The organism is Rhizobium sp. GN54 (assembly GCF_021026345.1).
Taxonomy (GTDB): domain Bacteria; phylum Pseudomonadota; class Alphaproteobacteria; order Rhizobiales; family Rhizobiaceae; genus Mycoplana.
The window spans coordinates 1-53,554 of sequence record NZ_JAJNCZ010000015.1; the positions used below are offsets into that span (position 1 = coordinate 1).

At 61.9% G+C, this 53,554-nt stretch carries 62 protein-coding genes and 2 tRNA genes; 26 read left to right on the forward strand and 38 right to left on the reverse strand.

Annotated elements, in window-relative coordinates:
* Positions 1-110 precede the first annotated feature (110 nt).
* Genes LQK81_RS24450 through LQK81_RS24470 form a run of 5 tightly spaced genes read right to left on the reverse strand, consistent with a single transcriptional unit; the run spans position 111 to position 5,369 of the window.
* Positions 111-1,268: a TniQ family protein gene (locus LQK81_RS24450; RefSeq protein ID WP_230809029.1), complete on the reverse strand. Its 1,158-nt coding sequence runs from the start codon at positions 1,266-1,268 to the stop codon at positions 111-113.
* 3 nt (positions 1,269-1,271) lie between these two features.
* Positions 1,272-2,198 carry an AAA family ATPase gene (locus tag LQK81_RS24455; protein WP_230809030.1) on the reverse strand — a complete coding sequence of 309 codons (927 nt, stop codon included), beginning with the start codon at positions 2,196-2,198 and terminating at the stop codon, positions 1,272-1,274.
* Positions 2,195-4,450, reverse strand: a complete 2,256-nt coding sequence (locus tag LQK81_RS24460) for a transposase family protein (protein ID WP_230809031.1) — start codon at positions 4,448-4,450, stop codon at positions 2,195-2,197. Before LQK81_RS24460 ends, LQK81_RS24455 begins: the two co-directional genes overlap by 4 nt.
* The gene (locus LQK81_RS24465; protein WP_230809032.1) at positions 4,447-5,205 is read right to left on the reverse strand and encodes a hypothetical protein; all 759 of its coding nucleotides are present in this window, start codon (positions 5,203-5,205) and stop codon (positions 4,447-4,449) included. The genes LQK81_RS24460 and LQK81_RS24465 overlap by 4 nt, the downstream gene beginning before the upstream one ends.
* A complete protein-coding gene (locus tag LQK81_RS24470; RefSeq protein ID WP_230809033.1) occupies positions 5,202-5,369 on the reverse strand; it encodes a hypothetical protein in 168 nt (55 codons plus the stop codon). The genes LQK81_RS24465 and LQK81_RS24470 overlap by 4 nt, the downstream gene beginning before the upstream one ends.
* 520 nt (positions 5,370-5,889) lie before the next feature.
* Here LQK81_RS24470 and LQK81_RS24475 point away from each other — a divergent pair.
* Positions 5,890-6,429 (forward strand): hypothetical protein, encoded by a 540-nt coding sequence (locus LQK81_RS24475; RefSeq protein ID WP_230809034.1) that lies wholly within the window; start codon positions 5,890-5,892, stop codon positions 6,427-6,429.
* A gap of 77 nt (positions 6,430-6,506) precedes the next feature.
* On the forward strand, positions 6,507-7,412 hold the full coding sequence (locus LQK81_RS24480) for an HNH endonuclease (protein ID WP_230809035.1): 906 nt from the start codon (positions 6,507-6,509) through the stop codon (positions 7,410-7,412).
* A 188-nt stretch (positions 7,413-7,600) separates the two neighbouring features.
* Here the strand turns inward: LQK81_RS24480 and LQK81_RS24485 are convergent, their stop codons facing one another.
* Genes LQK81_RS24485 through LQK81_RS24495 form a run of 4 tightly spaced genes read right to left on the reverse strand, consistent with a single transcriptional unit; the run spans position 7,601 to position 9,864 of the window.
* Positions 7,601-8,722, reverse strand: a complete 1,122-nt coding sequence (locus tag LQK81_RS24485; RefSeq protein WP_230809036.1) for a tyrosine-type recombinase/integrase — start codon at positions 8,720-8,722, stop codon at positions 7,601-7,603.
* Positions 8,608-8,994, reverse strand: a complete 387-nt coding sequence (locus LQK81_RS26455) for a helix-turn-helix domain-containing protein (RefSeq protein ID WP_442967186.1) — start codon at positions 8,992-8,994, stop codon at positions 8,608-8,610. The genes LQK81_RS24485 and LQK81_RS26455 overlap by 115 nt, the downstream gene beginning before the upstream one ends.
* Complete coding sequence (locus LQK81_RS24490; protein ID WP_230809037.1) at positions 8,930-9,688, reverse strand: DUF3102 domain-containing protein; 759 nt, start codon at positions 9,686-9,688, stop codon at positions 8,930-8,932. The genes LQK81_RS26455 and LQK81_RS24490 overlap by 65 nt, the downstream gene beginning before the upstream one ends.
* A gap of 11 nt (positions 9,689-9,699) precedes the next feature.
* Positions 9,700-9,864, reverse strand: a complete 165-nt coding sequence (locus tag LQK81_RS24495; RefSeq protein WP_230809038.1) for an Arc family DNA-binding protein — start codon at positions 9,862-9,864, stop codon at positions 9,700-9,702.
* A gap of 100 nt (positions 9,865-9,964) precedes the next feature.
* Here LQK81_RS24495 and LQK81_RS24500 point away from each other — a divergent pair, with 100 nt between their 5' ends.
* Complete coding sequence (locus LQK81_RS24500) at positions 9,965-10,252, forward strand: Arc family DNA-binding protein (protein ID WP_230809039.1); 288 nt, start codon at positions 9,965-9,967, stop codon at positions 10,250-10,252.
* A gap of 79 nt (positions 10,253-10,331) precedes the next feature.
* Positions 10,332-11,462 (forward strand): PIN domain-containing protein, encoded by a 1,131-nt coding sequence (locus LQK81_RS24505; protein ID WP_230809040.1) that lies wholly within the window; start codon positions 10,332-10,334, stop codon positions 11,460-11,462.
* Here LQK81_RS24505 and LQK81_RS24510 read toward each other — a convergent pair.
* From LQK81_RS24510 to LQK81_RS24535, 6 genes are read right to left on the reverse strand one after another with little or no spacing between them, the layout of a single operon-like run.
* Complete coding sequence (locus tag LQK81_RS24510; protein ID WP_230809041.1) at positions 11,459-14,200, reverse strand: D-alanyl-D-alanine carboxypeptidase family protein; 2,742 nt, start codon at positions 14,198-14,200, stop codon at positions 11,459-11,461. The two genes, LQK81_RS24505 and LQK81_RS24510, sit on opposite strands and share 4 nt — an antisense overlap.
* A 10-nt stretch (positions 14,201-14,210) precedes the next feature.
* Positions 14,211-15,860 carry a terminase large subunit gene (locus LQK81_RS24515; RefSeq protein ID WP_230809042.1) on the reverse strand — a complete coding sequence of 550 codons (1,650 nt, stop codon included), beginning with the start codon at positions 15,858-15,860 and terminating at the stop codon, positions 14,211-14,213.
* Positions 15,861-15,862: 2 nt separating this feature from the next.
* Entirely contained in the window at positions 15,863-16,180 is a 318-nt protein-coding gene (locus tag LQK81_RS24520; RefSeq protein ID WP_230809043.1) for a phage head closure protein, read from the reverse strand.
* Positions 16,180-16,587: a DUF3168 domain-containing protein gene (locus LQK81_RS24525; protein ID WP_230809044.1), complete on the reverse strand. Its 408-nt coding sequence runs from the start codon at positions 16,585-16,587 to the stop codon at positions 16,180-16,182. Before LQK81_RS24525 ends, LQK81_RS24520 begins: the two co-directional genes overlap by 1 nt.
* Entirely contained in the window at positions 16,587-16,991 is a 405-nt protein-coding gene (locus LQK81_RS24530) for an HK97-gp10 family putative phage morphogenesis protein (protein ID WP_230809045.1), read from the reverse strand. The genes LQK81_RS24525 and LQK81_RS24530 overlap by 1 nt, the downstream gene beginning before the upstream one ends.
* A complete protein-coding gene (locus tag LQK81_RS24535) occupies positions 16,991-17,281 on the reverse strand; it encodes a head-tail connector protein (RefSeq protein WP_230809046.1) in 291 nt (96 codons plus the stop codon). The genes LQK81_RS24530 and LQK81_RS24535 overlap by 1 nt, the downstream gene beginning before the upstream one ends.
* A gap of 158 nt (positions 17,282-17,439) precedes the next feature.
* On the opposite strand from LQK81_RS24535, the gene LQK81_RS24540 reads away from it, so the two are divergent.
* On the forward strand, positions 17,440-17,934 hold the full coding sequence (locus tag LQK81_RS24540) for a hypothetical protein (RefSeq protein WP_230809047.1): 495 nt from the start codon (positions 17,440-17,442) through the stop codon (positions 17,932-17,934).
* 2 nt (positions 17,935-17,936) lie between these two features.
* On the opposite strand, the gene LQK81_RS24545 is transcribed toward LQK81_RS24540, so the two are convergent.
* From LQK81_RS24545 to LQK81_RS24580, 8 genes are all read right to left on the reverse strand, one after another.
* A complete protein-coding gene (locus tag LQK81_RS24545) occupies positions 17,937-18,275 on the reverse strand; it encodes a hypothetical protein (RefSeq protein ID WP_230809048.1) in 339 nt (112 codons plus the stop codon).
* A complete protein-coding gene (locus tag LQK81_RS24550) occupies positions 18,272-18,613 on the reverse strand; it encodes an HNH endonuclease signature motif containing protein (RefSeq protein WP_230809049.1) in 342 nt (113 codons plus the stop codon). The genes LQK81_RS24545 and LQK81_RS24550 overlap by 4 nt, the downstream gene beginning before the upstream one ends.
* Complete coding sequence (locus LQK81_RS24555; protein ID WP_230809050.1) at positions 18,613-19,185, reverse strand: hypothetical protein; 573 nt, start codon at positions 19,183-19,185, stop codon at positions 18,613-18,615. Before LQK81_RS24555 ends, LQK81_RS24550 begins: the two co-directional genes overlap by 1 nt.
* 12 nt (positions 19,186-19,197) lie before the next feature.
* Positions 19,198-19,674: a hypothetical protein gene (locus LQK81_RS24560; RefSeq protein WP_230809051.1), complete on the reverse strand. Its 477-nt coding sequence runs from the start codon at positions 19,672-19,674 to the stop codon at positions 19,198-19,200.
* Between the two features lie 77 nt (positions 19,675-19,751).
* Positions 19,752-20,921, reverse strand: coding sequence for a phage major capsid protein (locus LQK81_RS24565; protein ID WP_230809052.1), 1,170 nt, complete (start codon positions 20,919-20,921; stop codon positions 19,752-19,754).
* 3 nt (positions 20,922-20,924) lie between these two features.
* Positions 20,925-21,512, reverse strand: coding sequence for an HK97 family phage prohead protease (locus LQK81_RS24570; RefSeq protein ID WP_230809053.1), 588 nt, complete (start codon positions 21,510-21,512; stop codon positions 20,925-20,927).
* Complete coding sequence (locus LQK81_RS24575; protein ID WP_230809054.1) at positions 21,502-21,828, reverse strand: gene transfer agent family protein; 327 nt, start codon at positions 21,826-21,828, stop codon at positions 21,502-21,504. The genes LQK81_RS24570 and LQK81_RS24575 overlap by 11 nt, the downstream gene beginning before the upstream one ends.
* Positions 21,821-23,050, reverse strand: coding sequence for a phage portal protein (locus LQK81_RS24580; RefSeq protein WP_230809055.1), 1,230 nt, complete (start codon positions 23,048-23,050; stop codon positions 21,821-21,823). The genes LQK81_RS24575 and LQK81_RS24580 overlap by 8 nt, the downstream gene beginning before the upstream one ends.
* Before the next feature lie 118 nt (positions 23,051-23,168).
* Here LQK81_RS24580 and LQK81_RS24585 point away from each other — a divergent pair, with 118 nt between their 5' ends.
* Positions 23,169-23,999 (forward strand): hypothetical protein, encoded by an 831-nt coding sequence (locus LQK81_RS24585; protein ID WP_230809056.1) that lies wholly within the window; start codon positions 23,169-23,171, stop codon positions 23,997-23,999.
* A 16-nt stretch (positions 24,000-24,015) separates the two neighbouring features.
* On the opposite strand, the gene LQK81_RS24590 is transcribed toward LQK81_RS24585, so the two are convergent.
* From LQK81_RS24590 to LQK81_RS24600, 3 genes are all read right to left on the reverse strand, one after another.
* Positions 24,016-25,032, reverse strand: a complete 1,017-nt coding sequence (locus LQK81_RS24590; RefSeq protein WP_230809057.1) for a hypothetical protein — start codon at positions 25,030-25,032, stop codon at positions 24,016-24,018.
* Positions 25,033-25,406: 374 nt separating this feature from the next.
* A tRNA-Arg gene (locus tag LQK81_RS24595) sits at positions 25,407-25,483 on the reverse strand.
* Between the two features lie 20 nt (positions 25,484-25,503).
* Positions 25,504-25,809, reverse strand: coding sequence for an ETC complex I subunit (locus LQK81_RS24600; RefSeq protein WP_112598966.1), 306 nt, complete (start codon positions 25,807-25,809; stop codon positions 25,504-25,506).
* A gap of 341 nt (positions 25,810-26,150) precedes the next feature.
* Between LQK81_RS24600 and LQK81_RS24605 the strand changes: the two genes are divergently transcribed.
* The 3 genes from LQK81_RS24605 (at position 26,151) to LQK81_RS24615 (ending at position 26,871) form a co-directional block, all read left to right on the forward strand.
* Positions 26,151-26,450, forward strand: coding sequence for a hypothetical protein (locus LQK81_RS24605; RefSeq protein ID WP_230809058.1), 300 nt, complete (start codon positions 26,151-26,153; stop codon positions 26,448-26,450).
* 118 nt (positions 26,451-26,568) lie between these two features.
* Positions 26,569-26,645: transfer RNA gene (locus LQK81_RS24610), tRNA-Pro, on the forward strand.
* A 25-nt stretch (positions 26,646-26,670) separates the two neighbouring features.
* Complete coding sequence (locus tag LQK81_RS24615; RefSeq protein ID WP_230809059.1) at positions 26,671-26,871, forward strand: hypothetical protein; 201 nt, start codon at positions 26,671-26,673, stop codon at positions 26,869-26,871.
* Positions 26,872-27,329: 458 nt separating this feature from the next.
* Here LQK81_RS24615 and LQK81_RS24620 read toward each other — a convergent pair whose 3' ends face one another.
* Positions 27,330-27,752, reverse strand: a complete 423-nt coding sequence (locus LQK81_RS24620) for a hypothetical protein (protein WP_230809060.1) — start codon at positions 27,750-27,752, stop codon at positions 27,330-27,332.
* Between the two features lie 101 nt (positions 27,753-27,853).
* On the opposite strand from LQK81_RS24620, the gene LQK81_RS24625 reads away from it, so the two are divergent.
* Both LQK81_RS24625 and LQK81_RS24630 read left to right on the forward strand, forming a co-directional pair.
* Positions 27,854-28,558, forward strand: coding sequence for a hypothetical protein (locus LQK81_RS24625; protein ID WP_230809061.1), 705 nt, complete (start codon positions 27,854-27,856; stop codon positions 28,556-28,558).
* A gap of 44 nt (positions 28,559-28,602) precedes the next feature.
* Positions 28,603-29,250 carry a hypothetical protein gene (locus LQK81_RS24630; RefSeq protein WP_230809062.1) on the forward strand — a complete coding sequence of 216 codons (648 nt, stop codon included), beginning with the start codon at positions 28,603-28,605 and terminating at the stop codon, positions 29,248-29,250.
* Between the two features lie 176 nt (positions 29,251-29,426).
* Here the strand turns inward: LQK81_RS24630 and LQK81_RS24635 are convergent, their stop codons facing one another.
* On the reverse strand, positions 29,427-29,735 hold the full coding sequence (locus LQK81_RS24635; RefSeq protein ID WP_230809063.1) for a ribbon-helix-helix domain-containing protein: 309 nt from the start codon (positions 29,733-29,735) through the stop codon (positions 29,427-29,429).
* A 214-nt stretch (positions 29,736-29,949) separates the two neighbouring features.
* Here LQK81_RS24635 and LQK81_RS24640 point away from each other — a divergent pair, with 214 nt between their 5' ends.
* The 3 genes from LQK81_RS24640 (at position 29,950) to LQK81_RS24650 (ending at position 32,612) form a co-directional block, all read left to right on the forward strand.
* Positions 29,950-30,345 (forward strand): VOC family protein, encoded by a 396-nt coding sequence (locus LQK81_RS24640; RefSeq protein ID WP_230809064.1) that lies wholly within the window; start codon positions 29,950-29,952, stop codon positions 30,343-30,345.
* Positions 30,346-30,400: 55 nt separating this feature from the next.
* The gene (locus LQK81_RS24645; protein WP_230809065.1) at positions 30,401-30,943 is read left to right on the forward strand and encodes a twin-arginine translocation signal domain-containing protein; all 543 of its coding nucleotides are present in this window, start codon (positions 30,401-30,403) and stop codon (positions 30,941-30,943) included.
* Between the two features lie 97 nt (positions 30,944-31,040).
* Positions 31,041-32,612: a GMC family oxidoreductase gene (locus tag LQK81_RS24650; protein WP_230809066.1), complete on the forward strand. Its 1,572-nt coding sequence runs from the start codon at positions 31,041-31,043 to the stop codon at positions 32,610-32,612.
* Positions 32,613-32,814: 202 nt separating this feature from the next.
* Here the strand turns inward: LQK81_RS24650 and LQK81_RS24655 are convergent, their stop codons facing one another.
* From LQK81_RS24655 to LQK81_RS24670, 4 genes are all read right to left on the reverse strand, one after another.
* Positions 32,815-33,591 carry an amino acid ABC transporter ATP-binding protein gene (locus tag LQK81_RS24655; protein ID WP_230809067.1) on the reverse strand — a complete coding sequence of 259 codons (777 nt, stop codon included), beginning with the start codon at positions 33,589-33,591 and terminating at the stop codon, positions 32,815-32,817.
* A 12-nt stretch (positions 33,592-33,603) separates the two neighbouring features.
* Positions 33,604-34,764: an amino acid ABC transporter permease gene (locus LQK81_RS24660; protein ID WP_230809068.1), complete on the reverse strand. Its 1,161-nt coding sequence runs from the start codon at positions 34,762-34,764 to the stop codon at positions 33,604-33,606.
* 3 nt (positions 34,765-34,767) lie between these two features.
* A complete protein-coding gene (locus tag LQK81_RS24665) occupies positions 34,768-35,946 on the reverse strand; it encodes an amino acid ABC transporter permease (protein ID WP_412178843.1) in 1,179 nt (392 codons plus the stop codon).
* A gap of 112 nt (positions 35,947-36,058) precedes the next feature.
* Entirely contained in the window at positions 36,059-37,084 is a 1,026-nt protein-coding gene (locus tag LQK81_RS24670) for an amino acid ABC transporter substrate-binding protein (protein WP_230809070.1), read from the reverse strand.
* 367 nt (positions 37,085-37,451) lie between these two features.
* Between LQK81_RS24670 and LQK81_RS24675 the strand changes: the two genes are divergently transcribed.
* Positions 37,452-38,642, forward strand: a complete 1,191-nt coding sequence (locus tag LQK81_RS24675) for a cystathionine beta-lyase (RefSeq protein ID WP_230809071.1) — start codon at positions 37,452-37,454, stop codon at positions 38,640-38,642.
* Positions 38,643-38,721: 79 nt separating this feature from the next.
* Here the strand turns inward: LQK81_RS24675 and LQK81_RS24680 are convergent, their stop codons facing one another.
* On the reverse strand, positions 38,722-39,894 hold the full coding sequence (locus LQK81_RS24680) for an FAD-dependent monooxygenase (RefSeq protein WP_230809072.1): 1,173 nt from the start codon (positions 39,892-39,894) through the stop codon (positions 38,722-38,724).
* 26 nt (positions 39,895-39,920) lie between these two features.
* Positions 39,921-40,166, reverse strand: coding sequence for a zinc-finger domain-containing protein (locus LQK81_RS24685; RefSeq protein WP_097138376.1), 246 nt, complete (start codon positions 40,164-40,166; stop codon positions 39,921-39,923).
* A 186-nt stretch (positions 40,167-40,352) separates the two neighbouring features.
* Between LQK81_RS24685 and LQK81_RS24690 the strand changes: the two genes are divergently transcribed.
* The 8 genes from LQK81_RS24690 (at position 40,353) to LQK81_RS24725 (ending at position 47,166) form a co-directional block, all read left to right on the forward strand.
* Entirely contained in the window at positions 40,353-41,138 is a 786-nt protein-coding gene (locus tag LQK81_RS24690; RefSeq protein ID WP_230809073.1) for an alpha/beta fold hydrolase, read from the forward strand.
* A gap of 80 nt (positions 41,139-41,218) precedes the next feature.
* Positions 41,219-42,052 (forward strand): serine O-acetyltransferase, encoded by an 834-nt coding sequence (cysE, locus tag LQK81_RS24695; protein ID WP_230809074.1) that lies wholly within the window; start codon positions 41,219-41,221, stop codon positions 42,050-42,052.
* A 94-nt stretch (positions 42,053-42,146) separates the two neighbouring features.
* Positions 42,147-42,350 carry a DUF3126 family protein gene (locus LQK81_RS24700; protein ID WP_097138383.1) on the forward strand — a complete coding sequence of 68 codons (204 nt, stop codon included), beginning with the start codon at positions 42,147-42,149 and terminating at the stop codon, positions 42,348-42,350.
* 189 nt (positions 42,351-42,539) lie between these two features.
* Positions 42,540-42,893, forward strand: a complete 354-nt coding sequence (locus LQK81_RS24705) for a phasin family protein (protein WP_230809075.1) — start codon at positions 42,540-42,542, stop codon at positions 42,891-42,893.
* 257 nt (positions 42,894-43,150) lie between these two features.
* The gene (gene clpS / locus LQK81_RS24710; RefSeq protein ID WP_230809076.1) at positions 43,151-43,501 is read left to right on the forward strand and encodes an ATP-dependent Clp protease adapter ClpS; all 351 of its coding nucleotides are present in this window, start codon (positions 43,151-43,153) and stop codon (positions 43,499-43,501) included.
* A 10-nt stretch (positions 43,502-43,511) separates the two neighbouring features.
* Entirely contained in the window at positions 43,512-46,007 is a 2,496-nt protein-coding gene (gene clpA, locus LQK81_RS24715; RefSeq protein ID WP_230809077.1) for an ATP-dependent Clp protease ATP-binding subunit ClpA, read from the forward strand.
* A 74-nt stretch (positions 46,008-46,081) separates the two neighbouring features.
* Positions 46,082-46,831 carry an AzlC family ABC transporter permease gene (locus LQK81_RS24720; RefSeq protein ID WP_230809078.1) on the forward strand — a complete coding sequence of 250 codons (750 nt, stop codon included), beginning with the start codon at positions 46,082-46,084 and terminating at the stop codon, positions 46,829-46,831.
* Complete coding sequence (locus tag LQK81_RS24725; RefSeq protein WP_230809079.1) at positions 46,828-47,166, forward strand: AzlD domain-containing protein; 339 nt, start codon at positions 46,828-46,830, stop codon at positions 47,164-47,166. Before LQK81_RS24720 ends, LQK81_RS24725 begins: the two co-directional genes overlap by 4 nt.
* A 101-nt stretch (positions 47,167-47,267) precedes the next feature.
* Here LQK81_RS24725 and LQK81_RS24730 read toward each other — a convergent pair whose 3' ends face one another.
* From LQK81_RS24730 to LQK81_RS24745, 4 genes are all read right to left on the reverse strand, one after another.
* The gene (locus LQK81_RS24730; protein WP_230809080.1) at positions 47,268-47,693 is read right to left on the reverse strand and encodes an HIT family protein; all 426 of its coding nucleotides are present in this window, start codon (positions 47,691-47,693) and stop codon (positions 47,268-47,270) included.
* Positions 47,694-47,761: 68 nt separating this feature from the next.
* Positions 47,762-48,958 (reverse strand): GNAT family N-acetyltransferase, encoded by a 1,197-nt coding sequence (locus tag LQK81_RS24735; RefSeq protein ID WP_230809081.1) that lies wholly within the window; start codon positions 48,956-48,958, stop codon positions 47,762-47,764.
* 2 nt (positions 48,959-48,960) lie between these two features.
* A complete protein-coding gene (locus LQK81_RS24740) occupies positions 48,961-49,692 on the reverse strand; it encodes a glycerophosphodiester phosphodiesterase (RefSeq protein ID WP_230809082.1) in 732 nt (243 codons plus the stop codon).
* Complete coding sequence (locus LQK81_RS24745; RefSeq protein ID WP_230809083.1) at positions 49,692-50,159, reverse strand: RidA family protein; 468 nt, start codon at positions 50,157-50,159, stop codon at positions 49,692-49,694. Before LQK81_RS24745 ends, LQK81_RS24740 begins: the two co-directional genes overlap by 1 nt.
* A gap of 211 nt (positions 50,160-50,370) precedes the next feature.
* Between LQK81_RS24745 and LQK81_RS24750 the strand changes: the two genes are divergently transcribed.
* From LQK81_RS24750 to tsf, 3 genes are all read left to right on the forward strand, one after another.
* Positions 50,371-51,189, forward strand: a complete 819-nt coding sequence (locus tag LQK81_RS24750) for a cell envelope integrity EipB family protein (RefSeq protein ID WP_230809084.1) — start codon at positions 50,371-50,373, stop codon at positions 51,187-51,189.
* 204 nt (positions 51,190-51,393) lie between these two features.
* The gene (gene rpsB, locus LQK81_RS24755; RefSeq protein WP_230809085.1) at positions 51,394-52,158 is read left to right on the forward strand and encodes a 30S ribosomal protein S2; all 765 of its coding nucleotides are present in this window, start codon (positions 51,394-51,396) and stop codon (positions 52,156-52,158) included.
* 309 nt (positions 52,159-52,467) lie between these two features.
* The gene (gene tsf / locus LQK81_RS24760) at positions 52,468-53,391 is read left to right on the forward strand and encodes a translation elongation factor Ts (RefSeq protein WP_230809086.1); all 924 of its coding nucleotides are present in this window, start codon (positions 52,468-52,470) and stop codon (positions 53,389-53,391) included.
* Positions 53,392-53,554 lie beyond the last annotated feature (163 nt).

The following is a 53,554-nucleotide window of genomic DNA, read 5'->3' on the forward strand; positions in this document are numbered from 1 at the left end:
CGAAGCAAGCCAGGCATCGGCGATAGGGAGTCTATAGGAAATATTTGCCGCCTTGGCAGCATGACTGCGCTACTGCGGTCGACTTGTTTTACTTGACTCAGACGGCCCCGTTACCGAAGTCCTGAATGGCTATCGATGTATCCCGCCCTCTCCAGAAACCGGAATTCGTGACCTGGGATGCCCGTGATCGGGATCGTCTCCCGAAGCGTGATCAGATCGGCCACCTTCGCCCGCAACGCCTCGACGTCCTCTCTGGAAAACGAATGGGCATCCTTCCACGGCGTATGGCCGATGCTGAGCCGCTTGGCGAACCGCGAAAGCCCCTTCTTGTTCACGCCGAGTTCGGTGGCCGCCTCGGCTAACGTGAAGTCCCGCCGCTCGATCCCGGCATGGCTGAACCGCTTCCTGCCGATCCGCCCGACCTCGGCGAACGCTTCGAGGAACTGACGCTCGAGCCAAGGCCGCAGCGACCCGGGTTCCTCGCCGCCGCTGCCATCTACGAGATGCCCGAGCGACCCATGAACGCCCCGTCGCCTTTTCTCCTCGGGGACCGTATCCCGGATACGCTCGGCCAACCGATCTCGAAGATCGTCCTGTGGCATCGTCAGAGCGACGAAACCGTCGTCCTCCAGGAAGGTGCCGAGCGTATCGACGGCATCCAGAACATGATTCAACGGCACGTCCGACAGCGGCAGTCCGACATCCCCCGTCAGTCGGCCCTCGATAAACCGCTCCAGCCCGATGGGCACCGCTGATGACCCAGGTTCGGCACCGACCGCGAGGTCCATCCCGTCAGGCCCGACGTCGAAATGCGGCCAGTGCCAGCGGACCATACCACCGCGGACGGTGCGGCCAACCAGCGCCTCGCAATGCGTCGGGCATGTCCTATAGGCGGTGAAATCCCACCAGACCCGGTGATGACGCGCCTCACGCAGACAGGATCGGCACCACCGCCGAGTGGTCATCGACATCTGCTTGAGCCGCGCCGTCTCGGCACCGATCCGGTAAAGGCTGCCGTCACGGATCGGCGTCCATCGCTCGAGATCGCTGATCGTCTTGACCGACAACGGCAACCTGCGGATCGCCGCGAGCATTTCCTCGGGAACCAGATTGCGCCCGTTGATCCCGATTTCGTTGGCGTACACCCGCAGGCTGGAATGCCCTTCGTTCGCCACCAGGCGGGCGAAATACCCGTAGGCGGATTCTCCCCGGCCATGGGCGACGTCCCAGCGGGAGAACGGACGGGCGAGCGCGTTTTCGATCTGCATCGGTCAACCCTTCTCGAAATAGGGATATCGATCGCCGGGGCCACGCATGCGGTTCACGGTCTCCCGCAATTGCTCGACCATGATGCAGCCCGAACCCTGCCCCATCGACAGCTGGCCCGCCCGGGCGAGCAGGCCCATCACACGGCCGATCTTGCCGCCGCTGAAATGGTGGAAATCCTTGGCCCAAGCCTCCAGGCCGGACTTCGAGGCGAACGGCAGGCGGTCGTCGATCTTGTCGATCAGCAGGCGGAACATCTCGAACTCGGTGCCGCCGTCACCGATCGGCTCCACGTTGTCGGTGTAGAAGCCGCGGTTGGCGAGCGCCTTCATGGAATGCACCGTGCCGTGAAGCGTTTCCTCGCCCACGAGCAGGACGTTGAACAGTCGCGCGTCCACCATCTTCTTGATGAAGCCGCGGAAGGCCTTGATCTGCGGCATCGGACGGTCGGTCAAGAGGAATTGGGCCTCGTCGATGATGACGAGCTGAGTCTTCGCCGCCGCGAGGCGCAGGATGGAGTTGTCCATCAGCGCCGCCGCCTTGATGTTGGGGATCGAGCGCGCGCCCGTAAGGTAATAGAGGCACTCCGCCAGGTACGACGGCGTCGTCTGCTCGGTCGCCTCGAAATAGACCACCGGATAGACTTCGCCGCTGTCGCCGACCGCGTTCGGAAACAGGGACGCGTAGTAGCGGCAGATGACCGACTTTCCCGCATGGCTTTCGCCGAGCAGCGCGCCGATGGAACCCTTGTCATGGGCCTCGCCGCCCGCGGGCAAGTGGAAGTCCTGAATGAACTTCACCCCCTTCTTGAACACGGGGTATTTGTACAGGAGGTTCTTGATCATCTCCTGACGGTCGGGCAAGGGCAGCGCCGCGGCAATCGCGCGGGCTTCGGGCGTCAGGAAGGCTTCAGTGTGGAACATGGCGGTCATTCCCATTCCTCGAACTTGGAGCGGATCGAATCGATGTCGATGATGTCGGCCGTGGCCGACGGTTGCTCGGCGGGTGGCGTCTCGGTGGTCGGAGCAGGCAAGGTCCGACGATTGAGCGAGTCCGTCGCGACGTCCAGCATCGGAGCGGCGTAGTCCACACGGCCTACGCCCGAAATCGCCACTTCCACCGCCTGCGTGCGGCGGATGCGCTGGCGCTGGCCCGAGATGAAGCGGGCGAGTTTGGCCGCCGTGTCGTGCTTGCGGCGCTTGGCGTGGATTTCGAGAAGCTCGTTTTCCAGCTCTGTCATCGACAGCGTCAGCATCTCGACGTCGTCGGCCGCGCGGTTCTTCTCGCGGTTATGGGCGACGATCCGACGGTGCTGGTACAGCCGCATGCCCTTGGCGTAGTTCGCCATCTCGGCGCAGATCGGCACCTCGATCATCTGGCCGTTATAGGGATTGTGGACCCAGATGCGCGACAGGTCAGACGGATCGCGAACTGCCTTGTACTCCGTCGCCTTGTGGTGCTTCGTCCCGAACTTGTGCGCCGGGTTGAGCGTCAGCTGTTCGAGTTCTGCGCACTGGTAGACGAGATATTCCCAGCGGACACCGTCGGCCTGGATCGTGACGGTCGTCGTGTCACCCGCCAGCCTCACCATGATGTCGCGATCCACGAGCGGTCGATGTTGCGCGTTGGCGATGCCCTTATCCCACAGGTCGGCGGGAATGCCGTGCATCGTGTGCAACTCGCCAAGGCCTTCGTGGCTGCGCGCGTGGTGGACGGTGGCGAAGTAGTAGGCGAGGAAGCCGTTCAGCTCCGAGAGCGAAATCTGCGGCACCGCCTTCATCTTCTCGGCATCGAACTTCTTGCGCTCGTCGGGCGACATCGTCGTCGCGCCCGGCAGACGGTCGATCAGCTGGATGTTCATGATGTGGAAGAGGTGCTCGAGCGCGCCTTTCTCCCACGGATGGCCTGGACGATACGGCGTGATCTGGAAGCCAAGCTCGATCGCCGCTTCGCGCGCCGGCATCCCGATCAAGTGCTTGGCGTTGTCCACGCCGAGCATGACGGGACGGCCATGCCACGGATAGGAAATGCCAGCAGGCAGGTCGCCCCCGTCCTTGGGGAGGATGGCGTGCAGCAGGCCTTCGAGGAACGTTTCCAGCGAAGGCGGGCCGAAGCTGATCGCCCAGCCGATAACGACGCCCGAATGGCGGTCGCGGAAGAGGACGAGGTCTGGACGGCCGAAGCCAATGCCCCGGACGTCGTCATAGACCACGATGCCCAGGGTCGTATGGTCCACGTCCACCACTTCGAGCGGGCGCTCGGGTCTGATCTGGCGGATACGGCGAGCGTGTACACGGGCGGCATGGTCGTAGCCGTAGCGCAGGCCGTCGCGGGTGAAGCCATCCACGGCCCAGAAACGACGCTGGATCGTTCGGCGCGACATCATGCGCTTGGTCTCGCCGATGTCGATGACCAGATTGGCGAGGTCGAAGTACTCGCCGCCCTCGGCCGTCCATTCAACCAGCTTGGATCGGACGCTCTTCCAGGTTCCCTTGGGGTCCATCCAGGCGAGTTCGACGGCCTTCTTGATCGCCTCTTCGGTTCGTTCGCAGTAGCGCGGATCGTCGTTGCCCGACGAGACGTTCGGCGCAAGCGCGACCAACGGGTCGAAGTTGACGAGGAGCCGAGATTTGGAAAGCTTCTCGTAGATGGTCGAGATGCCGGGAGACCGTTCGCCACGCTCGGCGGCGAGGCGCTCGATCGCCCGCTTCATCAGTTTCTTCGACGCCTTGCCATCGTTGAACTCGACGCACTCGTCGAGAGCGGCCTGCAGGTAGCGTTGCCAGTATTCGGCCTTTGCCTTCTGCGCCTTCGTTAGACACAGCGCCGATCCAGGCAACCGCTCGTTCTTGCCACGGCCGGCGGCCGCCACCAGTGGACGGATCAGGCCGTTGCGTTCCAAGTGGCCGATCTGCCAGGTGTCGAGATAGAGCGGCGTGTTCGCCTTCATGTTCTGAAGCTCGATGTGCTTCTTCCCATCTGGCGTCTCGTGCCAGCGCTGGACTGCGAACGGCGCACCCTTGGTTTTGTCGGCGTCGTAGATGAGGAAGTGGTCACCAGCCACGATGTCGTAGTGCTGGCCAGCCTTGTAGTCCCGCGGCGAGGGCGGAATACCGAGGTCAGCGGGTGTCATAACCGTCATCTGTGGATACATGAACTCCATGCGATTGATGCTCATGTTCATTCGGATGCTCCCTTCATGACGGTCGACGCTGTGGTGATGGGCAGGGAGAGATCGACGACCAAGCGGCCGGCGATAATTAGCTGCATGACGGCGGTGAAGACGAAGGCTGAGGCCTCCATTCCGAGCTTGGTGACTTCGGGATGACCGGAGGCCAGACCCTCGGTGATGGCCGCGATGGTCGTCGGAAGGACCAGTCCCATCACAGCCCGGCGCACCGCCGGCAGGGCCGCATGGTCTGCGGCGCATGGCATGTAACGCCACAGAAGCGAGGCGTTTGCCGCCATGGGTTGGGCGAGGACGCGACGCTCGTCATGGACGACGTACGGCCAGCCGAACTCCTCTTCATAGTGAGCCTCGAGTTGCGCCGTCTTCGCCTCATGCCAAGGCGTGTCCTTCTGGATACCGACGGGGACATAGTCGATACAGATCACGCGGGTGTCGCGCAGGAGGATGGCGACGTCCGCGACATGCGTCCGCTTCACCGGTTCGCCCTCGGACGTGGTCGACCAGTATTCCGTCGATAACGGGAAGGCAGAGATCGACACGACCTGCGGATCGACGTCGAACTGCATCAGGGCCTGGCGCATCAGAGGGAGACGTGCGTAGACCGAGCGCTGCGGGTTCTTCGCAGTCGGGAAGATCGTGGGGATGGTGGGATTCCACGCGCCGATCTTAGGCTCCCAGGCTGGAACGTGGTTCGGCCCGAAGATGTAATCCTCGAGGGCGGCCAATTGATGGGAAGAGAGTTCGCTCACTTGGAAGCTCCCTTGTTCAGAGTGCCTTGCGAAGCAGTGTGGCGGCCGCCTCCCATTTTTGCAGACAGCGTCTGCAAAAGTTCCATAGGCACACCAAGCGTCACCGTTTCATCGGTCGACAGGGCAATCACAGGTTCGGTGAACCCGTACGGGGGAATACGCATGACAGACTTCTCCCTCCGCTTGCCGTCACAGGCAGCGGGTAAACACGGATCGAAATGTTCAGGAGATTATCGTTGCCGGCTCGTGATGAACCGACCGACGCGCGCTACCGCGCCGCCACTATCATGGAGACGGGAATGCGAGCGTCATGCGAAGAATGAAGAGAGAAATTGCGATCCATGATCCGCCACCTTGTTGAACCCGGCATACGGGGGTGACCTCGGCGATCGCTGCCGAGAACTGACTCAGCGAACGATCTACCAGGCTTCCCGTATGCCTATTCGTGTCGCTGTCGCAGTCATCAAAGTGCTCCTTAGTCAGAACCGACCGGCCTTCTACGCGGAAGGTTGGAATCAAAGGTTGAAAAAATGCTTAACATTTTAGCGATCTCGAATTTTCTGTGAGGGGCCGCTGGGCGGGGAGTGTGTTCGTGTTTCGTTCTTTTGTCAACATCGCATATGTTTGGTGCAACAAGCGCGCAAATCAGCCTATGAATGTCTTTTGTGAATCGTGGAGGGCTAGATGACTACTGCCGCGTCGACCATTATGACTCTCGCAAATTCGGCTGACTATTTCCGTCAGATTGTGAAACCAAATATGGACACGTTTTTCAGTAGTCCCAGCAATTTCGCCTCCGCTGTAAACCTGGCCACAAGCCTCTTCCATTTCCACGAATGGCTCTTCGACGAATTCAAGGCCGATATCAGTACGCACTTCGGCAAGAACTTCTCCAAACCAGGCGGATTTTGGAAGCACGTCGAGGGGACCAACTCCAAATTTGGTTACATCCGCGATGTCACCAACGCTTCGAAGCACGTCACGATTGGTGGCCCCGGGTTCGCGCCCCCATCAACTGGAATGACACATATCGCCAATACCGCGATCATCTCCGTGGGGTGGGGGCAAGGCGGGTTCGGACAGGGAGCATACGGTGGCGGACCGAACGTGGTTTTCGACGATGGCGGAAATCAGATCAGCTTTGATGACTGTGCGAACCAGTTGTATGCCTATTGGAAGAACTTGCTGCAAACGCTGACGAAGACAATCTACACAGACCTCTGATCGCGTCGGAAGCGACTCTTTTCACCCATCAATCTCAACTCGCTGCACGCCCGATTTCAAGCACGAGACATCAATCAATGACAACGTTTCTTCTGAAATTGCATTGTAAGAATGACATTGGCGGAGCTGCCCCCCGTCCAGCTAACCCAGAGCAATGGGAAGGCACGAGGCTGCGCTTCAAAAAACCATCGCGTATAAGCGGCGGACGCGGCGACAGCGTTGCGGACGGCGACTCATTGATCGTTTGGACGCACGAAGACCCTGCTTTCGGCGGCGGCCAAGGATTGACCGCCGAAGGCGTTGCACGCGACGTCCGAGAAGAGCCAGACAACATCCTATCAGCAACCCTTGAAAACGTGAGGCTGTTTAGGCCTGGGTTTCGTCTCCGCGGCTGGCGGGGCGGCCCGACAGGTAGTCGTGTTATTGACCACCTCCTGCGCAACTTGCTCACTCGCACCTACGAGCTCGAAGATGACGAGCTTTCCGAATTCCGCGGCGTGGTCGGCCGCCACTTGGAGCGGGCTGCGCCAGTCGGTGGATCGGCGTCAGATGAGGATGAAGCGCTCCGGGTGCAGAAAGACGAGGTGCTCGATGGCCTTGAACGGCGCTACTCCCGCCAGGAGGCCAGGCCGGATCAGGCCGATTTCCGAGCATCGTTGATGTCGCGATACAACGGCACATGCGCCATTACCGGCTGCAATGTGGAATCAACACTCCAGGCAGCGCACGTCATTCCCTTTTCCGAAAGCATCGCCCTCAGAAACGAACCGAGCAACGGCCTCCTTCTGCGGGCCGACATCCACGCCCTGCTCGACAAGGCGCTTTTAGCGATCGATCCCGACACTTACCGAGTCGTCTTATCTGACAGTCTACAGGGAACTGACTATTGGCGACTGAACAGGAAGGCCGTGAACCCAGCACCTGCCAAGCCATACCTGGAGGCTTTGTTCCGCTTTTTTAAGAAGAAGCAAAACTCGAACTGACGTTGACGTTGAGAACGGAAGCCGAGCCGAGTCCAGACGTATGAGGCGTAGAGTCCAGAGATTTTGGAGATAGTCCAGACGTATCTGGCGCTGCATACTTTATGGCGACCCCTGCAGGATTCGAACCTGCGACCTACTGCTTAGAAGGATCATTTGCCAAGTCCTTTTTCTAGTGAGTTCTCAGCGGTTTATGCAACGTCCGGGGTGTCAATCCGGGATTTATTCCGGGACTTGGCCATGGCCTCCAGCGCGGCCCCGACTTCCTCGTCGAGGACATGGGCGTATCGGCTGGTAGTCTTGACGTCGGTGTGATTGAGGATGCGTTGCACGAGCTTGAGGTTGCCGGTGCTGCGGAGCGCCTTCGTCGCCACGTCGTGGCGGATGTCATGGAAACGGAAATCGGTGATCTCCGCACGGTCCTTCGTCCTCCGCCATTCGGTCAAGGTGCCAGCGTAGGTGAGGGGATACCGCTGGCCACGGACCTTGCCACGGTGGGTGCGCTTGGCAACGTAGGTGAAGACGAACTCCGGGTGATGGCCCTTGCATTGTTCAAGGATCGCCCGAACGGCCGGCGTGATCGGCGTTGTCACCCATCTGCCGCCCTTGCCAGGGGTGCGGATCTGTCCGGTGCTCCAATTCACCGCCGTCCACCGGATCAGCGTCTCCGCGCGACGTAGGCCCGTGAGACGGGCGAACTCCAGCCACGGGGCGTAGTCGTCACGGATAGCACTGTCGAGTGCTTCACCCTCATGGTCGTGGAGCTCCCTCACGCGCTCCTGGGCTTCTGGGAGCCAATGGTCCCGCCAGTTCGGTTCCTGCGGCAGATCCTGCTTCATCGCTTTCCGCGACCAAAGCATCAGGCGCTTTAGGATCGCGATCTCGCGATTAATGGTGGCATTCGACACGGTGCGGACAGGGTTGCCGGCTTTGTCCTTCACCCGGCCGCGGAGCCTGTCCTTCTTCCGGGCGGTGACGTAGAACGTCAGCTCCCGGTCGGTGATCGCGTCGAGCCGGCGATCGTTGCCGAAGGTGGCGATGAAGCGATTGAGGGTTCGCCAGACGCCCGCGCTGTTCGCCTGGGCCTCGCCCTTGGCCTGCCAGTAGCCACCGGCGGCAACGTCGAGGGTGAGGGGGCCAGTGCCGTTCTTCTTTTCAAGTTCGATGTCGGCCCGCGCCTTGGCCTTGAGTTGCCGCTCTACTGCTTCGGCGTCTTTTTTGTTGCTGGCTTCGGTAGAGCCGAAAAAGCGACGACGTTGGATTTGAAAGTCGTACTGGTAGAAAGGGCTTTTGGGGCTTTTGTAGACGGACATTTCGGCGTCTCCCGGACCTTCTGAGTTTCGATGAAAGTGCTGAGATTATAGGCGGAGAAGCGGCGCGCTTTGCGGCCCTCAGTGCCCACGTTAATGTACCGGAGCCGGCCTTCGCGAACGTGCTTCATCAAAGTTTTGACGGAGATGGAGAGGCGGGTCGCCGCCTCCTCCGGGGTGAATAGGGGTTCGGCGGGAAGGGGGCGATCTTCACGCATTGACCATGGCCTCCTGCACTTCCTTGGCCAAGGCGCGGTCGAACTCCCAGCCGGCATTTCGTACAAGGGCGAGGAACTGCGAGTAGGCCGATAAGCCCTTGATCATTGCCACTGCATCGTTCGCTGCCTGTTTACGAGCTTCGCGTGCCGCCGCTTCGCTTGCCGCTTTCTCCGCCTCCTTGGCATCCTTCTTTGCCTGGGCTTTCTCAGCCTTCGCGATCTCGTCCGGCGACTTGCCCTTGAGCTTCGCCGCCTTTGCCTTGAGCTTGGCTTCCTTGGCTTTCAAGGCCGCCTGCTCCTGCTTCGAGATGGCGATTTTATGCAGGACGTCGGGAACGTGGAGGGGTTTTCCGCCCTCGACGGCCTCGACCACTTCGATCACGATTTCCGCGGGTACCTTGGGAGCGGCAAGCTCATAGACGAGCTTTTGCGGGATTGCCTCCAGCGTCTTCTGGTCGATCCCGCCGGAGTGCATCAGGCGCACCGCAGACATGAGGTTCTGAGCGGTGCGGATTGACATGCCGAACTCTGCGTCGATCCAGTTGGTGAATTCACCGTGCGGCAGCTTTTCCTTCACCGCTACGAGATCCTTGCCGATCTCGATAAAGTGCGCCTGCGCTTCTCCCAGGCGGTGCCTGATCGCGATTGCTGCCTTCTTCGCGCACGCTGCCGTTTCGGCATCAAGGCCCGCATAGCTGTAGCTAAGTGCGACTGCCGGCACCGGTTGGATCTGCTTGAACGTCAATGGCATGGTCGGTCTCCTTACTTTGCCGGGTTGAGATCGCGCCGATCAGCCTTCCGGCGCATTACTGTTTTGAGGATGGCGAGAATTTCGCCATTCATGCTGCGCTCGTTCTCATCAGCGCGGGCCGCGAGCCAGTCCTTCACTTGGGCCGGCATACGAATTTTGAGGTCAGTAATTTCCATTGCTTCCATCCGTGACGTTGTAATGACCCTATTTTGGGTCAATTGATAGGGTCACGTTTCCGGGTTACTGTCAACCCCAATTTGACGTTGGAGTGACCCCGTGAAGACAACGATGCCCGATTTCAAACTGCGGCTGCCGCAAGCCCTCAAGGATCAGATCGAAGAGGCAGCGGCGAAGAACAACCGAAGCATGAACGGGGAGATACTGGAGCGTCTGGAGTTTACGTTCTCGGTCGGAATGGCTCGTGATGGTGAGAACGGTGTCTCTACAGCCTTCGGGCCGGGGTCACATGAGTGGGATGCTGCGACAAGAAAAACGCAAACATTAGAACAGCGCGTAAAGGCGCTTGAGGAGCGCCTTTCTAAGGTCGAGGCACGGGGTGGTTAGGCTGGGCGAAAACGCAATCGTTGCGTTTTCTAGTGCAAATAATTTCACTTAGGCATGGGACGATACCTGGGGGATTAAATTGCCAAAGCTAAATCCAGAAGACGTTAGGCGTCTGATTGTCAAAAAGGAAGTTGTCGCAATCGCGCTGGATACGTCGGTCCTTGAGAGCTTCTCCAGATCGGGGGACCTGCAGCACGCCAAATTGCTTGGGCTGTACGAGCTAGAGGCGCATGACATACAGGTTTTGATGCCCGACGTAGTGCTTCGAGAATTGCGCGCGCACATGACCGATGACCTTGAGAAAACGCATGAGCGGCTCATGAATGCGCTCAAAAACCATTCGAAAAGATGGGAGCCGAATAGGGAGGCAATCGAGGCTTTTCGTAAAACACTGGTCCCAAAAGATCGCGCTCAGCAGATTGTCAGTGAAAGATTGGCGATGTTCCTACGAGGCACCGGTGCCATTGTTCTGATGTCTGAAAAACTTAGCTCGCCAGAAAAAATCCTAGATCTCTATTTCGGCCAGCGCCCCCCGTTCGGATTGGGCAAAAATAAATCTGAGTTTCCAGACGCCTTCGCATTGTGCTCCATTGAAAGCTGGAGCGCGGAGTGTGGTGGGGTGATTGTTGTTAGCAACGACACCGCGTGGCGAGAATTTTGTGAGCGGTCTCCAAATCTCTACTGCATGTCCGAACTCCGTGAAGCGCTGGCAGCCTTCAATCAGGACGTGGAATTGCTGGAAGCCTTTATCGAGCGCTTCAATTCAGAGCCCAATCTGAGTGCAAAGATCCAGGCTGTTCTACAGGAAACGCTAAGCGCGTTGGACTTTGAGGTCTCAATAAAGTGCGACCTTGTCGCGCTCGCTGTACCAGAGGCAGCCGATATCACATCCATTGAGCTTTACACCGGCGACATCGCAATGATCAGCTCCGATGAGGATGAACTAGTTTTCGTTGTTGAGATACCAACACAGATTGATGTCCGAGCTGCGGTCTACTTGTACGGCAGGGATTACGACACGAACGAACAGACGTTCATTGGCAGTGCAACCGTGCCGTGGAACGTCGAACATACTTTCGAGGTGACGATCAGCCTCAGCAATCTGCGGGCGGAAAATCCGACCATGCAATTCGCCGTATCGCCGGACCATCGCCTTGAGTATGCATTTCTAGGCGAGCATTCCGGCGTTGATCTTCTCAACAGCGACTAAACAAATCCCCCACGATTGAGCATGTTGCCCGGCCGCTGCTGATCGGAGACGAAGTCCGTCATCTTGTTTTGTATGACGGTGTCCAGCTCCTTGCTGAGCCGTTCCACCATGGCCGCATCGGTTTCCTTGTTCCCCGATGCCTGCACCGTGATGGGGATCGTTGGGGAGAAGGTGTTGACTACGTGCGTGGACTGAGAGACGGCCCCGCCCTTGCCGCCGATCTTGGCAGACAGGACCGGCGTGCGGCCGGCGTTGATGGCTTCTAGCGCGGCGCGGTTGCGCTTCGTCGCGGCGGCATTCACCACGAACTCGCCATCGGAAAGCCATGCCGGCACCTTGTCGTCGCGGGACCCACCGGGACCATGCACCTTGCCGCCGCCGGCAAAGGCTTGGATGTATCCGCCATCCTTAGCCCCGAACAGGGCGCCGAAGATCGCCCCGAAGATCCCGCCGCCACCGCCTCCGGTCTTGGCTCCGGTGCCGCCGCCCATGAGGCCAGCGAGGGGACCTTCGCCCAGCAATGCCGCCTGGAGGGCTGCTTTCGCCAGCGAGGCAATGAGGCCCTTGAGAGCGTCTTGTGCGCTGGTCGTACCCATGATGACGCCGGTCAAGGCATCGGCCGCGGAGGAGGCAAAGAAATGGCTGGCCTGCTGGGCCTCCTCCTGAGTTTGGGCGTAGCTCATGGTCGCGGCTTCGGCCTGCGCCATCCCGGTAGCAAGGGTCTCGATCTCCTGCCGCTGCTGCGGGGTCACGGTGATGCCGGCGCGCTGTGCCTGATTTAGGAGGTCTTGCTCATAGCGGAGCTTCGCCGCCTGCTGGGCAGTGAGGCCAAGGGCCTGTTGCTCGGTCGTCTGCGTCTGGATGTACTGCTGCCCATCGGTGATGATCTGGCGATAGGCGTCGGCCTGCGATGTCAGGGCCTCCGTCTGCCGCTGGATCTCCTCCGCGCGCTGCTCGTCACGTGCGCCCGCAGGCTCCAGATGCCAATCCTCATTCGCCAGCGGGAACGACAGGCCGAAGCTGGCAGCGTTCTGGTGCATCCACTGCTTTGCTGCGTCAGACCCATATCCCAAGTCGACAGCATTCCCAGAGTTGTGCTGGGATCTCCCCGGGGGAGCTACCCACTTCCGTGCGGCCTCCGGGCTGCCGTACTTCTGGAGCGCCTGGAGCCAAAGTTCCTGCTGCCGTTCCGGCGATCGATAGCCGCTGTTGACGGTGACTTGGCCGCGGAGGTCGGCGGGCATGCTGGCCAGCATCTTCGCGAGCTTGCCCGCGAAGTCCGACGACAGGCCGGTGACGTGCGAAGCGCTCTTGCCCGATGCCAGCACATTGGACAGGTAGGCAGCCGGGTCATCGGTTGCACTCTTGATGCCCAGCGACTGGAGCGCCTTTCCGCGCATCTCATTGGCCTGATAAACTTCGCCCATGGTGCGGGCTTTGCCCACGGCAGCCTTGTAGACGGCGTGGATGCGGGTCTTGGCGTCCAGCTCTGCCAGCGACTTCGCCAGTTCCGGCACCTCATTGGCAAGCGATCGGATCGCATCGCTATAGGACTTGATCCCGTTGACCCCGGTGGATGCCGCGCTCCCGGTTTGCTCCAGCGCTTCATTCAAGCTGGAGAGCGGCGCCTTGGCTTCCTTGGCGCTGTCACCGGCCCCGGTGATGATGTCGTCCTTTGCCTTGCCATTGAGCGGATAGAGGATCGCCCGCAATGCCTGGGCCTCCCTCTCCAGTTCGCGGAGAAGTTCGGTCTGCCGATCCCAGTTCATGCCGGTGGTCGGGTCGTCGGGAGACAGGGCCTTGTCTATGGCGATCTGGTCGAGGGCTTCGCGGGCCTCCGCGATCTCCTCCAGCTTGTTCGCCAGCTGCACCATGGTGCGCCTGTTCGTGGCTTCGTTCCACTGGTCGATCGACTTGCCCCATGTCAGCAGCTCCGAAGCCACCTCCACCACGGCGCCCTTGACCTTCGTCCCGATGGTCCGGCTCAGCAGGTTGAATTTCTTGTCGATCTCGTCGGCCTTCTGGATCACGTCCTCGCTGAGGACAAGGCCCAGGTCGTGCGCCTGCTGCACGGTGGCGCGGAGGGAGGCTTCCCCCTGCTGGATCAGCTGCACGAACTGCTCGCCACCGGTGCCCCCGAACAGTTCGTCCGCGATGCGGATCTGGGCTGCCTTGTCGAGCTGGCCAAGCTTCCCGATGATCTCGGTGAAGAGCGCGGAGGGATCTTGCAGCTTGCGCTTGAGATCCTGCGCAGTGAAGCCCAGGCGCTGGAAGGCTTCGGCTGCGGAGCCCTTTCCAGTGACGATAAACTCGTCGGCCCGGAGGGAGAGTTCCTTGAAACCGTCTGTCAGGGCGTCGACCCCTATCCGGTTTTGCTCTGCCACGTGCTTGAACTCTTGGAAGGCCTTGACGCTGAGGCCGGCGCGACGGGCTTCATCTCCGATGCTGGCCACGCCCTTGGCGAGTTCACCCACGCGGGAGACGATGCCCGTGAGGGTTCCCACGGAGAGGCCGGCAGCGAGGCCAGCAATCCCGCCCTTCATCGCTGCCAGCCCCACGTTGACGCCCTGGGAGGCCTTCGACATGGAGGCTTCCAGCCGATCGCCGGATTGCTTGGCCCGGCGCTCGATGGCGTCGAAGTTCTGGCCGGTGGTGCGGTTCGCCTTCTGGAAATTGCGCTCAAAATCCCGGATGCGGGCCTCAAGGCTGACGACAAGGCGCTCTTGTTCGGTCGACATGGTTTTCTCCTCAGAAGATCAAGAGCCCTTCCGGGCGGTCGTCGGTGTCGTAGATGCTACGGTCGTCGCCGCCCAGGGAGGCCCGGCCCACGGCCATGGCGGTGGCGACAGCCCCGTCGATCCGGTAACGGGATTTGCCTTTGTGGAACGATTTGTTCCCGGCCTTGTCGGTCTCGACAGCGATGTTGTCGAAGTTCCAACGAAGCACCGGGTGCCCGCCATGGCGGAACCGGCCCGCAATGATGGCGCGCTCAAGTTCCTTCACGGCCGGCGCCATCGTCACCCAGCCCTGCCGCATCTCAATTGCCGGGAAGCCATCCTCGGCAAGGTTGCTCATCATGACGCGAGCTAGGTGCGGGTCGAACGCGATCTCCCGCACGTCGAAGCGCTGGCAGATATCGCGGATGGTGTCCTCTACGGCGCGAAAGTCCACGACGTTGCCCGGCGTCGGCTCGATGAAGCCATCGGCGGCCCACTGTGGATAGGGCACGTTGTCGCGATCGGCACGCTTGAACAGGTTGTCGCGGGGGCAGAAAAACCACGGGTGGACGAGGTAGCCGTCTTCTCCATCTCGCCATGCAGCGACGATCACGGTCAGGTCGGAATTGCTGGAAAGGTCAACGCCCAGCCAGCACGGTTCGTTCTCCAGTTCCTCAAGGTCGAAGGCCGCCGCGCCCTGGTCATAGACGGCCATGTCCACGAACGGGTCGGAGCTGTGCCCTAGCCAGACATTCAGGTGCAGCTGTCGGAATGCTTCCCGGTCGGCGGGTCGGTTAGCCGCTTCACGGGCAAGCTGACGAAGGCCGGCAAGGTCGGGATAGCCATGTTCAAGGCCGGGATTGCACGCCCTCCATACGTCCTCATCTTGCCAATCGGCATCGGGAGAGGTTTCGAACAGAATAGGCAGCGTGGCCGGGTCATCGATCTTCCCGGCGGCAACGTCGCGGGCATACTGGATCACCTCATAGGCGATGTTCTCCTGCCCGCGGCCGGCGGTGGTGATCACGATCGACAGGGAGTTGGACACCTTAACCAATCCGGTTTTAATCACGTCCCAGAGGTCCCGTTTCTTCCATGCGTGGATTTCATCGATCAGGGCGAAAGACGGGGTGCGGCCGTGCTGGGTGCCGGCATCGTTGGACAGGCTTTCCAGAAACGATCCGTTCGGAAACGTCATCCGGTTCTTGTATTCCTGCAGTTTGATCGTTCGGCCTTCCTCATAGCGGCGGCTTGCCTGTCCCTTCCGCCACAGTTCTTCACTCCCGGCCTGGATGATGCTCTGCGCTTCGGTGAAGGCCAGTTTCGCCTGCTTGCGGTCGGCGGCAGCAGTCAGCACTTCGCCACCGGAGACGGCTTCCGGGCCCATGGTATGGAGGAGAGCGAGGGCGGCGCCCAGCGAAGTCTTACGGTTGCCGCGGGGCAGCAGCATGATGACCTGTCGCACGATGCGGTGGCCGTGCTCGTCGCAAGGTCCATAGATCTGGCGAACGATCTTTTCCTGCCACGGGTCGAGCTGGAAATCGCGATCAGGATGGCGGGATTTCGGATGCTTGAGGCTTCGCAGAAAATCCACCGCGCGCTGTCCGTAGCCGAACGGGTCGGGAATGTCGGGGAACGGAGAAGGCTGTGGCTTCTGTTTCAGGACCGGCTTGAGCTTCATGGTCAATTCCCCGATGCGGTGCAGCGCAGTTCGATCCCTTCGCGCCGTCCAAGGGGTTTGATCTCCACCAAATTGTAGGGGTTTCCGGCGTGACTGATCCGGTCTGCCAGGGTGATCCCGTCGCGGTGGCGGATGCGGAACACGACGACAGAGCGGAAGTCGGCACCGTAGCCTTCGATGAACTCCGCCGTGCTCGACTGGAGGCGCTGAGCCCGCACGGTGGCGATGGTTGCCCAGCCCTCCGTCGGTGTGCCGTAGTCGTCCACTATGGTGGTCGGGCGCTCGATGATAATCGTCTGATCCAGCTTGCCGGCGCGCATCAGGCCACCTCATTGACGGTTGCGGAAAGGGTGATGACGGCATGCGAGAGGGTGCCGCCGGGGTCGCGCATGAAGCGACTGGAGACGACATGAAGGTCGGCCACGTGGAGGCCGGCAATGTTCCAAACGCTGTCCGCCAGGGCGTCCCTGATAGCTCCTGCTATCTGTTTCGACGTCGCAAGGCCGGCTTCCTTGGCCCAGATATGGAGGTCGAAGAATGCCTCATGACGACGGCGGGAGATATCGCCGCCGGGAGTGGTCTGGCCTTCCCCGATAAGGATGGAGGGGAACGTGGCCGGGGTGCCGTTGCGATCGACGATCGACGCGGCCGGGACAAGCGAAGTCACGGTGGACGCTGCCACGAGGCGGGACCGGATCGCTTTCTGTAGCTCAAGGGAGGGTTCCATTATTTGGCCTCCTTCACGGCTTTGCGGACGGCCCGCTTAATGGCGTTGGCGATCTTCTTTTTCTTGAGGCGGTAGGCAGGCCAGAAGAACGGTTGCGCCGCTGCCTCCGCAGTGCCGTATTCCACGAGATGGGGGTATCTCACGTCATCGTTGCCCACGGTCACGAGCACTTCGGTCTCGCCTGCGGTGCGGCTGCCACCGGGCTGGGAGTATGGCGGTGTCGTCTCCCCCGGCAGGGTGACATGGATGCTGTCCCGAAGGTCGCCGGTATCCACCGGAGCGAGGAGCCGCATCGTCACCGCAAGGTCGGTGCCGGCCTTCGCCAGGGCGGGCGTGACGGCCTGTCGCACTCCTTTCGGGATGGCTTCCATACGACGGCGGAGGCGATCGGTCTGAGCGCTCATCAGAAGATCCACTCCCGGTGCGGTGCCAGGAGGTCGAAAAAGCCCAGCGCCGCGTCCACGATGGTGACACCCACGAGCGTGGCTTCCCGGTTCTCGTAGAGGTGCCCGACAAGCTGGAGGATGGCTTCGGGGATCGCCGCCGGCATCGGATCGAACTCGCTGAGCGGCTTGCCCAGGTAGCTGGCGACGTGGTTCTCGGCCGCGGCGATCTTCGCCTCGATTAGCGCATCGTCCGTGTCGTCGGTGATGCTCAGATGCGCTTTCGCGGCGGCAAGGTCGATCACGCTCATTCGGAAATCTCCTTCTGGTGCAAATGGTGCGCGATGCTGCCCACGCCGGTCCCACGGGAAGGTGCAAAGACTGGGGACACCCCCCGGTCATGCTTGCAATGGGAAATTGCATCACGGTAGCGTGCGATCGGGGAAGCGATGGTTAGGAGAGAGACCCAATGGACATGACGCAAATTCAGAGCGCGATAGCTCTCGTCAGTACTGCCATCGGCATGACCAATCAGGCCGCCTCGACTGCCGACCTCATCAAGAAACTGTTCTCTTCGAGGGAGGGGCCTGATGACGGTGAAGCGTCCAAGCTTCTCAATGCCCTTGCAACCGACCTGACCACGGCGAACGTTATGAACATGCAGCTCAGTGAAGCGCTGAAGACGTTGAGCCGCGAACTGCAACGGCAGGATGAGTTCGAACGAGAAAAATCTCGGTATGAGATGTTCGCGACCTCCACTGGGGACATTGTCTTCGCCCTCAAAGCGGAATTGGCGAACGGACAACCAACTCACTTTATCTGCCCGGTTTGCATGAATAGGGACAAGTTGATTACATACGTGACCGGGGACGGGGCTTTCAAACGATGCCAGACGGACAGTAACCATATGTATCACTTCCGAAAAAGCCCACGGCCTGAAGTCAAGCGCGGTTCCGGTTGGTAGGATCATCGGCGTGCCTCCCGCAAAGGGCGGAACTCGATTGATATCCTGCGGATGACACGGCGATTGCGGGCACGGAGAGCGCGCTCGACATTGGACACGACAGGCTCGGTCAGTGCGCGTTCGATGGGCCATCCTTGACGGAGCCGTTCCTTAAGGGGATCGATGGGAATGCCTGTCAGTTTTGACCATTCGGATATGTTCAACTGTTGGCCCCGAAAGCTGATCCGGGTGTTGGAGGCGTAGAGGATGATCGAGTGAGCCTTCGGTGCACCTTCGAAGCCCAGATAGCTGCGGAGGTCGAGGCCAAGCCTCAGCGCTTCTTTGAACGATACAGCGGTCATCGGCGCTTCTCCTCCGATTGCTTAGTCGAGTTGTGGTGATGGGCGCAGAGGCCTTGCCAGTTGGAGCGGCTCCAAAAGAGTTTCGTATCGCCTTTGTGCGGGGTCTTATGATCCACAACGGTGGCCGGCTGTCCGCACTTCACGCAAAGAGGATGCTGGGCGAGGTAGGCAGCACGCGCTTGTTTCCATTTGCTATCGTATCCGCGGGCGCTGGCATTCGGACGCTGCTGATCAAAACGGGCCTTGCGGGCCCGATCTGCTGCTATGCTGTGCTGGCATTTGCTGCCGGTGGTGAGGATGCAGCCGCATATGCGAATGCTGGGCGCGCGATAGGGCATTATGCCTCCTCCACCACGGTGCCGATGCCATTGAAGATGGATCGGACTTTGCTGTCCCAGGGCTGTTTCTCCGCCTTCTTCTCGGGCTGATCGGGGGAGCCGTAGATGGCGCGAAGCATTTCCATCCGCCCTTCCATGGCCCGGACGATCTGCAAGGGCGTGGCGTCGAGGGTGTCATCAGGCGTCCAGCCCAGCCATCCGGTGCCCTTGCGGTAGAGGTCGAGAAGGAAGAAGGAGAAGGGGACGGACTTGGCCGGCCTGTCCGGTGTGCTGGCCTTGCTGGGCGCGTCTGCCGGGTCGACAGCAGCGCATTGCATGACGAAGCGCATCAGGGCGGTTTTCAGCTCATCGGGATCGACACTGAGGATCTGTGCCGGCAGCATTTCATAATCGCCGACATGGAGCACGAGGATGTCTTTGGCGGCCGTGAGGCTTCCGTCCATGATGTCGCGGGCCAGCAGTTGGAGGCCACCTTCACGGCGTTCCAGACGCATAGCATGACGTAGCGAGGGCACAAGGATCTCTTGTTCGCCGCCGATCGATAGTACGATGTCATCCGCGACCATGGACATGGGGCGTCTCGCTTACGTGGCAGACGCCAGGACTTCGATGATCGGCCCGGAAATGGCGAGTTCGAAGGTCGTGGTGACGAGGTCGTCGGCCCCGCCGAACTGATTGCGGGCGCTGGCAACGATTGCCCGGAAATAGAACACGCTGTTCTTCGGAGAGGCGCCGGCCGCGGGCTTGTCGTTCAGCTCGACCTTGAAGTTGTAGGCGAAGCTCGTCTTCTCCGCAGCGATCAGTGCGGCATAGCCCGGATCGGCGCTGTCACGGCCGACGACGAGGGTCATGCTGCCGTTATCGCGGCTCCCCTTGAGCTTGCGGACGTAGGCCTGATCGACGAATTTCCCGGTGTTGATTTCGGCCGTGGAGCCGGCTTCGCCCAGGTCTTGGATGTTGGCGACGTCGACGAAAGCGTCTTCCGCGAACTCCGCGGCGGTCGTGGCGGCAAGGGTCGTGCCGATGCCGAATTTCGAGTTAGCTGCTGTCGTGATACCCATCGGGGTGATCCTTTTCGGTGATTGCTCGGAAGGTCAGAAGGCGGGGCTTTTGATGGCCCCACCGATTGCTGCCTGAGTTACGAAGCTGCGACCTTGATCAGCTTGAAGGCTTCGGCCTTGACGACGCCACCGCCAACGCGACGGCGAAGGTGGAACCGGGTCTGGCCCTTCGTGGCAAGGCTGTACGGGTCGCGGAGGAGCGCCAGCGATACGCGGTCCACGATGCGATAGCCCTGCGAGAAGTCGCCCAGGACGATCGGGGTCGAGGCGGCGGCAACGTCGGGCATGTCGGGAAGCTCAGCCACCGGCCGGCCCAAGATCGTGTCAGGCTGGCCAGCGACAAGGCCGGGCTGCCACAGGAAGTTTCCTTGGCTGTCCTTGAGCTTGCGGACGGTGGCCAGGGTCGTGGAGTTCATGCCCCACGTCGCATTGGCCCGGTAGGCGGCCGGCAGGGCGTAGAAGGCATCGATCATCTTGTCGGCCGGAGCGCTTCCCAGCGTCGAAGCGTGGCCGGTGATGACGGTGCCGATCGTGGTTTCGGCAAGAATGCCCTTCGGCTTGCCGACGCCATCGCCGGAAACGAAGGCGGCACCTTCCAGGCGCCCGAATTCTTCCGCGGCGTCGAAGGACAGCTCGGAGGAGATATTGAGGGCGGCATCCTCCAAGAGCTGATTGCTGACGTCGATGAAGCAGGCCGCTTCATAGGGGGTGAGCTTGATATCGCCATAGGTGGGCTGGGTGCCGGTACGGTCGGCAGTCTCGCCTACCCAGACGGCCGACATGGTGCCGGTGCGCTTCGGGAGGGTCACGTCAGCGCCGGCAATCGACATGACGCGGGCATAGGCACGGACCGGGCTGAACTGCACGACGTTGCGGAGGAGTTCCGCGACGAAGGTTTCCGGCACAAGGAAGCCGCCGGCGGTGTCGGTGGCCGCGGTCATGGCGCGGGTTTCGTCTGCCGTCATCCCACGTTCGCCACGGCGAAGGTAGACGCCAAATGCGCGCTGCTCTTCGTTCGGCTCATTCTTGTTTTCGGTCTGGGTGCCAGGGCGCGAAAGCCTCGTCTCCAACTGGGCGAGACGTTCGGTCAGCCCGCGAACTTCCGTCTGGTGGGCGGTGTGGCGCTGTTCGGCCGCGCGCTCCAGTTCGGCAACGGCTGCCGTTGCAGCTGCCAACGGGTCGGTGTTCTCGTTGCGGGTCTCAATCGGCAAGGCCGAACGGACTTCGATGGTTTCATGTTTCGTCATTGATCACTTCCTTTCAAGAGCGCGTTGGGCCTTCCGGCATGCGTGAATGAAGGCCGCTGCGCTCTCGCGGCCTGTTTCGGAAAATCGGACTTTGGTGATCCCGGAGCCGGGCACGGCCGGGAATGCGACGATCGAAATCTCGTGGAGGCGGGCTTCGATGATCCGGCGGACGCCATTGGCGCGGCGCTCATCTTTCACGGTGGAGAAGCCAACGCTGAGACCGGAGATGTCGCCAGCCTGGAGCAGCGAACGGACTTCCAGAGCCTTCGCCACGGCGAGATTGAGCTTGCCCTTCGCGGTCATGCCATCGGTGCGGATCTGGAAGGCGCTCCACGAGCCAATGACGGCCGAAGGATCGTGGCTCCAGAGCATCGGGATCGTGCGACCTTCCAGCCCGCGGAAGGCTTCCGCCGCAAACTCGGTGCGGTAGGTGTCGATCACTCCGAAGCGGACGGCAGTGCCCTCGATTTCTCCCGTGTCGGTCGGTGTCGTGAAGCGAGCCTCGAAATCGGCAGCATCGCCAGAAACGAAACCGTTGCGTTTTTCGGGGGCGTCCCCGCGTGCAATTATTTGCACCAAATCATTCCGCATCGGTGGTGGCCTTTCCGAAGTAGACGGTTTCGAGGATCGCGACAGCGAGGGGGTAGGTCGTCATCACCGGAGCGTTTGCGGCGTAGGCGGCGATGAGCGCCGCCGCGGCTTCCGGGGCCTCCCCGCCGCCGATCAGTGCGAGGCGGATCGTCTCAAGAACTTCGACGTGCCGGAACTCTCCGCGGATCAAATCACGGGAAAGGCCGCCGATGCCGCGGCCGGTCTTGCGCTCCAGTTCGGCAATCATCTCCGCCGGCAGCGCGAACGCGCGATCAGCGTCTCCAAAAAAGGCGGTGTGCTTCGGGGCGTCACTCATTGGTGGCGCCTCCTGCCTTGCCAGAAGTTGTGAAAGGGTTTGCGAGCGTGTCGCCACCTGGGAGCGGCTGCAGGTTTTCACGCCTGCGGAGTTCGTTGGCGGTGTAAACGCCGGCACTGCGGAACTGCGAGTAAGCCGTGGCGCGCGCCGCGGTGTCGGACGCTGTCAGGGCATCGGTTTCGAACTCGATGAACAGTTCCGCACGCTCATCCGCGCTCAGCAGCTTGAGGGCGAATTCACCTTCGATGCGGGAAAGCCACGGCTCAAGGCTGTACTGCAGGAACTGCCGGCCCATCTCGGAGCTGTTGCTCCACGTGGCGCGGCCGAAGTCCTGGATCAGCACGGGGGAGACGCGGAAGGCGCGGGCGATCTCCTCCACGGCAAATTTGCGGAGTTCGAGGAATTGGGTGTCGACCGAATTCAGTGTGAGGCTTTGGAAGTCGCCGCCTTCTTCGAGCACGGCAGTCCCGCCGCTGTTTTCGCCAGCGTGCGCCGCTTGCCAAGAGGCTTTGATCCGGCTGGCGGTGTCGCTGCCAAGCTTGTTCGGGAACTTCAACAGGCCAGAGGGACGTGCTCCACGGCCGAACAGCTTCGCGGCATGGCGTTCCATCACGAGTGCCAGGGCGATGGCCTCGCGAGCCTCCTGCACCGGGGAGACGCCACTTACGCCATCGGAGGCAATGCCGGCGCGAAGGTGAATGATATCGGTGAACGGGAAATAGCGGACGCCGTTCTTGAGTGTGACACGGTAGACGGGTTCGCCGTTGACGCTATCGGCTTCCACCTGAACGGCGGTGGGCACGAGGCGGTGAAGCTCACGAGCCTTGCCCGTGCCGTCACGGACGATCTGGCAGAAACCGTTGCCTGCCAGCAGGGCATCGCGCACGAGCTGTTCGCGGAGTTGCTGGCTGGTCGTCCAAGGGTTGACGGTGCCCGCCAGCAGCCCCGCCACGGGATGGGTCGTATCGCGCTCACGGGCGCCGTTCTCGCCCCGGCGGAACAGATGAAGCGGCAACTGCCCCGAAGCCTCTGAGAGGGCCGCCACGGCGGCGCGAACGGCGGTGCACTTGGTGGCGTTGGTCGAGGTGACGGCGATCCCGGCCTGGGCGGGTGTGGCGCCGAACAAATCCACAAGCCAGCTTTCAGGGTCGGCAAGCGAACGCTGTTCGTCCGCCTGGGCGGTTGCTGTCTCTGTCTGTCGGTCCCGGCGGAAAGGCCACATTGCCACGATCTCTGTTGCTCGTGACACAGAACAATAATCACAAAATTTCTAAGTGCAGCAAGTCTTTGCGCGCACGCGTAGGAGTGGCTACAATCCTATACCGGACTGAGGAGGTACTATGTCGACCGTTTGGACAATAAATTTTGATCAAATCGTTGAGGTTTTGGACAGTGGAATACGCCGGGCGGACATATTCATGGGCATTGGCCTAAATGCCGCGGCAAATAATCCCCCTATTTCACATGTCCTTTCTCAAGCAGGGCCTGGGATAAAACTCGTAAAAGACGAACTTTCTGAGGAAGAGAAGGTCCATGTATCCCACGAGTTTGCCAAGTGGATACGCGCAAACGGATTTCGAGAACTTACGGAGACTTTTTCGATCTTTTTGCTCCGAATTTATGATGTGATCTATCACGTACACCTGATCTATGGCGATGGAACAAAGATCATGCCCGTCGCCCGTTTCGAGCGGCTTGGAATAGCTGATCAAATCGATCAGCTGCAGAAATTCATTCCAATCCCCGGTGAGCGCATCGAGATACTGAAATCGCTAAACCAAGCGCGAAACTGTTACGCACACCGAAGAGGAGTGGTGGGAGCAAACGACATTGAAGAAGCATCTGGTTCGTTTGACCTGAAATGGCTGCGATTAACATACGAATTGGAAGAGCCTGATGGGACGGTCCTTCCTGAAGCGGAGATGTTCGGTCGCCTTCTGCCAAAGGGTGGCACCGTCCGGATGCGGATTGAAATCGACCGGCAGATTTTTTCTGCCGGTGAAGAGCTGGTTGTGGGCAAAGATGAGCTAAAGCATATCTGTCTCTGCGTTCATATCATTGGGCAGGGAATTGCGGCGGAAACCACGAAGTTTGCGTTGGCTTTGGGGGCCAAGGCAATTGCACCGACGGACAAGCCGCCACCCAAAGCCATCTCTCACAATGACCCATAGTAAATGTACTCAGGCGTCAAATCTTGCTGACGAGGTCGGCCGCGTCGGCTGCTGACTTTCGTAGCGTCGCGACATATTCCGGGTCGATCACCGCGAGGTATTCCTGTTGCGACGGGCTTAGATTTTCAAAGATGATGTGGTGGCGGCGGCTATTCCAGTGCTGACGGAATTTTCGCTCGTACCTTTCGGGCAGAAGGTCCCTGAATGCCTCATCCGATGCGACCATTTCCTCGTAGGATGGCATTAGCGGCTCTTCGCCGTAGGTCTCTCGCCAGTACCGGCAATGGCTCGCCTCGCGTTGGAAGTGGATCTCTCGCGCTGTCAGCGTCCCGGCAACGGGTACTGTTCGTGCAAATATTTGCAGCGTCGGGGTTGAGGATTTGGGGGCAACAGTCGAAACGGTAGCCGGGACAGCCTGGACACGATGACCTTCTATGATCTCGTCATCAGTCCAGCCTCGTTCATACCGTTTGCGGATCGTGCTCGGGGAAACACCCTGTAGCTTGGCGAGGCGTGAAGCTGTGTAAGTATCTTTCGTGCGGGAGTAGTGGAAAACGAGCGTATCGCTCTTGTTGCTATTCTGCGTCCGTTTGTCGGCCCAGCGGACTTTGCCGGGACCATACTCGGGGTCAACGTTGTTGATCCGGTCGAGAGTGGCCTGCTTCGCGGGCATCGGTCCAACATGACGGAGGAAGCCGACAAAATCCCGAAACTCGGGATGGATGACGGCTCCGCTGGTTTTCTGTCGGGATAGCATATTGCGATGCGTGTTCGCCTCGCCCTTGTACCGGGCGCGCAGCTCCATTCGGGAAAGCATATTACAGTCTGCAAGGTGAGTGCTACCGCAGCTCGTCGGGGCCATTTTCTCAGCAACGCGACACGACATTTCCGGGTTGCTCATGAGCGTGACATCGGTTGCCGCCGAGGCAGCACCGGAGCCTAGAGTTTCAGGTGATTTGGGTGATTTTCTCAGCGTCTTCTCATGTCGCGACTGTTGAGAAATTTTGTTCGACATCGCTGCCTGGGTGATCATACGCGCCAACCTCATCATTTCGCTTGTGGAGCAAATGAGCGGCGGCTAAACTCGAAACATTCCAATCCTGTTTCGGGCGGTTGCCACCGCTCGGTTCGGTCGGCCCTCGCAGTTTGCCGCTGCGGGGGCTTTTCCATGTCATGGGATCAGGAAGGCGGTAGCCAGTCGAGCGCAATCACGCTCGGCAGGCCAGAGTGGAGCACGTCATAGACCGGGCGAGGGGAGAATGTGCCCGGAACCTGTCCGGGATATTCCGGGACTTTTCCGGGACTTTGAGGAGCTATTCCGGGATTTCGATGCCCTTTCGTTCCTCTGCTGGCCAGAAATGGAATAGCGGAGAAGAGGGGAAATCCCTTATATTTCAGGTAGTTAGGTGGCGACCCCTGCAGGATTTGAACCTGCGACCTACTGCTTAGAAGGCAGTTGCTCTATCCAGCTGAGCTAAGGGGCCGTCCGGGCCGAAGACAGCCGTCAGTGCGTCCAGGGCTGCATGCGGTTGAAACGGAAGTTGTCCGGGTAGGCGACCTTCTTGCGGGTCGGGTCGTGCGGTTCGACGACGCGGTATTCGATGCCATTGCGTTCGGCATAGGCGACGGCGAGTTCGCGCGTCTCGAACGTCAGCTTGACCTGCTGGCGCATGTCGCCGGAACTCGTATAGCCCATGATCGGATCGATCGTGCGGGCGCGCTCCTGATCGAATTCGAGGATCCAGCGATGCGTTTTCGCCTGGCCGGACTGCATGGCGGTCTTGGCGGGACGGTAGATCTTCGCGGACATGGGTTCTTCTGGCTCCGATAGGTTCTGTCTTCCGCCGCACCGGCGACTGCACATCCATAGCGCAGAATCGGTCGACGGCAAATGCACGCGCGCCGATCGTGCCCGGCCACACGCGCAGCTTTCGCTGCGGTGCATAGCATCAGGCGGGGGGCAATTCAACGGCGGCCTGAACGGCGGATGTTTCGGCCTGGCTACCCTTGCCAGCCGGAAAATGGTTTCCATTTCATTGGGGTGGCAAGAGTGGCCCCGGTGGCAACCGCGCCGCGCGATGCGCAGGATCGCGGCGCGGCCTTGGCTGGCCAATGCTGCGGCGTGGGCGCAGCTGGAACGGAGTGGATCTGATGACGTGTCCAGACAGAAGGGCGAAGGGTGTCGCGGCTCTCATCTGCATCGGTGCGCTCTGCATTGCCGGCTGCACGGCGAGCGCAGGCGGCGGGAACTATCCGGATCCCATCCCCGGGAGCATCACCTATGGCGGCCAGCCCCGCACCAAGCTGACCAAGTCGCCGGTCGGCAGCTGGTTCCACCACCGCTTCACCGACCAGTTCGGCCGGACGGTGCAGGAGACTTACGTCATCCAGCCGGACAGGTCCCTGCTGCTGACGAACCGGGTCATCCTGGAAGACTTCTTCGACGACTGAGCCGACAAGGTCGAACCTGCGCGGGGAGGCCTTGGCGTCGAAGGCGCGGGCGCCTGGAGCCCCATTTTTGCAGTTGCGGCCACGGCGGGATGCGTGTATCTCCGCCAGCACGGATCGGCGGAGTGTAGCGCAGCCTGGTAGCGCATCTGGTTTGGGACCAGAGGGTCGGGAGTTCGAATCTCTCCACTCCGACCACCGTATGCCGTTGAAATCAAAAAAGATGTTGATTTTCCAAGGGCTTTTTCCAATCATCTGTTACAAAGTTCGTTACAAAACAGGTGATTTTGCAGTGGCCGGCAAGGTCAAGAATCTTCTCAATCGCGATGGGCGCTACTTCTCTCGGCTTGTGATTCCGAAGGAGCTTTGCCTTTTCCTCGACAACAAAACAGAGCTTCGCGAACCGTTGGAAGCCCGCCGATGAATATCGGCGGGCTTTAGCGTGACGTATCATTAGATGGCGAATCGATATTAACCTGTGCTTGCAAAGGTTGCGGCAGCAATGAGGGCATAGGGTGTCTAAAAGTCTTTCAAATCTGCTTGTCGTCGCCGGCGGCGTTGGGGTAGTCGGCTCCGCGCTCTGGTGGGGCGCATTCTACTCGCAGGTCAACCAGTTCATGGGAACTCGCGTCCCGTTGCCCTTGGATTGCCTCTATACAATCGGAGGCCCTTGCGGGGTGCTATCGGGTGTAGCCAATGCATTTGGTGCAACCGCGTATGACCCTCGGTTGTTTTGGGGATCTGTTGCCGCCTTTGTAATCGGTGCCATTCTTCGCATTATCCCCGATGGCACTGAAGGCGCTCGCGATGACCTAAGACCGCCGCAGCGCAGAGACCCGTCCCTATAGCCGTCGAAGCCGGCCGGATAAGGTCGGCGGGCCGCTACAATGTCGTAAATCGATGCCATGCTTCCCTAAACTGCGGCCGATCATATGCAGACGGTTGAAGCCAGATCGAGGCCTTTCCCATCCGGCTCTTTGCCGGATCGCTATGAACACAAAGCTCCTTGACTTCCTGCAGCGTCATGATGAAGCAGACCGGAGCGTCAGTTTTGGCCTTGATCGTGATGATCCACCAATCCGACCGCAATTTGGTGAGGTCAGTGCCAAGCCCGACCGGATCGCGCTTCGTCAGCCCCTTGCTTTGAACTCCAAAGAAGATTGTTTCGTTGTCGTTGGCGCAGAACAGATCGCTGCCTTTGGCATTTCTGGAAGTCAGCATGACGTTCCAGCCTCTGCGGGACAATTGCCACGCTGCGTAGTGCGAGGCGGCGTTGCCCGTTACTTGTGATGATTTGACGTCCATACACTCCACCTAACCCAATATACGCGCAAACCCTAGTTGTGGCCGGATTGTCCCGCAAGTATCATGCGCATTCACCAACGGCTAAATTGAATCGACGGACAATGAAGAACAGCCTTTCTTATCGAGAATTCAAGGACGAGTTGCTATTGCATTTCGCGATTCACGTTAAAGCAGCGACCGATGTGCAAGCGGATCCAGAAAGTGCAGCGGCACTGATTCATGAGCGGTTTCAAAGAAGTTGGATTGCATCCGCTACTAAGGAACTGGCTGACGCGGGTTATATTAAAGGGATTACTGATCTCAGCGGGACCGGAAGCTATGCGTTGACGGGGTATGGACTTGAGCGTGCCGAGGGAATTGCGCACAACGTGGGCGCAGACTTGCACGAAATGATCGCCGATTCAGATCCTTACGCGCTCGTTGACGATGGCGGAAGCGCTATGACTGATGATCGGGGTAATCATCTTGTCTTTTCTTCGTCCACACCTGACGGGGTAGATGCCGCCAATATCATAAAGATTGACCCACTGTCGCAAGCGTTTCGAGAACTTGACGAAGAAATGGCCTCGGTAGTCCGCGAGTTGAGAGGAAACAATCAACTGGCTGCCGATGGTGGAGCAGAGACAAGTCAGCGTCTCGCTGAACTGGAAGCAGGAAGAACCTTGATATCGGCTGAGCAGGCTGACAAGACGCTGGTTCGTCGTGTTCTTTTACCTGCACTGCAGTGGCTATTGAAAAAGGTGGCCGACGAGTCAGCAAAGGCCGGAATTCAGAAGATAATCGAAATTATTTCGGCATACTTCTGACAAAGCCAATATTTTAGTGAGATCGTGACTAGGGGGAGGGCGGGATGCGCATAGGTTTGTTTATTTGCGTTCTTGCGGCGACAGTGCAGCCCGCGCTTGCGACCGAGGTGGACGAAATTGCCCTGATGATGACCAAGCTTGTTGGCACGCAGAGTGTGGCGTTCCGCCCGCAATCTCAAAATGGACAGTTGATAGGTTGCACGCTGGAATTTGACGCACTTGTGCGTGACTGGAAATATAGAAATGGTGGCTTCTTAAAGTTAGCTGGTTCATTTGGAATATTGGCACCCGGTGGGGCCAATGTTGGGGCGATGCAGAAGCTAACGGTAAGCCATCTTGATTATTCTGGACTTGAGCTTCAAGTTAACCCTTCCAGCCCATCGCGGCTATTCATGCGAGATCGGGAATTTCGATCTAACATTGCGTCACTTGTGAACGCGACCGAAAGCGATGCCCCTGGCTCTTTCTTTGCCGTTTACAACCTTTCGCCCACGATGGAAATTATCCTAGCTGGAATTGAACGTGGCGAGATTGTTATAGGCTTCAATCAAATGAACGGCGAAAGCGACATCGAATTAGACCTACAACTTGATGTCGCGTCGATGGACAATGATGGAAATCGAACAAAGTCTACAGACGCCCGGAGAGGCTTCATGGCATGCCTGATGACGCTGTCCGAACGCCTCAAGTAGCAGCGAGCTTTGCGTTTGGTGACATCAATTTTGCGGACATTACAACGTTACAAAAACCGAATATTATCATTGAAAATCAATAACATATTCGATTTCAAATCTCTCCACTCCGACCACCGTCTTCCCGACAATGTCCCCATTAACCTGCCCGCGCCGCTCGCTCCGAACGCCCGGCGCTACTCGGCGGCGACCATGCGGAAGGCGCGGTCGGCGGCGTCCTTGGAGCCCCCGGCCATCAGGTAGATCAGACAGCTCGTCCGCAGCAGCGAGGCGAAGTTCGAGACCGAGCCGTTGATGAGCAGGGCCTCGTCGTAGAGCGTGGACAGGAAGCGGGACGTCGACAGGCCCTGGCTTGCGGCGATCTCGTCGATGAGGTCCCAGAAGGCCGCCTCGATCTGGATGCTGGTGGAATGGCCACCGATGCGCACGGAGCGGTTGACGGGGCGATAGCGCTGCGGGTCCTGGCCCGCAAAGACCTCACACATGGTGTCTCCTCCAGTCTTGTTCTTATGGCAGCGATTATGCGTTGGCCGCCGGGTTTGGTCAAATCGTCCAACCCATGGCGAACAGGCGCAAAATCCTTCGAATTTTACTCCAGATGAGAGAAATCTGGCATGCGGTAACCGGCTGCTACCCGTCGCCGCCTTTCCCGGCGCAATCTTCCTTTCAGACAAGACTGCAAGCATCGGGAAGGGCAGCGTGGCCAAATCGATACATTCCATGATCCGGGTCCTGGACGAGGGGCGCTCGGTGGATTTCTACCGCAAGGCATTCGGCCTGGATGTGGCCGAGAGGCTCGATTTCGAAACCTTCACGCTCCTCTACCTGAGCAATGCTGAGAGCGAATTCGAGCTGGAGCTGACGATCAACAAGGGCCGGACTGAGGCCTATCAGCTCGGCGACGGCTATGGCCATCTGGCCGTCTCCGTCGAAGACCTCGACGGAGAGCACGCGCGGATGGGCAACCTCGGGCTTGCCCCCGGCAAGATCGTCGAATTCAACCGGGACGGCGGCCTGCTCGCCCGCTTCTTCTTCATCACCGATCCGGACGGCTACAAGATCGAGGTGCTGCAGCGCCACGGCCGGTTCAAATAGACAGCCTGGCGGCCGGAGGAGGGCTGCCGGGCAGACTGCAATGGGAGGAACGAACATGACCACGATCTACGAGCGTCGCCGCAGCCCGGCCTCCGGCCTGTCCCGGCGCGAGCTTCTCAAGCGCGGCACGGTGGGTGCCGCGCTCGTTATCACCGGCAGTGCGGTGATCAGCCCGGATCGCGCCTGGGGCGTGGAGACGACGGCGCTGAAGCCGGACACGATGGCGACCCTGATCAAGCTCGCCCGCGACATCTACCCGCACGATACGATCCCCGACCGCTTCTATGCGATCGCCGTGAAGGGCCACGACACGAAGGCGGGCCAGGATCCGGCGCACAAGGAACTGATCGAGGTGGGCATTGCCGATCTCGACGCGCGGGCAGGGGCGGGCGGCTACCGCGGCCTCGGCTGGGAGGACGACCGTGTCGCCATCCTGCGCGAAATCGAGACCACGCCGTTCTTCCAGGCGGTGCGCGGCGATCTCGTCGTCTCCTTCTACAACCAGAAGGATCTGTGGCCGCACTTCGGCTACGAGGGCGAATCCTTCTCGAAGGGTGGATACATCAACCGCGGCTTCGACGACATCGAGTGGCTGTAGGGCCGGGCGGCAGCCGGCGCCGGAGGAGGGCGCCCGCCGGACACGGAACGTGTCCCCGCCAGAATGGACAGGGTCGGAACAGACCGGGAGGAAGAACATGGCAGCTCCATACAGACTCGACGACGACAGCGTCGTCGTCATCATCGGCTCGGGTGCCGGCGGCGGCACGCTCGGCAACGAGCTGGCGCAGAAGGGCATCGACGTCGTCATCCTCGAGGCCGGCGCGCGCATCGAGCACGAGGACTTCATCAACGACGAGTGGGACAGCTTCGCCCAGCTCGCCTGGCTCGATCACCGCACGACCGGTGGCGGCTGGCGCGTCGGCAAGGATTTCCCGAACCTGCCGGCCTGGATCGTCAAGGCCGTGGGCGGCACGACGACGCACTGGGCCGGCGCCTCGCTGCGCATCCAGGAGCACGAGTTCAAGGCGCTGACCAACTACGGCAAGGTCGAGGGCGCCAATCTTCTGGACTGGCCGATCACGCTTGCCGACCTCGAGCCCTATTATGCGAAGGCCGAGGACAAGATGGGCGTGACCCGGACAAACGGCATCGAGGGCCTTCCGGGCAACAACAACTTCAAGATCCTCAAGGCCGGCGCCGACAAGCTCGGCTACAAGGAATGTCACACCGGCCGGATGGCCATCAATTCCGCCGACCGCGACGACCGGATGAGCTGTCAGCAGACGGGCTTCTGCTTCCAGGGCTGCAAGTGGGGCGCCAAGTGGTCGACGCTCTACACCGAGATCCCGAAGGGCGAGGCCACAGGCAGGCTCGAGGTCCGGCCGAACGCGCACGTGGTCAAGATCGAGCACGATGCGGACGGCAAGGTGACGAACGTCGTCTATGCCGACAAGGACGGCAAGCTGCAGAGCCAGAAGGCGCGGATCGTCTGCGTCGCGTGCAATTCGATCGAAAGCCCGAGGCTGCTGCTGAACTCCGAATCGGCCAGGTTTCCGGACGGGCTCGCCAACTCGTCCGGCCAGGTCGGCAAGAACTACATGCGCCACACCACCGGGTCGGTCTATGCGGTGTTCGAGAAGCCGGTGCACTTCTACCGCGGTACGACGATGGCCGGCATCATCCAGGACGAGGCCGGGCACGATCCGTCGCGCGGCTTCGTCGGCGGCTACGAGATGGAGACGCTGGCGCTCGGCGTGCCCTTCATGGCGGCGTTCCTGGATCCCGGCGGCTGGGGCCGCTCCTTCGCCTCGGCCATGGACGGCTATGCCAACACCGCGGGCCTGTGGATCGTCGGCGAGGACATGCCGCAGGAGCAGAACGCGGTGAAGCTGCATGCGACACTGAAGGACCAGCACGGCATGCGGATCCCCGACGTCTGGTTCACCGACCATCCGAACGACATCGCCATGCGCAACCATGCCTACAAACAGGGCCAGGCGCTCTACGAGGCGGTCGGCGCGATCCGGAGCTTCCCGACGCCACCCTATCCCTCGACCCACAATCTCGGCACGAACCGCATGAGCGAGAAGGCGCAGGACGGTGTCGTCAACAAATGGGGCCAGACCCACGACATCAAGAACCTGTTCGTCTCCGACGGCAGCCAGTTCACCACCGGGGCGGCGGAAAACCCGACGCTGACGATCGTATCCCTGGCGATCCGCCAGGCGGACTATATCGCCGAGCAGATGAACGCCGGTTCCATCTGACGGCTGCGCCAACCTCCCCCGGCCGCCCGTGCGCGGCCGGTGATCGCGCGCGGTGATCCGCGCCCCCTCCGGTCGGCCCTGCCGGCCGTCTTCTTTTGAAGGGGAGCAGCGTTGTCGTTCAGCCGGGTGGCCGGCGGTGTCTGAACGCGAAACGGGCGGACCTTGCGGCCCGCCCGTTTGAGTTACTTCTATCGCACTGTGCTCAGTGCAGGATCTGGCTGAGGAACAGCCGGGTGCGCTCATGCTGCGGATTGTCAAAGAAGCTCTGCGGGTCGTTCTGCTCGACGATCTGGCCCTGATCCATGAAGATCACGCGGTTGGCGACCTGGCGGGCGAAGCCCATCTCGTGGGTGACACAGAGCATGGTCATGCCCTCCTCGGCGAGCGAGACCATGGTGTCCAGCACTTCCTTGACCATTTCCGGGTCGAGTGCCGAGGTCGGCTCATCGAACAGCATGATCTTCGGCTTCATGCACAGCGAGCGGGCGATCGCCACGCGCTGCTGCTGGCCGCCGGAGAGCTGGCCCGGATACTTGTGCGCCTGCTCGGGGATCTTGACCCGCTCGAGATAGTGCATGGCGACCTGCTCGGCATCCTTCTTCGGCATCTTGCGCACCCAGATCGGCGCCAGCGTGCAGTTCTCGAGGATCGTCAGGTGGGGGAAGAGGTTGAAGTGCTGGAACACCATGCCGACCTCGCGGCGCACCTCGTCGATCTTCTTCAGGTCGTTCGTCAGTTCGATGCCGTCGACGACGATCTGGCCCTTCTGGTGTTCTTCCAGCCGGTTGATGCAGCGAATCATCGTGGACTTGCCGGAGCCGGAGGGGCCGGCGATGACGATGCGCTCGCCGCGCATCACCTTGAGATTGATGTCGCGCAGGACGTGGAAGTCGCCGTACCACTTGTTCATGTTGACGATCTCGATGGCGACGTCCGTCGCCGATACCGTCATCTTCTTGGCCTGGGCCTGGTTTGCCATGGTTTGTTGTCCTTATCTCTTGTGGCCCGTGTCGAGCCTGCGCTCCACGAACATTGAATAGCGCGACATGCCGAAGCAGAAGATCCAGAAGACGAATCCTGCGAAGATCAGGCCCGTGAGCGGCGTCACCGGGGAGGCCCAGGAGACGTCGGCGAAGTTCTGACGGATGATGCCGAGCAGGTCGAACATGCCGATGATCGACACCAGCGAGGTGTCCTTGAACATGCCGATGAAGGTGTTGACGATGCCCGGGATGACGATCTTGATCGCCTGCGGCAGCACGATGAGCCCGGTCTTCTGCCAGTAGCTGAAGCCGAGCGAATCGGCACCCTCGTACTGGCCCTTGGGGATCGCCTGCAGGCCGCCGCGGATCACCTCGGCCATATAGGCCGATGCGAAGATCGAAAAGCCGATCAACGCCCGCAGGAACCGGTCGACGGTGACCCCCTGCGGCATGAACAGCGGCAGCATGACGCTCGCCATGAACAGCACGGTGATCAGCGGCACGCCGCGGACGATCTCGATGAAGGTGACGCACAGCGTCTTGATCACCGGCATGGGGGAGCGCCGTCCGAGCGCCAGCAGGATGCCGAGCGGGAACGACACGGCCATGCCGACGAAGGACAGGATCAGCGTCACCATCAACCCGCCCCACAGCGAGGTCTCGACGTGCCGGAGGCCGAAGACGCCGCCGACGAGGAGGAAGAACGAGACGATCGGCAGAACCGCAAACAGCAGGATCGCGTTCCAGCCCTTGTAGGGCACCTTCGGGATCAGGAGCGGCACCAGCAGCGCCACGAACGAGATGCCGACGAGCGTCGGGCGCCAGCGTTCGTCGATCGGGTAGCGCCCGAAGATGAACTGGTCGAAGCGCGAGCCGATGAAGGCCCAGCAGGCGCCGCTCCAGCCTTCCGGCTGGCTGCCGCCGCTCTGGACGACGGTGGCACAGAAGGTGCGGTCGGTGCCCGTCCACTGGGCGTCGAAGAACAGCCAGTTCAGCATCTGGGGCACATACCAGGCCAGAAGCAGCAGCGCGATCACGGTCAGGATCGTGTCCTTGGTCGTCGCGAACAGGTTGGTTTTCAGCCAGTGGGCCACGCCGGTGACGCCGGGCGGTGGCGGTTCTGCGGCGATCATCTGGGTGCGGACGTAAGACGTTTGTGTGCTAGCCATGTCCTATCGCTCCACCAGGGCCATTCTCGAATTGAACCAGTTCATGAAGAGCGATGTCAGCAGGCTGATGCTGAGATAGACCACCATCCAGATCGCCACGATCTCGATCGGGTGGCCGCTCTGGTTCAGGATCGTGCCGCCGACGGAGACGAGGTCGGCGTAGCCGATCGCGATTGCCAGCGTCGAGTTCTTCGTCAGGTTGAGATACTGGCTCGTCAGCGGCGGGATGATGATGCGCATCGCCTGCGGGACGACGACGAACCGGGTCGTATATCCCTGCCTGAGCCCGAGCGCCTCGGCCGCCTCCGATTGGCCCCTCGGCACGGCACGAATGCCGCCGCGGACGATCTCGGCGATGAAGGAGGCGGTGTAGAATGACAGCGCCAGGTAGAGCGAGATGAACTCGGGTCCGACGACGGAACCGCCCGTCAGGTTGAAGGTGCCGGCGACTGGATAGTCGAACGACAGCGGCGCGCCCATGATGACATAGGCGATCACCGGGAAGGCCACGATCATCGCAATGGACGGCCACAGAATCGGGACGCCGCGGCCGGTCGCCATGCGCCTGTTCAGCGAATAGCGCCGCAGAACCAGCGACAGGACGATGGCGGCGAGAAGGGCTGCGAGCACGAGCCAGAAGCCTTCGGCGAAGACCGGCTTGGGAAAGGCAAAGCCGCGGTTGTTCAGGTAGCTTCCGAAGGGCAGGGCGATGGATTCGCGCACGCCCGGCAGGACGGCGAGGACGCCGCTGTACCAGAAGAAGATGACGAGCAACGGCGGGATGTTGCGGAAGATCTCGACATAGGCGGTGGAGAGCTTGGCGATCAGCCAGTTTTTCGAGAGCCGCCCGATGCCGATGATGAAGCCCAGGACCGTGGCCGTGATGATGCCGGTGAACGCCACGAGCAGCGTGTTGAGGAAGCCGACATAGAGCGCGCGGGCATAGGTCGAATCGCTGGAAAAGGCGATGAGTGACTGCCCGAGATCGAAGCCTGCGCGGCCGGACAGGAAGCCGAAGCCTGAGGCGATGTTGGCGCGCCGGAGGTTCTCCAGCGTGTTGGTCCAGATGAAATAGATCAGGGCGATGAAGACGAGCGCCGTCACGACCTGATAGATGATGCCGCGGATTTTCGGATCGTTGAGGAGGGAACTGGGCGGTCGTTCCGTCCTGCCTGATGCCATCGATGCGGGTGCTGCCATTGTCGTCCCCTTGATCGCCCTTGTTCGAGCGCTTCTTGTTCTAGGGATGAAGGGCGGGATCGATCCCGCCCTTCGCATGCGTGTCGCCGGCCGCTTAGCGGATCGGCGGGGCGTACTGGATGCCGCCCTTGGTCCACAGGGCGTTCAGGCCGCGCTCGATCTTGAGCGGGCTGCCGGCACCGATGTTGCGGTCGAAGACTTCGCCGTAGTTGCCGACGGCCTTGATGACGTTGACCGCCCATTCGTTGTCGAGGCCGAGATCGGCGCCGATGGTGCTGTCGGCTTCGGCGCCGAGGAAGCGCTTGATGTCCGGGTTCGGCGAGTTCTTCATCTCTTCGACATTGGCCTGGGTGACGCCGAATTCCTCGGCGTTGATCAGCGCATAGTGAACCCAGCTGACGATGTCGAACCACTTGTCGTCGCCCTGGCGAACGGCCGGTGCGAGCGGCTCCTTGGAGATGATTTCCGGCAGGACCATGTGGTCGTCCGGAGCCGCCAGCGTCAGGCGGATCGCATAGAGGCCGGACTGGTCGGTGGTGTAGACGTCGCAGCGGCCGGCGTCGTAGGCGGCGTTGACTTCCTCGATCTTCTCGAAGACGACCGGGTTGTACTGCAGGTTGTTGGCCTTGAAGTAGTCGGCGAGGTTGAGCTCGGTGGTGGTGCCGGTCTGCACGCAGACGGCGGCGCCGGAGAGCTCGAGCGCCGACTTCACGTTCAGGCTCTTGCGGACCATGAAGCCCTGGCCGTCATAGTAGTTGACCGGGCGGAAGTTGAAGCCGAGCGCGGTGTCGCGATTGATCGTCCAGGTGGTATTGCGGGCCAGAACGTCGACTTCGCCCGACTGCAGCGCCGGGAAGCGTTCCTTGGCGGTGGTCGGCGTGTACTTGACCTTGGTCGCGTCGCCGAAGACCGCAGCGGCGATCGCCTTGCAATAATCGACGTCGAAACCGGCATAGTTGCCCTGGGCGTCGGGAGCGGCGAACCCGGCAAGGCTGCTGTTGACGCCGCACTGTACGAAACCCTTCGCCTTCACGTCGGACAGCGTGTCCGCCTGGGCAGCCTGGGCGCCCATCCCCAAAACGGCAGCGCCGAGGAGTGCCGTAACGATCTTCTTAGCCATGTCCAAATACCCTTGTTCTATTTGTCTTTATTCGTCCGGCTGGTGCTGCCAAGGTGCGGGAGCGTCGCCGGCACTCGTCGCCCTCCCGGCGCGAGTTGATCTATCTCATGCTCAAAACGACGCACGGTCAAGAGTGGCGGCCTGTTTTCCAAGCAAGCTGGTGAATCTCACTGGCAATGACAAAAAAATAAGCAAATTCAGCTGGAAAAGGGCAGGTTGAGCTCAAAAAAAACGCGTCCGGAGCCGCTTCGAAATGCCCGATCCGTCACTTGCGCGTGATGGGTACTTCAGCAAAATTGGCTTGACCACGCAAATCAGGCTCTGGAAAGTGCCCGTTCTCATCAGGCAACACTGCGGATTCCTATTGATGACCGACAAGAATGACGTGCTGGCCGGCGCCGGCCCGAACACCCGACTGGCCCATATCGGCAACGACCCCACCGAATTCCACGGCTTCGTCAATCCACCGGTCGTCCACGCCTCCACCGTGCTTTTCCCCAATGCGGCGACGATGGAGCACCGGGCGCAGAAATACAGCTACGGCACCCGCGGCACGCCGACGACGGACGCTCTGTGCGCTGCGATCGATGAACTGGAGGGCTCGGCCGGCACCATCCTCGTGCCCTCCGGGCTCGCCGCCGTCAGCGTCCCGTTCCTGGCGTTCCTGTCGGCCGGCGACCACGCCCTCGTCGTCGATTCGGTCTACAGCCCCACCCGGCACTTCTGCGACACGATGCTGGCCCGGTTGGGCGTGACGGTCGAATATTACGATCCTTCCGTCGGGGCCGGGATCGCGTCGCTGATGAAGCCGAACACGAAACTCGTGCATCTCGAGGCGCCCGGCTCGAATACTTTCGAGATGCAGGACGTCCGCGCCACCGCCGATGCCGCGCACAAGGGCGGTGCGGTCGTCACCATGGACAACACCTGGGCGACGCCGCTCTATTTCCGTCCGCTCGACCATGGCGTCGACGTCTCGATCCATGCGGCCACGAAATATCCGTCCGGCCATTCCGACATCCTGATGGGCACCGTCTCGGCCAATGCCGCCCACTGGCGGCAGCTATGGGAGGGCAATTTCGCGCTCGGCATCTGCGGTTCGCCCGACGATTCCTACCAGATCCTGCGGGGACTGAGGACCATGGGCGTGCGGCTGGAGCGACACCAGGAGAGCGCCATGCGGCTTGCGGAGTGGCTGGAGGGGCGGGACGGAGTCGTCTCCGTCCTCCATCCCGGCCTGCCGAGCTTTCCGGGCCACGAACTTTGGAAGCGCGACTTCAAGGGCGCGAGCGGCATCTTCTCGATCGTGCTCGACGGCGGCGATCCCGGCCGGTTCAAGGCCAAGGCGCATGCCTTCCTCGATGCCTTGAAGATCTTCGGTCTCGGCTACTCCTGGGGCGGCTTCGAGAGCCTTGCCGTCCACGTCAACCTGAGCGACCGCCGCATCTGCAAGGCGCCCGAAAACGGCCCCGTGGTCCGGCTCCAGATCGGCCTCGAAGACATGGCCGATCTCCGCGCCGACATCGAGCGCGGACTGGCGGCAGCGCGGGCGGTCTAGACAAGGCTGCCCGGCGGCGAACATCGACACGGCCAGGACGGCCCGCAGCGCGATGCGATCGCCTGCGGGCTGATTGCTTTCAGATGTGCGACCGGTAGCCGTAGAGCCAGTCGAGATCGGCGGCCAGGCGCTCGGGGCCTCGCAGGCCTAGCACGACATCGCGGACCAGTGCCACCGGGCCGCGCGCGTGGTAGGCGAAGCGGTTGAAGTCGGCCCGCGCGCGGACGCGGCGGACGCGCTGGCGGCGGCGTGTCTCGAAATCGGAAAGGGCGGTCCGAATATCCGGAGCGTCGGCAACGGCCTGTGCGAGTTCGGCCGCGTCCTCGATCGCCATCGCCGCACCCTGCGCCGCGAAAGGCGTTGTCGCATGCGCCGCATCGCCGATCAGCACGAGATCGTTGCCGTCGAACCAGCGCCCGTCGCCGCATTCGTAGAGCGGCCAGGCGAGGGGCTTTTCGGCAAGGCCCAGGAGAGCCGCAATGTCCTTGTTCCAGCCGGAGAAGGCGTCGAGCCGGAAGGCTGCGCCGGCCTCGCCGGCCTGCGTCTCCCAGCCGCGGCTGATGAAGGCCGGGCCCTTGTGGATCGCGACGACATTGAAGGCGTTCGCCTCGGTGAGCGGGTAGGCGACGAGATGCGCCGAGGGTCCGACGAATGCGGTGACCGCGCGCGGATCGAGAAAGCGCGGCGCTTTCGCAAACGGAATCATGAAGCGCCAGGCGATGTTGCCGCTGAAGCGGGCATTGGCAGCGCCGGGAACGCCCGCCCGCATGGTCGACCAGACGCCGTCGGCGGCGATCGTCAGGTCCGGACGGACGCCGATCAAGTCCGCGATCTCGGCGGCGCGGTCGTATCCTTCCATGCGCACGCCGAGCGTCATGCCGACAAGCGGGTTGTCGCGGGCGGCGTCGAACAGGACCTTTTGCAGCGTGGCACGGTGAAGGACGCCGTAGGGGTCGTGCCAGCGCCGCCGGGCGTCGGCGCCGGCCGGAACCTGGGCGAGCTGCTTGAGGCTGCGGCCGGAGGCGAGCACGATCCGCTCGGGCTCGGTCCAGCGCCTTTCGAGGGCGGGAAGGAGGCCGAGCGCGGAGAGGACACGGGTCGCGTTCGGCGACAGTTGCAGGCCGGCGCCGACCTCTTCGAGCCGGTCGGCCTGTTCGATCAGGTGGCTGGAGATGCCCTTTCGGGCCAGGCAGAGTGCCGCAGTCAGGCCGGCAATGCCGGCGCCGACGATCGCAACCGTTCGCACGGTCATCCGCGCGACCCCTCATGCGACATCGATCAGGCGGCCTGGTTTGCGAAGGTGCAGCCGACCGGGTTCGTCTGGGTCGCCTTCAGTGAGGGATTGTAGCGGTAGAGCGTGGAGCAGTAGCCGCAGACCTTTTCATTGTCGTCGCCCATGTCGATGAAGATGTGGGGATGATCGAACGGGACGGAGGCGCCGACGCACATGAACTCCTTCACGCCGATCTCGATCACCGCGTGTCCGCCGTCGTTCTGGAAGTGGGGAATGCTGTGGCCAGCCATGGGATGCTCCGGAAGGTCTGTCTGAATTTCGGCGGACCATATAGCCGTTGGGCGGAAATGTGTAGCGGCAAACGTCAAGTCGCAGGGGAGAAAAAAGACGCCCCGCAGCGTTCCATCATGCGGCAAAGCGTCCTATGAGCGGAGGGCCCGCAGGATGCGGCAGGCGCACATGAAAGAGGCATGGACATGAATCTCGATCCCCCGACCTTTTCCCGTTTCCGCCATGACGGCCTCGAACTCGCCTTCTTCGACGAGGGCGATCCGTCCGGCGCGCCGGTCCTGCTGATCCACGGGTTCGCCTCCACCGCCAACGTCAACTGGGTCTATCCGGGGTGGCTGAAGACGCTGGGCGATGCCGGATACCGGGTGATCGGAATCGACAACCGGGGCCACGGGGCGAGTGACAAGCCGCATGATCCGGCACTCTACCATCCGCCTTCGATGGCCGGTGATGCGGCAGCACTGCTCGATCATCTCGGCATTCCCGAAGCGCATGTCATGGGATATTCGATGGGCGCGCGCATCACTGCCTTCCTGGCGATTGGCCACCCACACCGCGTCCGCTCGGTCGTCTTTGGCGGGCTCGGCATCGGCATGGTGGACGGGGTCGGGGACTGGGACCCGATCGCCGAGGCGCTGCTCGCGCCGGCGCTCGAGGACGTCAGCCACGACCGCGGCCGGATGTTCCGCAGCTTCGCCGACCAGACGAAATCTGACCGGCGGGCGCTGGCGGCCTGCATCATGACCTCGCGCGATCTCCTGTCGCCGGGAGACATCGGCCGGATCGACGTACCCGCCCTCGTTGCCGTCGGCACCAAGGACGATATCGCCGGCTCGGCGGAGGAGCTGGCCGCGCTGATGCCGCACGCGCGCGCGATCGACATTCCCGGGCGCGATCATATGCTGGCGGTCGGCGATCGCGAATTCAAGAAGGCCGTTCTGGCGTTTTATGCCGAAATCGACGGCCGATAGCGCGTCCGTGTCCGGCGGGGCATTCCGCCCGGTGGCCGTTTGCTCTATATATCGATGAAGACGCAAGAAGGAGTAGGGCGATGGTCGCCAGCAACGAGAAGCGCGCCGACGAGAAGCTGATGGCGATGGACCCGATCTGGGACAGCCTGCAGCAGGAGGCGCGCGTGGCTGCACAGGAGGACCCGCTCCTGGCGGCGTTTCTCTACTCGACGGTGATCAACCAGCCCTCGCTCGAGGCCAGCGTGATCCATCGCGTCTGCGAGCGGCTCGACCATCCCGATCTTCAGGCCAATCTGCTGCGCCAGACCTTCGAGGAGATGCAGGCAGCCTGGCCGGAATGGGGCGCGATCCTGCGCGTCGACATCCAGGCCGTCTATGACCGCGACCCGGCCTGCACGCGCTTCATCGAGCCGGTCCTTTATTTCAAGGGCTTCCACGCGATCCAGACCCACCGTCTGGCCCACTGGCTGTATCTCAATGGACGGCGGGACTTCGCGCTCTACCTGCAGAGCCGCTCCTCCGGCGTGTTCCAGACGGATATCAACCCGGCGGCCCGCATCGGCAAGGGCATCTTCCTCGACCATGCCACCGGTCTGGTGGTGGGCGAGACGGCGGTGATCGGCGACAACGTCTCGATCCTGCACAACGTCACCCTCGGCGGCACCGGCAAGGAGGGCGGCGACCGCCATCCGAAGATCGACAACGGCGTGCTCATCGGCGCCGGTGCGAAAATCCTCGGCAACATCCACATCGGCCACTGCTCGCGCATCGCCGCAGGCTCGGTCGTCCTGAAGGACATGCCGGCGAAATCGACGGTCGCCGGCGTGCCGGCCAAGGTCGTGGGCGAGGCCGGCTGCTCGGAACCGTCGCGCGCCATGGACCAGATCCTGCATGGCGCAGGCTTCGACATCTGAACGCAAAACGCTGGAGACCGGGCTCTTTTCGGGTTTACAGCACTCCGCGCAGGTGCGAGAAGCGGCGCGAACGAACCGATACGGAGATGCAATCGTGAAGCCCGAAGAGATCAGGAAGCTTGAAGCCTACTTCAAGCGGAACTTCAACAAGGACATGGTCATCAAGGCACGCCCGAAGAAGGACGAGTCGGCGGAGGTCTATCTGGCCGACGAATTCCTGGGCGTCGTCTTCCGCGACGAGGAGGACGGCGAACTGTCCTACAACTTCTCGATGGCGATCCTCGACATCGATCTCTGATCCGGCCGCCTCAAGGCCTTCCAATCGAACCCGGCGCCAAAAAAGCGACCGGGTTTTTTGTGTCCCGTCAGGTGCTCGCGGCAAGCATTTGCAATTGCTGACTAATATTGCAACGCGGCATATAATTGACTTTATTGTGCATCGCATATAACTTTCCTTTGTCCGGATGGGACAAATAGGAGGAAATCGATGTTCAATTTTGACGAGGCCAACAAGACGGGGAAGGAAGCTATGGACACGGTCCTGAAAAGCTATTCGTCGGTGGCCAAGGGCATGCAGGCGATCGCGACCGAAGCGGCCGACTACTCCAAGAAGTCTTTCGAGGAGGGCGTCGCGCATTTCGAGAAGCTGTCGGGCGTGAAGAGCTTCGAGGCGGCTTTCGAGCTGCAGTCCTCGTTCCTGAAGAAGTCCTACGAGACCTACATCGCCGAAGCGACGAAGATCGGCGAGATGTACTCGGACCTCGCCAAGAGCGCCTACAAGCCCTACGAGGCTCCTGTCGCCAAGGCCGCCGCTGCGGCAAAGGCAGCCGTCGCAGCCTGAGGGCCTCAGACGCAAGTTTCCAGAAGGCCGGCGACGCGGAGGTGTCGCCGGCCTTCGCCGTTTCGGGCAGGGCGTTGAAACGGGTCGCTAAATTTCGGGCTTTCAATCCGGCACCGCTGGATTATCCTTGCAGGACGAAGCAGGGGCCTTAAAATCCCGAAAGGAACCACTAGATATCGTAGGCATGATGACGGCAACCGTCGGCCGCCGCGGCTCCCCCTCCATGCGAGAGCCGTACTCACGAGGAATGAACTGGAATGAATGCGATACCGGGCCGGTTGCAGGGCGATGAAGGAAGCGGCGACACTCCCGGTCGCAGCACTTCCGTCATTACCCGCACGAAGCCGAAGACCAAGAAGCCGAGCCTCTACCGGGTGCTGCTTCTCAATGACGACTACACGCCAATGGAATTCGTGATCCACATCCTCGAGCGGTTCTTCCAGAAGGACCGGGAGGCCGCAACGCGGATCATGCTGCATGTGCATAATCACGGCGTGGGTGAGTGTGGCGTTTTTACCTACGAGGTTGCCGAAACCAAAGTGACACAGGTGATGGATTTCTCCCGCCAGCACCAGCATCCGCTGCAATGTGTCATGGAAAAGAAATGAGGAATGAAACGTGCCAACTTTTTCGACCAGTCTTGAGAAAGCGCTTCACCAGGCACTGACCTACGCCAATGAGCGCCACCATGAATACGCCACGCTGGAACACCTGCTTCTCGCGCTGATCGACGACGCGGATGCCGCGGCCGTCATGGGCGCCTGCAACGTCAACCTCGAGACCCTGCGCAAGACGGTTTCCGACTATGTCGACAACGATCTTGCCAACCTGGTGACGGGCTACGAGGAAGATTCCAAGCCGACCTCCGGCTTCCAGCGCGTGATCCAGCGCGCGGTCATCCACGTCCAGTCTTCCGGCCGCGAGGAGGTGACGGGCGCCAACGTGCTCGTTGCGATCTTCGCCGAGCGCGAAAGCCACGCCGCCTACTTCCTGCAGGAGCAGGAGATGACGCGCTACGACGCCGTCAACTTCATCTCCCACGGCATCGGCAAGCGGCCCGGCACGTCCGAGACCCGCGCCGTGCGCGGTTCCGAGGACACCGAGAACGAGCAGAAGCAGACCCGCTCGCAGGGCGAGCAGGAGGAGGCCGGCAAGAAGCAGGATGCGCTCACGGCCTACTGCGTCAACCTCAACGAGAAGGCCAAGATCGGCAAGATCGATCCGTTGATCGGTCGTCACGCCGAGGTCAACCGGACCATCCAGGTGCTGTGCCGCCGCTCCAAGAACAATCCGCTCTACGTGGGCGATCCCGGCGTCGGCAAGACCGCCATCGCCGAGGGCCTCGCCAAGCGCATCGTCGAGAAGAAGGTGCCCGAGGCGTTGCAGGATGCCACGATCTTCTCGCTCGACATGGGCACGCTGCTCGCCGGCACCCGCTATCGCGGCGACTTCGAGGAGCGCCTGAAGCAGGTTGTCAAGGAACTGGAGGAGTATCCCGGCGCGGTGCTCTTCATCGACGAGATCCATACCGTGATCGGCGCCGGCGCCACCTCCGGCGGCGCGATGGATGCGTCGAACCTTCTGAAGCCGGCGTTGTCCTCGGGTGCGATCCGCTGCATCGGCTCGACCACCTACAAGGAATACCGCCAGTTCTTCGAGAAGGACCGGGCGTTGGTCCGCCGCTTCCAGAAGATCGACGTGAACGAACCGACGATCGACGACACGATCGAGATCATGAAGGGGCTGAAGCCCTATTTCGAGGACTATCACAAGCTGAAGTACTCGAACGAGGCGATCAAGTCGGCGGTCGAACTCTCGGCCCGCTACATCTCCGACCGCAAGCTGCCGGACAAGGCGATCGACGTGATCGACGAGACCGGAGCGGCGCAGATGCTGCTTCCGGCCGGCAAGCGGCGCAAGCTGATCACCGAGAGGGAGATCGAGGCCACGATCGCCACCATGGCGCGGATCCCGCCGAAGACCGTCTCCAAGGACGACGAGACCGTTCTCGCCAACCTGGAGAAGGAACTGCGCTCGGTCGTCTACGGCCAGGATCTTGCGATCGAGGCGCTGGCGTCGGCGATCAAGCTGGCGCGTGCCGGCCTCCGCGAGCCGAACAAGCCGATCGGCTGCTACCTGTTCTCCGGCCCGACCGGCGTCGGCAAGACGGAGGTGGCCAAGCAGCTGGCGTCCTCGCTCGGCGTGGAGCTCCTGCGCTTCGACATGTCGGAATACATGGAGCGGCACACGGTTTCGCGCCTGCTCGGTGCACCTCCCGGCTATGTCGGCTTCGACCAGGGCGGCCTTCTGACCGATGGCGTCGACCAGCATCCGCATTGCGTGCTGCTGCTCGACGAGATCGAGAAGGCGCATCCGGACCTCTACAACATCCTGTTGCAGGTCATGGACCACGGCTCGCTGACGGACCATAACGGCAAGAAGATCGACTTCCGCAACGTCATCCTGATCATGACGACGAATGCGGGCGCGTCCGACATGGCCAAGGCCGCGATCGGCTTCGGCTCGTCCAAGCGCGAGGGCGAGGACATGGAGGCGATCAACCGCCTGTTCACGCCGGAGTTCCGCAACCGCCTCGATGCGATCATCCCGTTCGGTTCGCTGCCGACGCCGGTGATCCACCAGGTCGTGCAGAAGTTCGTCATGCAGCTGGAAACCCAGCTGTCCGAGCGCAACGTCACCTTCGAACTGCAGCCGGAGGCGATCGCCTGGCTCGCCGAGAAGGGCTACGACGAGAAGATGGGTGCGCGGCCGCTGGCCCGCGTCATCCAGGAAAACATCAAGAAGAAGCTCGCCGACGAGATCCTGTTCGGCAAGCTCAAGAAGGGCGGCGTCGTCCGCGTCTCCGTCGGCGTGAAGGAGGACGGGACCAGGGGCATCGTCCTCGACGCCGTGCCGGAGACCGCTCCGATCAAGCCGAAGGCCGAGATCGCTTCGCCCGCCCGCAAGGCGGCCAAGCCGAAGAAGGCCAAGGAGACCGTTGCGGCCGCATCGTCTTCGTCGCGCGCCAAGGCGGCAAAGGCGTCAGAGGCCGAGAAGCCGGCTGCGCCGACCCGCAAGGGAAGCGCGGTGCCGAAGGTGCCACGCAAGAAGTGACCACCTCCAAGGAACGAGCGATGCCGGGCAGTCCGCTGCCCGGCATTGTCATGTTGAATATCCGGAATGACTGAATGGACGCCGAGGCGATATCCGAAGGGCAGACGAAGCGATACTGGTTCGTTCAGGGCATGCGCGGGATCTGGAGCATTCCGGCGGTCATACTGATGCTCTCCTTCGTGGGATTTGCGGCGTTCACCGCCGAAGGCGGCATTCCGGTCGAGCAGGTCATGTTCATGACCGGGGCAGTCTGGGCGCTTCCGGCCAAGGTGATCCTCGTCGGCAGCATGCTCTCGGGTGCGAACATCGCCACCACCTTCATCGCCGTCACCCTGTCCTCCGTGCGGATGATGCCGATGGTGGCGGCGCTGGTGCCGGAAATCCGCAACAGCAAAACGCCGACCTGGCTGATGCTGCTCCTGTCGCATTTCGTCGCCATCACCGCCTGGGTCTTCGCCATGGAGCGTGCGCATCGCGTGCCGCGCGACGGGCGGCTCGCCTTTTTTGCGGGCTTCGGCATCACGCTGACATCGGCGAATATCCTGCTCGTCGGTGTCGCCTATTTCATGGTGACGCAATTTCCGCCGATCGTCGGCGCCTGCCTTTTCTTCCTGACGCCGGTCTATTTCCTGACCTCGATCTGGGTCTCGGCGCGTCACCGGGTGATCTACTGGTCGCTCGGGACCGGCCTGGTGCTCGGCGTCGTCTTTCACGAGGTCGCGCCGGAATTCGACATTCTCCTGGCCGGGCTGGTCGGCGGAACGCTCGCCTGGGCCGGGGAGCGGCACTGGCGGCTGAAGCGGGCAGGCGGGGCGGCGCGATGATCGAGACGCTCTGGCCCTATATCTTCATCGCCGTCTCCGGCTGGCTCGCGACCGATATCTGGCGCTGGCTCGGCGTTCTCGCCGGCAACCGCATCGACGAGCACTCGGAAACGATGCACTGGGTGAGGGCGGTGGCGACCGCGCTCGTGGCAGCCGTGATCGCCAAGCTGATCGTCTACCCGACCGGCGAACTGGCGACATCGCCGCTGTGGCTACGGATCGGTGCGGTCGTCGTGGGCGCCGGCGCCTTCTTCCTGTTCCGGCGCAACCAGCTTCTCGGCATCGTCGTCGCCATCGGGACGCTGGCTGCGGGCCTTTACGCGCTTGGCACTTGAAGCCGGCGCCTGAAGCGCGTCGCGATCCGCCGGATCTGCTCTGCGCGCTTCAAGGTCCTCGCGCTGCCGCGTGCCGTCACAAGACCGCGGCATCCCGTCCCTTATCCGGCGAGCGCGTCGCGCATCTTCTGCGCGTTCGCGGTGAGCACGTCCTGGTCCTCCATCGCGCCCGCATGCCGCTTGATCGGCACGCCTTCGAAGCGCGGGATGATGTGGAAGTGCAGATGGTAGACGCTCTGCCCCGCCGCCGGCTCGTTGAACTGGATGACCGTGACGCCGTCCGCCTCGAAGGCCTCCTTGGCGGCGACGGCGACCTTCTGGACGACCGGGATCACCCGGGACAGCGTTTCGGGGTCGGCGTCGAGGATGTTGCGCGAGGGCGCCTTCGGAATGACGAGCGTATGGCCCGGCCCCTGCGGCATCACGTCCATGAAGGCCAGCGTATGCTCGTCCTCGTAGACCTTGTGGGAGGGGATCTCGCCGCGGAGGATCTTGGCGAAGATGTTGCCGGGATCATAGGCGCTCATGTCGGTCTCCTTCGATTGGGTGGCCGTGCGGCCGGAACTGTGTGCGGCTGCGAGCCGCGATCGATCGGTCAATCCTCGTCCGGTGCGGCCCCGCCGCCCTTGCGGAACGGGCCGTGCCCGGCCAGCCATTCGCCCGTCTCGGCGACGTCCTGCCGCTCGCGTTCGAGATAGTCGGCGACGGCGCGCCGCAGGCTCGGGTGACTGATATAATGCGCAGAATGAGTGGTGGTGGGCATGTAGCCGCGCGCCAGCTTGTGTTCGCCCTGTGCGCCGGCCTCGACGCGGGAGAGGCCCCGGTCGATCGCAAAGTCGATGGCCTGATGGTAGCAGACTTCGAAATGCAGGAACGGATGGTCCTCGATGCAGCCCCAGTGCCGGCCGTACAGCGCATCCCCGCCGATGAAGTTGATGGCGCCGGCCACATAGCGTCCGCCGCGCCTCGCCATGACCAGCAGGATGTCGTCCGCCATCCGCTCGCCGATCAGCGAGTAAAATTGGCGGGTCAGGTAGGGGCGGCCCCATTTGCGTCCGCCCGTATCCATGTAGAAGGCGAAGAACTGGTCCCAGATGTCCTCGGTGAGGTCGCTGCCGGTCAGCCAGTCGATCTCGATGCCGTTCTCCAGTGCCGACCGCCGCTCCTTCTTCAGCGCCTTGCGCTTGCGCGAGGCGAGCGTCTGGAGAAAGTCGTCGTGCGAGCGGTAGCCCGCGTTCTGGAAATGGAACTGCTGGTCGGTGCGGTGCAGATAGCCGGCGTCCTCGAATGTCGGCATCTCGTCCTCCGGCACGAAGGTGACATGTGCCGAGGAGATGCCGTGCTGCCGGGCCAGTTCCTGCAGGCCGGCGGCCAACGCCTGGCGGACGGGAGCCGGATCGAGGTCATGGCGATGCAGTAGCCGCGGCCCGCTCGCCGGCGTGAACGGCACCGAGGCCTGCAGTTTCGGGTAGTAGTTCCCACCGGCCCGCTCGAAGGCGTCCGCCCAGCCATGGTCGAAGACGTATTCGCCCTGGCTGTGGTTCTTGAGATAGGCCGGCAGCGCGCCGAGCAGCGCCCCGTCCTCCTGCTCCAGCAGCAGATGCTGGCCCAGCCAGCCGGTGTCGGCCGTCGCCGAGCCGGACTGCTCCATCGCCGAAAGATAGGCGTGGCTGACGAAGGGATTGTAGACGGCACCCGGAAGTCCGCGCGCCGCGCCGGAAAGTGTCGACCATTGCTCCGCCGGGATGTCGGCGAAATGCTGGACGACACGGATCCGGTAGGTGTCGGACATCGTCAGGCGACCAGCTCTTCCCGCGGATCGAAGCCTTCGAAGGTCATCTGGTCGGCTTCCGCGCGGGTCTTTTCGACGGCTGCGCCGTCACGGACGGTCCAGGTGATCACCGGGATCCCCGCCTTGCGCTCCTTGGTGATGAACGGGTTGGGCAGGTCGGCGTAGAAATAGGAGATGAAATCCAGCCCCAGTTGCATCGCCTCCTCGTGCACGAAGAAGGTTTCCGGGTCGATGCCGCCGGCCGTCAGCCCGACAGGCCGCGGCGCGTCAAGCTCCTTCAGTTCCTTCAAGAGCCAGTGGTCGAAGCTCATCAAGGCGATCGGCCCCTTGTAGTCCTCGATGACCTCAAGGACGCTGGCGACGAAGCCCTCGTCGTCGTCCTTGCGCCCCTTCAGCTCGATGACCAGCGGCACGCGGCCGTCGACCAGCTTCAACAGTTGCGCAAGCGTCGGCACCTTGTCCTTGGTGCCGCCGATCGAGAGCATGCCGAGTTCCACGGACGTCTTGGCGCGCACGTCGCCCGGGATGGCGCAGAGCCGCTCCAGCTTGTCGTCGTGGAAGACCACCGGCACGCCGTCGGCGGCATATTGCAGGTCGCACTCGATCGCAAAGCCCGCATCGGCTGCGCGGGCGAAGGCCGAGAGCGTGTTTTCCCATATGGTGCGGTTCATGTCGTGAAAGCCGCGATGGGCGATCGGTTGCGCGGTCAGCCAGGAAAGCTCGCCGGATGGCATCAGGCGATTTCCACGATCGCGTCGATCTCGACGGCCGCGTTCATCGGCAGGGCCGCCATGCCGACGGCGGCGCGGGCATGCTTGCCGGGCTCGCCAAGGGCGTTGACGAGGAGGTTGGAGGCGCCGTTGATGACCAGGTGCTGTTCGACGAATGTGGGAGCGGACGCCACGAAACCGTTGATCTTGATGATTCGCTTGATGCGGGAGAGATCACCGCCGAGGGCTGCCTTCGCCTGGGCGAGGATGTTGACGGCGCAGAGCTCGGCCGCCTTCTGGCCGGTGGCGACGTCGACATCGTTGCCGAGATGGCCGGTGACGGCGATCTTGCCGTCGGCGATCGGCAGTTGCCCGGAGATGTGCAGGACCTGGCCGCTGATCACGCAGGAGACATAATTTGCGGCGGGCGCGGCGGCGGTCGGAATGACGTAGCCCAGTTCCTTGACCCTGTTTTCGATTTCGGCGGACATGCTGTTCTCCATCCTGCGATCTGTCGACGGCGCCGCAGTCCGCGGCCTGCCGCATGAAGGTGTGTCTCGAAAGCCGGCATGTGCGAACTGTGCGCAGGCATGCCGCCTCGATTGCGTTTTCTGCTACAATGCGGCATGCAATGCCCTTGCGCCCCGCTCTTGCCGAATGTGTACTTATAACATCGCGGCCGAGTTCAACAGGAGGAAACGGATGTTTCGCTCAACCTTTGTCCCGGCATTCTGCGCAGCGGCGTTCATCACAGCGCTCGCGCCGGCGCCGGCCGCAGCAGCAGGACTGGCACCGCACCGCGCCGTCTACGACCTGCAGCTCAAGGATGCCTCGGAACGCTCGGGGATCGCCGGCATGTACGGCCGCATGGTCTACGAGTTCAACGGCAATGCCTGCGAGGGCTATACCGTCAGCTTCCGCTTCGTCACCCAGATCAACACCGGCGAGGAGACGCGGCTGACGGACCAGCAGACCACCACCTATGAAGACCTGAAGAACCGCAGCTTCCGCTTCCTCACCCGCTCGTTCACCGACGAGAAGCTGGACAAGGAAGTGCGCGGCAACGCCCAGGACGAGAAGGACGGCGTCAACGTCGAACTGACATCGCCCGATACGCGCGCCGTCGCGCTGGCCGACAGCGTCTTTCCGACCGAGCACATGCTGGAACTGATCGAGCGGGCCAAGAAGGGCGAGCGCTTCTTCGAGGCGCGCATCTTCGACGGCTCCGACAGCGGCGACAAGACGCTGATGACCACGACGGTGCTCGGCAAGGAAGAGATGCCGGCGAGCGACGATCCGGACGCCGCCAAGGCAGGGTCCTTCGCCAAGCAGTCGTTCTGGCCGGTGACGATCGCCTACTACAACGACGACGCAACCGGTGACGCCCTGCCGATCTACCGCATGTCGTTCAAGCTCTACGAGAACGGCATCACCCGCGACCTGACGATGGACTACGGCGATTTCGTCCTCTCCGGCAAGCTCGCCGATCTCGAGGTCTTCCAGCCGGGCGACTGCAAGTAGCCGGCGAGTAGCCGACGCCGGGCGGATCCCGGCTTTTTCGCCCGTCCGGGGTTGATTTCGGCGTCGACTGCGGTTAAGGGCAGCGCATTCCACACGTGAGGCATGGGGCTTTCCGGGAGAAATCCGGAGCGTTCCGCCGGTGGCAGGGCCGATGGGTCCCGCTGTTCGCCTTGCGGAGGTTCAACCGGAAAAGGAGAAAAAGGCATGGCATTGCCTGATTTCAGCATGCGCCAGCTTCTGGAAGCTGGTGTTCACTTCGGCCACCAGACCCACCGCTGGAACCCGAAGATGAAGCCCTACATCTTCGGCGATCGTAGCAACGTCCACATCATCGACCTCGCCCAGACCGTGCCGCTGCTTCACCGCGCGCTGCAGGTCGTCAGCGACACCGTCGCCGGTGGCGGTCGCGTTCTCTTCGTCGGCACCAAGCGCCAGGCCTCGGAAATCATCGCCGATGCCGCCAAGCGTTCGGCCCAGTACTACGTCAACGCCCGCTGGCTCGGCGGCATGCTGACGAACTGGAAGACGATCTCCAACTCGATCCAGCGCCTGCGCAAGCTCGACGAGATCCTGGCCTCCGAAGCCTCCGGCTTCACCAAGAAGGAGCGCCTGAACCTAGAGCGTGAACGCGAGAAGCTCGACAAGGCCCTCGGCGGCATCAAGGACATGGGCGGCACGCCCGACCTGATGTTCATCATCGACACCAACAAGGAGTCGATCGCCATCCAGGAAGCCAAGCGTCTCGGTATCCCGGTCGTCGCCATCATCGATTCGAACTGCGATCCGGACCCGATCGACTTCCCGATCCCGGGCAACGACGACGCCTCGCGCGCCATCGCCCTTTACTGCGACTTGATCGCACGCGCTGCCATCGACGGCATCGCACGTCAGCAGAGCTCTTCCGGCCGTGACCTCGGCGCTTCCGCCGAAGCCCCGGTCGAGCCGGCTCTGGACGACGCGCAGGCCTGACAGGGCAGGGCGTCGGGAGTGCTCCCGAGCGTCCGTTGAAGGGTCTGGACAAGGCCGTTTGTCTCCGGCGAGGGTCGAACGGCCTTGTCTCTTTTGCCACTGATGCGCGCGATGTCGCGCGATCATGGTGCAACGGGATGCTGATTCGTCATCATCCTGTCACGCGCACGGTGGATTGGCTGCCGCACGCGCCGCGCGTCCGCGGGACGCTGCGAGAGTGCTGCCGAGAACATGAAATCGCGCCATCGTCGTGCGGGGATCTTCCGATTTCCGCGAGACGGGGCGCAGAACCCGCAAAGAGGCGAGACGATGGAAATCACTGCAGCAATGGTGAAGGAACTGCGCGAGAAGTCCGGCGCAGGCATGATGGATTGCAAGAAGGCTCTCAACGAGACCAATGGCGACATGGAAGCCGCGATCGACTGGCTGCGCGCCAAGGGCATCGCCAAGGCCGACAAGAAGTCCGGCCGCACCGCAGCTGAAGGCCTGATCGGCATCGTCAGCGGCGGCGTCAAGGCCGTTGCCGTCGAGATCAACTCCGAGACCGACTTCGTCGCCCGCAACGAGGCCTTCCAGGAACTGGTCCGCGGCGTCGCCAATGTCGCGCTGACCACCGACGGCAGCGTCGAGGCGATCTCCAAGGCGACCTATCCGGCGACCGGCAAGTCCGTCGAGGATACGATCAAGGACGCGATCGCGACGATCGGCGAGAACATGACGCTGCGCCGCTCGGCTCTCCTGACGGTCGAGGACGGCGTTGTTGCCACCTATATCCACAACGCTGCCGGCGACGGTATCGGCAAGCTCGGCGTTCTCGTCGCTCTGAAGTCGATCGGCGACAAGGAAGTGCTCTATTCGGTCGGCCGCCAGGTCGCCATGCACGTTGCTGCGACCAACCCGCTGGCCATCCGCGCCGAGGAAGTCGACGCGGCGGTCGCCGAGCGCGAACGCAACGTCTTCATCGAGCAGTCGCGCGCGTCCGGCAAGCCGGACAGCATCATCGAGAAGATGGTCGAAGGCCGCATGCGCAAGTTCTTCGAGGAAGTCGCCCTTCTGTCGCAGGCTTTCGTCATGAACCCGGAGATCACGGTCGGTCAGGCCATCAAGGACGCTGAAAAGCTCGCCGGCGCACCGATCGAAGTTACCGGTATGGCTCGCCTGCTGCTCGGCGAAGGCGTCGAGAAGGAAGAAAGCGACTTCGCAGCCGAAGTGGCTGCTGTCGCCAAGGGCTGATTTTCTTTACCCGATTTGGGAAAAGACAAGCGACTTTGGAAAAGAAACGGGGCATCGCGTGACAACGCGGTGCCCTTCGTGTATCCGGCTCACGGCGAGGCCCCGGGCGTCTCGAGCGCTGCCACGCGACCGTGCGCGCTGTCGTTGCCGCATCCGCCTCGCC

Excerpts from the sequence above, each read along its gene's own strand:
- LQK81_RS24450 (WP_230809029.1), bottom strand. The coding sequence starts at position 1,268 with ATGCAGATCGAAAACGCGCTCGCCCGTCCGTTCTCCCGCTGGGACGTC.
- LQK81_RS24455 (WP_230809030.1), bottom strand. The coding sequence starts at position 2,198 with ATGACCGCCATGTTCCACACTGAAGCCTTCCTGACGCCCGAAGCCCGC.
- LQK81_RS24460 (WP_230809031.1), bottom strand. The coding sequence starts at position 4,450 with ATGAACATGAGCATCAATCGCATGGAGTTCATGTATCCACAGATGACG.
- LQK81_RS24470 (WP_230809033.1), bottom strand. The coding sequence starts at position 5,369 with ATGCGTATTCCCCCGTACGGGTTCACCGAACCTGTGATTGCCCTGTCG.
- LQK81_RS24475 (WP_230809034.1), top strand. The coding sequence starts at position 5,890 with ATGACTACTGCCGCGTCGACCATTATGACTCTCGCAAATTCGGCTGAC.
- LQK81_RS24480 (WP_230809035.1), top strand. The coding sequence starts at position 6,507 with ATGACAACGTTTCTTCTGAAATTGCATTGTAAGAATGACATTGGCGGA.
- LQK81_RS24485 (WP_230809036.1), bottom strand. The coding sequence starts at position 8,722 with ATGTCCGTCTACAAAAGCCCCAAAAGCCCTTTCTACCAGTACGACTTT.
- LQK81_RS26455 (WP_442967186.1), bottom strand. The coding sequence starts at position 8,994 with ATGCCGGCTGGGAGTTCGACCGCGCCTTGGCCAAGGAAGTGCAGGAGG.
- LQK81_RS24490 (WP_230809037.1), bottom strand. The coding sequence starts at position 9,688 with ATGCCATTGACGTTCAAGCAGATCCAACCGGTGCCGGCAGTCGCACTT.
- LQK81_RS24495 (WP_230809038.1), bottom strand. The coding sequence starts at position 9,864 with ATGGAAATTACTGACCTCAAAATTCGTATGCCGGCCCAAGTGAAGGAC.
- LQK81_RS24510 (WP_230809041.1), bottom strand. The coding sequence starts at position 14,200 with ATGTCGACCGAACAAGAGCGCCTTGTCGTCAGCCTTGAGGCCCGCATC.
- LQK81_RS24515 (WP_230809042.1), bottom strand. The coding sequence starts at position 15,860 with ATGAAGCTCAAGCCGGTCCTGAAACAGAAGCCACAGCCTTCTCCGTTC.
- LQK81_RS24520 (WP_230809043.1), bottom strand. The coding sequence starts at position 16,180 with ATGCGCGCCGGCAAGCTGGATCAGACGATTATCATCGAGCGCCCGACC.
- LQK81_RS24525 (WP_230809044.1), bottom strand. The coding sequence starts at position 16,587 with ATGGAACCCTCCCTTGAGCTACAGAAAGCGATCCGGTCCCGCCTCGTG.
- LQK81_RS24530 (WP_230809045.1), bottom strand. The coding sequence starts at position 16,991 with ATGAGCGCTCAGACCGATCGCCTCCGCCGTCGTATGGAAGCCATCCCG.
- LQK81_RS24535 (WP_230809046.1), bottom strand. The coding sequence starts at position 17,281 with ATGAGCGTGATCGACCTTGCCGCCGCGAAAGCGCATCTGAGCATCACC.
- LQK81_RS24540 (WP_230809047.1), top strand. The coding sequence starts at position 17,440 with ATGGACATGACGCAAATTCAGAGCGCGATAGCTCTCGTCAGTACTGCC.
- LQK81_RS24545 (WP_230809048.1), bottom strand. The coding sequence starts at position 18,275 with ATGACCGCTGTATCGTTCAAAGAAGCGCTGAGGCTTGGCCTCGACCTC.
- LQK81_RS24550 (WP_230809049.1), bottom strand. The coding sequence starts at position 18,613 with ATGCCCTATCGCGCGCCCAGCATTCGCATATGCGGCTGCATCCTCACC.
- LQK81_RS24555 (WP_230809050.1), bottom strand. The coding sequence starts at position 19,185 with ATGTCCATGGTCGCGGATGACATCGTACTATCGATCGGCGGCGAACAA.
- LQK81_RS24560 (WP_230809051.1), bottom strand. The coding sequence starts at position 19,674 with ATGGGTATCACGACAGCAGCTAACTCGAAATTCGGCATCGGCACGACC.
- LQK81_RS24565 (WP_230809052.1), bottom strand. The coding sequence starts at position 20,921 with ATGACGAAACATGAAACCATCGAAGTCCGTTCGGCCTTGCCGATTGAG.
- LQK81_RS24570 (WP_230809053.1), bottom strand. The coding sequence starts at position 21,512 with ATGCGGAATGATTTGGTGCAAATAATTGCACGCGGGGACGCCCCCGAA.
- LQK81_RS24575 (WP_230809054.1), bottom strand. The coding sequence starts at position 21,828 with ATGAGTGACGCCCCGAAGCACACCGCCTTTTTTGGAGACGCTGATCGC.
- LQK81_RS24580 (WP_230809055.1), bottom strand. The coding sequence starts at position 23,050 with ATGTGGCCTTTCCGCCGGGACCGACAGACAGAGACAGCAACCGCCCAG.
- LQK81_RS24585 (WP_230809056.1), top strand. The coding sequence starts at position 23,169 with ATGTCGACCGTTTGGACAATAAATTTTGATCAAATCGTTGAGGTTTTG.
- LQK81_RS24590 (WP_230809057.1), bottom strand. The coding sequence starts at position 25,032 with ATGATCACCCAGGCAGCGATGTCGAACAAAATTTCTCAACAGTCGCGA.
- LQK81_RS24600 (WP_112598966.1), bottom strand. The coding sequence starts at position 25,809 with ATGTCCGCGAAGATCTACCGTCCCGCCAAGACCGCCATGCAGTCCGGC.
- LQK81_RS24605 (WP_230809058.1), top strand. The coding sequence starts at position 26,151 with ATGACGTGTCCAGACAGAAGGGCGAAGGGTGTCGCGGCTCTCATCTGC.
- LQK81_RS24615 (WP_230809059.1), top strand. The coding sequence starts at position 26,671 with ATGTTGATTTTCCAAGGGCTTTTTCCAATCATCTGTTACAAAGTTCGT.
- LQK81_RS24620 (WP_230809060.1), bottom strand. The coding sequence starts at position 27,752 with ATGGACGTCAAATCATCACAAGTAACGGGCAACGCCGCCTCGCACTAC.
- LQK81_RS24625 (WP_230809061.1), top strand. The coding sequence starts at position 27,854 with ATGAAGAACAGCCTTTCTTATCGAGAATTCAAGGACGAGTTGCTATTG.
- LQK81_RS24630 (WP_230809062.1), top strand. The coding sequence starts at position 28,603 with ATGCGCATAGGTTTGTTTATTTGCGTTCTTGCGGCGACAGTGCAGCCC.
- LQK81_RS24635 (WP_230809063.1), bottom strand. The coding sequence starts at position 29,735 with ATGTGTGAGGTCTTTGCGGGCCAGGACCCGCAGCGCTATCGCCCCGTC.
- LQK81_RS24645 (WP_230809065.1), top strand. The coding sequence starts at position 30,401 with ATGACCACGATCTACGAGCGTCGCCGCAGCCCGGCCTCCGGCCTGTCC.
- LQK81_RS24650 (WP_230809066.1), top strand. The coding sequence starts at position 31,041 with ATGGCAGCTCCATACAGACTCGACGACGACAGCGTCGTCGTCATCATC.
- LQK81_RS24655 (WP_230809067.1), bottom strand. The coding sequence starts at position 33,591 with ATGGCAAACCAGGCCCAGGCCAAGAAGATGACGGTATCGGCGACGGAC.
- LQK81_RS24660 (WP_230809068.1), bottom strand. The coding sequence starts at position 34,764 with ATGGCTAGCACACAAACGTCTTACGTCCGCACCCAGATGATCGCCGCA.
- LQK81_RS24665 (WP_412178843.1), bottom strand. The coding sequence starts at position 35,946 with ATGGCATCAGGCAGGACGGAACGACCGCCCAGTTCCCTCCTCAACGAT.
- LQK81_RS24670 (WP_230809070.1), bottom strand. The coding sequence starts at position 37,084 with ATGGCTAAGAAGATCGTTACGGCACTCCTCGGCGCTGCCGTTTTGGGG.
- LQK81_RS24675 (WP_230809071.1), top strand. The coding sequence starts at position 37,452 with ATGACCGACAAGAATGACGTGCTGGCCGGCGCCGGCCCGAACACCCGA.
- LQK81_RS24680 (WP_230809072.1), bottom strand. The coding sequence starts at position 39,894 with ATGACCGTGCGAACGGTTGCGATCGTCGGCGCCGGCATTGCCGGCCTG.
- LQK81_RS24685 (WP_097138376.1), bottom strand. The coding sequence starts at position 40,166 with ATGGCTGGCCACAGCATTCCCCACTTCCAGAACGACGGCGGACACGCG.
- LQK81_RS24690 (WP_230809073.1), top strand. The coding sequence starts at position 40,353 with ATGAATCTCGATCCCCCGACCTTTTCCCGTTTCCGCCATGACGGCCTC.
- cysE (WP_230809074.1), top strand. The coding sequence starts at position 41,219 with ATGGTCGCCAGCAACGAGAAGCGCGCCGACGAGAAGCTGATGGCGATG.
- LQK81_RS24705 (WP_230809075.1), top strand. The coding sequence starts at position 42,540 with ATGTTCAATTTTGACGAGGCCAACAAGACGGGGAAGGAAGCTATGGAC.
- clpS (WP_230809076.1), top strand. The coding sequence starts at position 43,151 with ATGAATGCGATACCGGGCCGGTTGCAGGGCGATGAAGGAAGCGGCGAC.
- LQK81_RS24720 (WP_230809078.1), top strand. The coding sequence starts at position 46,082 with ATGGACGCCGAGGCGATATCCGAAGGGCAGACGAAGCGATACTGGTTC.
- LQK81_RS24725 (WP_230809079.1), top strand. The coding sequence starts at position 46,828 with ATGATCGAGACGCTCTGGCCCTATATCTTCATCGCCGTCTCCGGCTGG.
- LQK81_RS24730 (WP_230809080.1), bottom strand. The coding sequence starts at position 47,693 with ATGAGCGCCTATGATCCCGGCAACATCTTCGCCAAGATCCTCCGCGGC.
- LQK81_RS24735 (WP_230809081.1), bottom strand. The coding sequence starts at position 48,958 with ATGTCCGACACCTACCGGATCCGTGTCGTCCAGCATTTCGCCGACATC.
- LQK81_RS24740 (WP_230809082.1), bottom strand. The coding sequence starts at position 49,692 with ATGCCATCCGGCGAGCTTTCCTGGCTGACCGCGCAACCGATCGCCCAT.
- LQK81_RS24745 (WP_230809083.1), bottom strand. The coding sequence starts at position 50,159 with ATGTCCGCCGAAATCGAAAACAGGGTCAAGGAACTGGGCTACGTCATT.
- LQK81_RS24750 (WP_230809084.1), top strand. The coding sequence starts at position 50,371 with ATGTTTCGCTCAACCTTTGTCCCGGCATTCTGCGCAGCGGCGTTCATC.
- rpsB (WP_230809085.1), top strand. The coding sequence starts at position 51,394 with ATGGCATTGCCTGATTTCAGCATGCGCCAGCTTCTGGAAGCTGGTGTT.
- tsf (WP_230809086.1), top strand. The coding sequence starts at position 52,468 with ATGGAAATCACTGCAGCAATGGTGAAGGAACTGCGCGAGAAGTCCGGC.